Origin of the sequence: Streptomyces sp. HP-A2021, from assembly GCF_022807935.1 — a bacterium.
GTDB lineage: Bacteria > Actinomycetota > Actinomycetes > Streptomycetales > Streptomycetaceae > Streptomyces > Streptomyces afghaniensis.
The window spans coordinates 509,438-567,108 of record NZ_CP094344.1; the positions used below are offsets into that span (position 1 = coordinate 509,438).

Genomic DNA, 57,671 nt, shown 5'->3' on the forward strand with positions numbered 1-57,671 from the left:
CGAGCCTGGCGCGCAGTCCGTAGTGGTCGACGCCCAGCGTCCCGGAGCGCAGGACCTCGCGGGTGGCCGCCTCCTTGGCGAGCCGCTTCTCCGCGAGCTCGGCCGCCTCGTCCGCCTCCGCGAGGGGCACCACGACCACACCGTCGTCGTCGGCGACGACGACATCGCCAGGGGAAACGGTCACCCCGCCGAGCGCCACGGGAACGTTGACCGAACCCGGGGAGGCCTTCACCGTGCCCTGGGCGGACACCGAACGGGCCCAGACATGGAAGCCCATGTCCCGCAGTTCGGCGGTGTCGCGTACACCGGCCCCCGTGACCAGGCCGATGACGCCCCGGGCGGCCAGGGACGTCGCCAGCAGTTCGCCGAACATCCCGTCCGTGGACGGCGAGGTCGTGGTCACCACGAGGACGTCACCGGGCCGGCAGACCTCGACGGCGGCATGGATCATCAGGTTGTCTCCCGGGTGGGAGCTCACCGTCACCGCGGGGCCCGCCATACGCACGTTCCGCTGGTTGGGCCGCAGGCCGGTCCCCGCGAAGCCGCGGCGGCCGATGGCCTCGTGGACCGTGGACACCCCCGCCTCGGCGAGCCGGGCGACGACATCGGCGGCAGGCCGGTCGATGTTCCTCACGACGACATGACGGTTCGGCATGTTTCCTCCGGGCTGTGCCAGGGCTGGTGTCAGGAGAATTCACGAAGACAACACTATTGTCAACAGAAATGCTGGCTATACGGTGACATCGATTGACTTGACCTCTTTCGTCCCGTCTTCTCTTCGTCACATACGCACAGGGGCAAGGGACTTCGCATCACGTCGCCCACCCCACTCGATCCCAAGGAGTCCTGATGACCTCCCACACCTCCACTCCGTCCGAAGGGTCGCTGCTGGTGATCAGCGCGCACGCGGGCGACTTCGTCTGGCGGGCCGGTGGCGCCATAGCCCTCGCCGCCGAACGCGGTCAGCGCGCAAAGGTGTTGTGCCTGAGCTTTGGTGAGCGCGGCGAGTCCGCCCGTGCCTGGCGGGACGGTCTCGCCCTGGACGAGATCAAGGCGCTGCGCCGCACCGAGGCAACGAACGCCGCGGCCGCCCTGGGCGCAGAGATCGAGTTCCTGGACGCCGGGGACTACCCGCTGCTGGAGACACCGGAGTTGGTGGACCGCATCGTGCGCGTGTACCGGGAGGTGGACCCCGCGGTCGTCCTCACCCACACCCTCGCCGACCCCTACAACGGCGACCATCCGGCCGCCGCCCGCATGGCGCTCCAGGCACGCGTACTGGCCCAGGCGGTCGGCTACGACGCGCCCGGCGAACCGCTCGGCGCTCCCCCGGTGTTCTTCTTCGAGCCGCACCAGCCGGAGCAGTGCGACTTCAAGCCGAACGTCCTGCTGGACATCACCCCGGTCTTCGACAAGAAGCGCAAGGCCATGGAGTGCCTGGCCGCCCAGCAGCACATGTGGGACTACTACACCGACCTCGCCAAGCGGCGCGGCGTCCAGCTGAAGCGCAACGCCGGCCCCAACCTCGGCCTCTCGCACGGAACCATGGGAGAGGCGTACGTGCGGCTCTACCCGCAGACGACGGGTGTTCTGGCGTGACGGCACAGGGCGGGACGGGTGTCCGTGGGGCTACGCACATCTGGGTTCCCTTCCGGGACACGTCCCTTTACGTGCAGTTCGCGGACGAACCCGACGGGGCGAACGGACCGGCCCCGACGTACGACCGCCTGAGCCTGTTGGCCGATGCCGTCGCCGAGGACGCGCTGACACGCGACGACCGCTACGGCGTACCGATGTGGCGCACCGACGTCCGACAGCTGCACGCCGTCGTGGAAGCCCTCTGGAACGAGGACGACCGCCAGGTGCGGATCCATCTCGACCAGGCTCCGCGGCCCGACGGGCGTGCCGGGACACCCGGCCCGCGCGACGGATGACGTAGTCGGGGCCACGACCATGCGCCGCCCCGGTCCGGTCATTCGAGCGATGACCTGGGCATTGTCCGCTGGCTAGCGTCGATCGTGGCGCCGCCGACCGCGGCCGGAGCGATCCCTGCCGACCGTACCGAGGAGATGACGAACGTGACGAGCCCCCCAGCCGCCGCCCCGGACACGCACGCCCTCGGTTTCGCCGAGGCCGGAACGCCGTCCGTCGCCCTGCGCGGCACCGAGTTCGAAGGCACCGCCACCGTAGTGGCCCGCCAGACGGTGGCGGACGGTGTCGTGTCGCTGGAACTCGCGGCGAGCTCCGGCGAACCGCTGCCGTCCTGGCAGCCGGGAGCACACATCGACGTCGTCCTGCCCACGGGCGTCACCCGGCAGTACTCGCTCTGCGGCCCGGTGAAAGACACGGCCCGCTGGCGCGTGGCGGTGCTCCGAGAGTCCGACGGACGCGGCGGATCGCAGTGGATCCACGACCACCTCGTGGAGGGCGGCGAACTCCGGGTGCGCGGCCCGCGCAACAACTTCCCGTTGCGGCCGGCGGGCCGGTACCTGTTCGTCGGCGGCGGCATCGGCATCACCCCCCTGCTCCCGATGATCGCCGAGGCCGAGGCGGCGGGCGCCGAGTGGTCCCTGCTCTACGGGGGCCGCACGCGCGCGTCCATGGCGTTCCTGCCCGAACTGGAGGGCTACGGCGAGCGCGTGACCGTACGTCCGCAGGACCAGTACGGTCTGCTCGACCTCACCGGTTACCTCGGCGATCCCGACCCGTCCGCCCTGGTGTACTGCTGCGGCCCCGCGGGGCTCATCGACGCGGTCGAGGCACACTGCGCCGGCTGGCCGACCGGAGCGCTGAACGTCGAGCGGTTCGCCGCGGCGGCCGTGCGACAGCCGGCGGACGATGAGGCCGAGCAGCCGATCGAGGTGGAACTGCGGGCGTCCGGGACGACGCTGACCGTGCCGCCCGGGCTGTCGGTCCTCAAGGCCGTGGAGCAGGCGGGCGTCCCTGTCCTGTCGTCCTGCGAGGAAGGCATCTGCGGCTCGTGCGAGACCTCCGTCCTGGAGGGCGAGGTCGACCACCGCGACTCACTGCTCACCGACGACGAGCGGGCAGCGAACGACACGATGCTGATCTGCGTCTCCCGCGCGCGGGGCCGACGCCTCGTCCTGGATCTCTGATACTTCGTCAATTCGACAGGCGTCACTGCCCCGTTGGGCCGACGTCAAAGGAAGGACCGCCATGACACTGACACAGCACGTGCGCAACGGCTGGTACCTGGGAGCCTGGTCCGACGAGATCGGCCGAACCCTCAAGCAGCGCTGGATCACGGACCTCCCGGTCTGCTTCTACCGACTGCCCGACCAGACCGTCACGGCCGTCGAGGACCGCTGCCCCCACCGCAAGTACCCGCTGTCGCTGGGCCACCTCGACGACGACGGAACCCTCCAGTGCGACTACCACGGCTACCGCTTCGACGGCCAGGGCCTGTGCGTCGGGGTCGCCGAGCAGGCCGACAGGCCCAAGGCGGCACTGCGCCGCTTCCCCCTGGTCGAGCGGGACGGCGCCATATGGATCTGGCCCGGAGACCCCGAACTGGCCGACGAGAGCCTCCTGCCCGACACCTCGTGGCTGACCGACCCGAACTGGACCCATGTGCACGGGGTCGTCCCGCTGAAGGCCCGGCACCTGCTGCTCCTGGAGAACCTGCTCGACCTCACCCACGAGACGTTCCTGCACCCGAGCAGCATCGGCAACGCCGCCGTCGCCGCGACCCCGATCGACGTGACGGTGGACGGCGACCGGGTCGGCTTCAGCCGCCGCATGATCGGCATCGAGGCGCCGCCGTTCTACGAGAAGTCCTGCGGACTGACCTCTCCGGTGGACCGCTGGCAGGACGGCGACTTCTACCCGCCGGGCATCTTCGTCCTCAACATCCGCGTCGCGGCAACCGGCACCGAGGAGCCGGACGGCTTCCACATGAAGGTGCTGTACGGGATGACGCCGGGGCGCGGCAACGAGACGCACGACTTCTACGCGCTCGGCCGCGACTACCTCATCGACGACCAGGAGCTCACGAAGTTCCAGCACGAGCAGCAACTGGCCGTGATGCAGGAGGACGTCGACGCCCTGGAGGCGCAGGAGATCATGTACGCCACCGACCCGGGCGGCACCGCCGAGTCCAGCATCAAGTCCGACCTCGCCGCACTCCGCGGACGCCGGGCGGTGGCGAAGATGCTCACCCGCGAACAGCAGGCCGGCGGCACGCGGCCCCGGGCGTCCGCATGAGCGGCCGCCACGTCTTCGTACTGCTCCACGGAGCCTGGCACGGCGGCTGGGTGTGGCAGCGTGTCGCCCCGCTGCTGCGCGCGGCCGGACACGAGGTGCACACCCCCACGTTGACCGGGGTGAGTGACCGCGCCCATCTGCTGAGCCCGCAGATCGGTCTCGGCACGCACGTCGAGGACGTGGTGGCGCTGATCGAGGCCCATGACGCCCGGGATGTCGTGCTCGTCGGCCACAGTTACGCGGGCCAGGTCGTCACCGGCGTCGCGGACCGGATCCCGGACCGGCTTGCGAAGCGGGTCCACCTCGACGCCTTCGTCGGCGACGACGGTGACGCGGCGATCGATCTGCTGCCCGACCGCATCGCCGGGCACTACCGGGAGTCCGTGGCCGGCCCCGGGTTCGGCTGGCTCATCCCGGTGCGTTCGCTGAGCGTGCTCGGCGTCGAGGACCAGGCGGACCTCGACTGGCTCGGCCCGCGGCTGACCCCGCACCCGTGGCTGACCTACACCGAGCCACTGCGGCTGACCGGCAAGGCCGACCAGGTCCCCGGCGCCTTCGTCGAGTGCACCGACTGGATGCGGGTGTTCACCCCGCACGCCGGGCGCGCCGCCGCCCGCGGCTGGCCGGTCCACGAAATCACCACCGGACACGAAGCGATGGTCACCGCCCCCGGCCGACTCGCCGAACTGCTGCTGGAGATCGCGGCAGCCTGACCCCGTGAAGGACATCCCCCGTGGAATTCCTCGTCCGCACCGAGAACACCTTGCCCCCGGACACCCCCGACGACGTACGCGAGGAGCTGCGCAAGGGTGAGCGCGAACGGGCCATGCAACTCAGGGAGGCCGGCATCCTCAAGCGGCTGTGGCGGGTGCCTGGCCGGAACGCGACCATCGGCCTGTACGAGGCGGCCGACCCGGCACAGCTGCACGACGCGCTGGTCTCCCTGCCGATGTGGAAGTGGATGGACATCACCGTCGAGGCACTCGCCACCCATCCGCAGGAGAAGGCACCATGACCGGCCCGGCGAACCGCAGCCCCCGGGTCGCCGTGGTCACGGGCGCCGCCGGCGGCCTGGGGCTCGCCATCGCCCGCAGACTGGCCGGGGACGGTTTCACGGTCGCCGCCCTCGACGTCGACGAACCCGACGACACCAGCTCGATCCCGGGCGGCCGGGCCTGGCGTTGCGACGTCGGGGACCCGGCCGCGACCCGCCAGACCGTATCCGAGATCGCCGAGGCGTACGGCGGGGTCGACGTCCTCGTCAACAACGCCGGCCTGCTCTCCGGCCGGGCGCCGCTGCTGGAGACGACCCCGGAGGAGATGCACCGCTTCTTCGCCGTCAACGCCGTCGGCCCGCTGCTCATGGCGCAGGCGTGCGCGCCCTGGCTGCGCAAGAGCCCGTACCGCGGCCGGATCATCAATGTCGCCTCCCGCACCTTCTTCACGGGGCCCCCGGGCCAGATCGCCTACGTCGCGAGCAAGGGCGCGCTCATCGGGATGACCCGGGTGATGGCACGCGAACTGGGCGAGCACCGGATCACGGTCAACGCGGTGGCGCCCGCGCAGGTGGCCACCCCGGGCACCCGGGCGCACTCCGGCGACGAGGTGTTCGCCGCGACCATGAGCCGGCAGGCGATCAAGGAGTTCGTCACCCCGGAGCAGTTCGCGGGGCTGGTCTCCTATCTCGCCTCGCCGGACGCGGTCATGGTCACCGGCCAGACGTTCGTCTGCGACGGCGGCGGGCTCCTGCACTGACCGTCATCCACACCGGAGAGGAGAAGAACAGCATGTCCAGCACCACACCCCGGGTCCCCGGCACCTATGTCTTCGACGCCGCGGAGAACCGCCGCGGCCGAGCGTTGAACCGGCTCTGCGGGTCCCTCAAGGACGCCGAGAACCGGGAGAGGTTCAAAGCCGACGAAGCCGCGTACTGCGAGACGTACGGGCTCACGGCCGAGCAGCGCGACGCCGTTCTGCGGCGGGACTGGAACCGGATGATGGAGCTGGGCGGTTCCATCTTCTACGTCTTCAAGCTCGCCATGGTCGACCAGAAGTCCATGCAGTACCTCGGCGGGGTCTTCACCGGCATGACCACCGAGGAGTTCGCGCAGGCGCTGAAAGCGGGAGGGCGGAACTTTGGCTGAGGTGATATGGGGTCTGGCGACCTCGCACGTGCCGTCGATCGGTGCGGCCATGGACCACGGGAAGACGCAAGACCCGTACTGGAAGCCGCTGTTCGACGGATACACACCGGCGCGGGAGTGGATGGCCCGCCACACCCCTGACGTCGCGGTCGTTGTCTACAACGACCACGCCAACGCCGTCGACATGAGCGTCACCCCGGCCTTCGCGCTCGGGACGGCGGTGTCGTACCGCGTGGCCGACGAAGGATGGGGCAGCCGCCCGGTGCCCGCCGTCACGGGCGCTCCCGAGTTCTCCGACCACCTCGTCAAGAGCCTGATCGACGCCTCTTTCGACCTCACCGTCTACCAGGAACTCGACGTCGACCACGGCCTGACCGTTCCGCTGTCGGTGTACTGCCCCGACCCCGGCGAACGCTGGCCCTGCGCGGTGGTCCCCCTCCTGGTCAACGTCATCCAGTACCCGCAGCCGACCGCCGCGCGGTGCCTGGCCCTCGGCCGCACGCTCGGCGAGGCCATCCGCTCCTTCCCCGAGGACCTCAAGGTCGCCGTCTTCGGCACCGGCGGCATGTCCCACCAGCTCGCCGGCGCCCGCGCGGGACTGATCAACCAGGACTTCGACCGGATGTTCCTCGACGCGATCGAGCACGACCCCGAGAAACTGGCCGCGCTGACGCGCGAGGAGTACATCCGCGAGGCCGGCTCCGAGGGCATCGAGCTGATCATGTGGCTGATCATGCGCGGCGCGCTGGGACCCCGGATCCGCCGTCTGTACGAGGCCTACCACGTACCGGCGTCCAACACGGCGGCCGGGATGGTGCTGTTCGAGAACCTGAGCCGGTGATACGCCGTCAGCCCAGCTGGGCCGGCGCCACGCGTCAGCCGGAGCGGTAGCGGAGGCCGTCGAGCAGGAGGTCGAGCATGCGGCCCGCGCGGTCGCGCAGCCCCTTGTCGCTCGTGATCAGCAGGACACCCCCGAGGCTGAAGCCGACATCGAGGGGGTCCACGTCCGAGCGCAGAACTCCCACTTCGGCCCCGGCGTGCAGCAGTGTGCTGATGGCCGTGCTGATCCGGTCGAGACTCTCGGCGAACGGATCCTCGTCGCCGGAGGCGATGACGGCCTTCAGTGCGTCCGCCATGCCCTGCTTGGTGGCCAGGTAGTCGATGAACAGGTCCATCCACCTCCGCATGGCCTGGTCGGGCGGGAGCTGTGCGAGCAGTTCCGTGACGCTGTCGCAGACCCGGGCGAGTTCGTTGCGGTAGGCGGCCTCGAGCAGGGCCTCGCGGGTGGGGAAGTGCCGGTAGAGCGTGCCGATGCCCACGCCGGCGTCCTTGGCGATGGCCTCGAGGGACGCGTCGGTGCCGGTCTCGGAGAACGCGCGCCCCGCGGCCTCGAGCAGGCGTTCCCGGTTGCGTCGCGCGTCAGCACGCAGTCCGCGTGTGGTGGCGGTCACAGCTTTCCTTCCTTCTGGACAATCGGAGGACCCTCCGCTTAAGGTCTGGAAGTAATCGGAGGCACCTCCGGTTTCGAGAGTAGCAAACAGGGAGCATTGCGAGAATGGCCACGAGGGCAGGCATCACCAGTCCGTTCACCAGCCGGTCCACGGCTGCCGACGTCATCGCGGGCATCGATCTCACGGGCCGCCGCGCTGTCGTCACCGGGGCGGCGTCCGGCATCGGCGTGGAGACCGCCCGAGCGCTGGCCGGCGCCGGCGCGGAGGTCACGCTGGCCGTGCGGGACACCGCCGCCGGCGATCGCACCGCGAAGGACATCCGGGCCACCACCGGCTCCGAAGGCGTACGGGTCGCCGCCCTGGACCTGACCGATCCGGCGTCCGTCCGCGCGTTCACCGCCGCCTGGCACGGCCCGCTGCACATCCTCGTCAACAACGCCGGGGTCATGGCGGCCCCGGAGAGCCGCACACCCCAGGGCTGGGAGTTGCAGTTCGCCACCAACCACCTGGGGCACTTCGCCCTGACCACCGGGCTGCACGAGGCACTCGCGGCGGCCGGCGGTGCCCGGGTGGTGTCGGTGAGTTCCAGCGGGCACCTGTTCTCACCCGTCGTCTTCGACGACCTCCACTTCACCGAGCGGCCCTACGACCCGTGGCTGGCGTACGGCCAGTCCAAGACCGCAAACGTGCTGTTCGCGGTCGAGGCCGGCCGGCGATGGGCCGCCGACGGGATCACCGCCAACGCGCTGATGCCCGGAGGGATCCAGACCAACCTGGGACGCTACATGGACGACGCCCGGATGGGCCTGTTCATGACCCACCTGCGAGCCCTCCTCGGCGAAGGAACACCCCTGCCCGAGATGTCCTTCAAATCGGTCGAACAGGGCGCCGCGACCTCCGTCCTGCTGGCCACCTCACCCTTGCTCGACGGCGTCAGCGGCCGGTACTTCGAGGACTGCAACGAGGCACCGCTGCACCAGCCGGGCACCAACACCGGGGTCGCGCCGCACGCCCTGGATCCGGAGGCGGCCGAGCGACTCTGGCAGGTCTCCGAGCAGCTCCTGGACTGACCCCATCCCGCTCGCCGGCCACGGCTGAGCCCGCGCACGCCCGTAGCGACCCCTCACGTCCCAGGGCCACCCGCGACCAAATACTTGAAACTTCAGTTGAATCACGAAACATAGAGGAGACACCATGGCAGGCAGCATCCGCAGGCACTGGAAGCGCTGGCTCATCGCCGGTGTGGCCACCGTCGCCGTGCTGTGCACAGCGGGCCCCTACATCTACATCAACTACGTCCAGGACAAGCCACCGGCCGCCCTCTCGCTCGACGACCCGCCAGGCTCGGACTCCTCGGGCAGTTCCTCGGGTTCCGGGGAGGATGTCGAGGGTGCCTGGCGGGTGGGCAGCGGTTCGCAGGCCGGTTACCGGGTCGACGAAGTCCTCTTCGGCCAGAACGTCACGGCGGTGGGCCGTACCGGAAAGGTCACCGGCGAGCTGGAGATCGAAGGCAACCGGGCGGTCAACGGATCCTTCACCGTCGAGCTCGCTTCGGTGAAGAGCGACTCCGACCAGCGCGACGGCCAGTTCCGCGGCCGGGTCATGAACACCGAGCGGTACCCGGAGGCCACCTTCGAGCTCACCGAGCCCGTCGACTTCGGCTCTGCGCCGGCGGTGGGCGAGCAGGTCAGCGCCAAGGCCACAGGCGAGCTGACCGTCCACGGTGAGACCAACTCGGTCTCCTTCGAGCTCGACGCCCAGCGCACCGCCGACGGCTTCCGGGTCAACGGCTCCATTCCGGTCACCTTCGCCGACTACGGCATCGAGGCACCCGACTTCGGCGGGATCACGGTGGAGGACGAGGGAAACATCGAGTTCCTCCTCGCCTTCGACCGCGCCTGAGCCCACACGGGCCCCCTCGCCCTTTACTCCCGATCTCCCACCAGACACCCGCCGACGCGTTCAATGCCGTCCGCACAGCCTTGGAGAACCCCCATGTCGAACAGCACCAGCCGGCTGCCCCGTAAGGCCATAGCCACCCTCCTGGCCGCGGCGACCGTAGGAGCCGTGGCCGGCTTCGCACCCGCCGCCACGGCCACTGCCTCCGCCTCCGCGCCGTCCCACAGCGGCCTGGGCCTCGGCCTCGACGCCCCGTACACAAGCCCCGCCACGCAGGAGCGCAACAAGCGCGTCGCCGTCCACGTCCTCACCCAGCTCTTCGAGGAGGGCAACCTCGCGGTCGCCGACCGGTACATCCGCGAGGACTACATCCAGCACAACCCCGCCGCGCCCAACGGCCGGGAAGCGATCAAGAACTTCATCCGCGACTGGACCGCGCGCTTCCCGGACCACCAGTACAACGTGAAGCGGGTCCTCGCCCAGGGCAACCTGGTCCTGGTGCACTCCAACCCCGTCTACGAGCCCGGCACCCGTGGCGCGGCCGTGGTCGACATCTTCCGCTTCGACCCCAGGAGCGGCATGATCGCCGAGCACTGGGACACGGTCCAGGACGTGCCGGCGACCAGCGTCAACGGCAATGACATGTTCGGTACGGTCAGCAACCCGCACACGAACCAGCCCAGCGGCCCGCGCTGGAGCACGGCGCTCAGCGAGAAGATCGCCACCAGTTACTTCGACACCCTCCTCGTCGACAAGAATCCCGACGCCGTCAGGTACCTCGCGCCCGAGTACTACCAGCACAACCCGACCATCCCCAGCGGCTCGGCCGGCCTGCGTGAGCAGTTCACCAATTTCTTCCGCCAGTTCCCGAACCTGATCGTGGAGCGCAAGCGCGTCATCGCCGACAAGGACTACGTCGCCATCCACGCGCACTACCGCCTCAACCCCGAGGACCGGGGGCAGTCGGTCGTGGACATCTTCCGGGTCAAGAAGCAGAAGAACGGCAAGCTCAAGATCATCGAGCACTGGGACGCCGTACAGGACGTCCCGGCCACCTCCGCCAACGACAACACGATGTTCTGACCTCTCCGGGTCCCCCGCGCCCCCTCGGCCCGTCACCGGTCGGTGACGGGCCACGTGTTTCCCGACCGCGGACATCGGTCGTCCGCTGTACGGACGGATGTCCGGACAGCGGTCGCGGCCGGAACGGATCGAGGAAGATTCCATGGCCTTCGTGACGGAGGACAACCTCAGCGACCTGGCGGTGAAGCGGTGGGCCACGGCGCACTCGCCCGGCTCGCCGAGCTGATGACAGCGTTGGTGCGGCACCTCCACGCGTACGCCCGCGAGGTCGGGCTGACGGAGGAGGAGTGGACGGCTGCCGTCGAATGGCTCACGGCGACCGGCCGGATCAGTGACGACAAGCGTCTGGAGTTCATCCTCGCCTCCGACGTCCTGGGTCTCAGCACGCTCGCAGTCCAGATGAACCACCACTTCTCGGCGGACGCCACTCCGGCGACGGTGCTCGGTCCGTTCCACATCGACGGCTCTCCGACGGCCGGTTTCGGAGCCGACATGTCGGGCGGCATCCCGGGCACGCCGCTGTTCATCACCGGCCGGGTCCTCGACCTCGACGGCACGCCTCTGCCCGACGTCGTCCTGGACGTGTGGCAGGCCGACGCCGACGGCGCCTACGAGGCGCAGCTGCCGGACATCGACGAGGCCCGGCTGCGCGCGCTGTACCGGACGCGGGCGGACGGCACGTACTGCGCGCAAGGGAGGTCCGTCGCGCCGGCCGAGGCGACGGCCGCTTCCCGACTGTCCCGGCCTGCCAGGTCCGGCACGGGTAGGTCGGCCACGACCCTCGCGCGCGTCCTCCCAGAGTTCGAAGCCGCTCCGGCAGAGATCCTCTACAACGGCGCCCAGTGGGCGCGGGCCTGGCCAGGGGCCGGGTGAGGATGACCGTCGGCCTCATCACGGCCGCACTCTCCGGCTTCGGGGGTGACGGGCGGCCGCCAGGGGCTGCACCGCGTCCCCGCCGGGACGAAGCCGAGAAGACCGCCGTCCCGGCGCAGCGGAACCGTGCTCACATGCCCGCCCGACCCGTGGGCGGCGCGAGAGCGCCCCGGTAAAGCGCCGTAAACCGATCGGTTTTCATTCTGTCCACATCGAGTTAATCTCGCGGCATGGCCACCGAAGTAAAGCCAAGTACCAGAGAGCGGCTGCTGCAGGCGGCGGCCACGCTCACCTACCGAGACGGTGTCGGCATCGGCGTCGAGGCGCTGTGCAAGGCGGCGGGGGTGTCGAAGCGTTCCCTGTACCAGCTGTTCGAGAGCAAGGACGAACTGCTGGCGGCGAGCCTGGGGGAACGCGCCTCTGCCTTCACGGCCGGGCTCCTGCCGGCGGCGGACTACGGCCGTTCACCCCGCGAGCGGATCCTGCACGTCTTCGGCCAGCTGGAGGAGCAGGCGGGTGCGCCCGACTTCCAAGGCTGTCGGTACCTGGCTGCTCAGATCGAGCTCAAAGACCAGAGCCACCCTGCGAGCCAGGTGGCCCACCGGGTCAAAGAGAATCTGACCGCCTTCTTCCGCGCCGAGGCCGAACGGGGCGGGGCAAGCCATCCCGACCTGCTGGCCCGGCAGCTCAGCCTGATCTTCGACGGCGCCAGCGCCCGGGCGGGGATCGGAGCCGACAATCCGGCAGGGCTCGTCACGCCCACCGTGACCACCCTGCTCGATGCGGCAGGCATGCACTGACGCATCCCCTTTCGAGCAGGCGCCGTGACCGTGCCCTCCCCAGGCCGATGGCTCCCGCCCCTGATTGCCCGCAATCGAGGGGAGCCCGGGTGGCCGTAAGGGTGTTGACGGGCGTGCCGTAGTAGCCCTTGAGTGCGGAATCGGCGACCGTCTGTACGGATGACACTCTCGCGTCTCTCCTGTGCGCTGACCCTATTGCTGCGGATGGCAACCTCAGCCTTGCACCCGGAAACCGATCGGTTTACGATGCCGGAAACCGGTCGGTTTCTCAATGAATCCAAGGTCATGCCCCTTCGGGCGGGCCCTATCCGAATCACCCGTCCGCAGCAGTTCACACAAAGGGAAGCCAGCGAGATGCCCAGCCCAGAGCCACGTCCCACGATTCACATCCCGGGAACCACCAGCCACACCATCGCCCCGCGCGGAGGACGCCACAGCCGCGAGGGAAGCTTGCGCTACCTCAAGGCGGGCACCGGCGCTCCCGTGGTCCTGCTGCACACCGTGCGCACCCAGGCCGAGCACTTCCGCTCCCTCATCCCGCTGATCGCGGACCAGTACACCGTGTATGCCCTCGACCTGCCGGGGATGGGCTACTCCGAGATCATGCCCGGTGCGTCGTACGACGAGCCGGCCATGCGCGCGGGCGTCAAGCGGCTCCTGACCGAACTCGACCTCCACGACGTGTCCCTGGTCGGGGAGTCCATGGGGGCGGTGCTCGCCCTGACCACCGCGGCCGACCTGCCCGAGCGGGTCCGGCGCGTCGTCGCGGTGAACACGTACGACTTCCGCGGCGGTATCGCCCGGTCCAGTCTTCTCGCCCGTGTGGTGGTCGGCGGTGTCCTCACTCCGGGGGTGGGCCCGGTGGTCGCCGGGGTGGAGCCCAAGGCCGTCGTCCGCAGGATCCTGCAGGGCGGGCTGGTCGACAGGACCGCGCTGCGGGAGGACTACCTCGACGAACTCCTCCAGGTGGGCCGCCGCCCCGGCTACGCGAGCGTCGCCCGGGCCGTGTACCAGAGTCTGCCCAGTCTCATCGCCGCCCGCTCGCGCTACCCCGAGGTCAAGGCACCCGTCCACCTCGTCTACGGGGAGAAGGACTGGTCGCGGCCATCGGACCGGCAAGCCGACAAGGAGCTGCTGCCGACCGCCGATTTCACGCAGGTGCCGGGAGCAGGCCACTTCATCGCCTTGGAACGGCCCGACCTGCTGGCCGACCTGCTGAACGCGGTGGCGTGAGCGCCCCGAGAGCGCCGTAGCCACCCCGTTCGGGGGTAGTGCGGGACGGGGACCGGGTTCGACCATGTGCCTGACAGCGTCGTGGCATGCAAAGGGGCAGCGCGTGGCAGAGATTCAGATCGAGTTCGATGTGCCGACGGAGATGCGTGACGGCACTGTGCTGCGCGCCGATGTCTACCGGCCCGGGGGTACGGGGCCGTGGCCGGTGCTGCTGAGCCGACTGCCGTACGGCAAGCAGTCGCCCCTGCTGGCCATGATGCTCGATCCCCTGGCGGCAGCCAGGCGTGGCTTCATGGTGGTCATCCAGGACACCCGTGGCCGGTTCGCCTCCGAGGGGGAATGGGAGCCGTGGACGTACGAGGAGAGCGACGGTTACGACACCGTGCGGTGGGCCGCTGCCCTTCCCGGCGCGAACGGTTCAGTCGGCATGGTCGGCGGCAGCTACTTCGGCAACACCCAGTGGATGGCGGCGCTGTCGAAGCCACCGGAGCTGAAGGCGATCGCACCGTTGATCACGTGGTCCGATCCGGACGACGGCCTGTGGACGCGCGGCGGCGCGATCGAACTCGGCATCACCGTGCCCTGGTCTCTCATGCAGGGCGCCGACACGCTGATGCGCCGTCACCGCACCGACGTCGAGGGACTCGTGAGCGGTATCACCGGGCTCGTGCGGGATCTGGACGGCCTGGCAAGCGGCGGTTACGCGGAGCTGCCCGCCGGGCGGTTTCCCGCGTTCGCCCGGCACGACCTGCCCGAGCTGGGCTACGAGCGTTCCCGGCGGGAGCCCGACTGGGCTCGGTCCTGCCGCGTGGCGGGCCGGCACGACGAGGTCGACCTGCCCACCTTCCAGCTCGGCGGCTGGTACGACATCTTCGCCCAGGGCACGCTCGACAACTTCACCGCCATGCGCAGCGCCGGCCGGCCCGCCACGCTGATCATGGGCCCGTGGTCCCACACCAACTGGCGGCACGTGGTCGGTGACGTCAACTTCGGGTTCGGCGCGAACTCCGACTTCATGGGCATGCGGGGACGCGTGCACGACATGCAGTTCGACTGGTTCCAGCGCACGCTGGGCGACAGTGAGGCTCTGGAGCCGGACACCGGCAAGGTGCTGCTGTTCGTCATAGGCATCAACCAGTGGCGCGAGGAGACGGAATGGCCCCTGTCGCGGGCGGTGGACACGGACTTCCACCTGCGCGCCGACGGACGCCTGACGCAGGAGCCGCCGTCCACGGCCGAGCGGGCCGATGAGTTCACCTATGACCCCATGGACCCGGTGCCCACGACCGGCGGCGCGCTCCTGATGTCCGACGAGTTCCGTGCCGGGCCACTCGACCAGACGGCCGTGGAGGGACGCGAGGACGTCCTGGTCTTCACCACCGCACCGCTCACCGAGGCCGTCGAGGTGACCGGGCGCGTCCGGGCGGTGCTCTTCGCCGCCACGGACGGGCCCTCGACCGACTGGGTGGCACGCCTGTGCGACGTCGACGAGAACGGTGTCTCCCGCAATGTGGCCGACGGCATCGTGCGGGTGCGCGCGGCGACACCGGGCGAGGCGGCCGAACACGTCGTGGACCTGTGGTCGACCAGCATCGTCTTCCGGGCGGGGCACCGGATACGGGTCCAGGTCACCTCCAGCAACTTCCCGCGCTGGGACCGCAATCTCAACACGGGCGAACCCGAGGACAGCGCGACCACGGCCCGAGTGGCCCGGCAGCAGGTCTTCCACGATCCCGCCCGGCCGTCCCGCATCGTCCTGCCCGTGGTGCCTCCAGCCTGACCGGGAGCGATGGGAGAACCCGCCGATCCGTTGCTCCGGTGGGCAAGGGCACCGAAGTAGCCATGTCGGCTCGGTCGAAGGGCGGCAGGCATCCTGCGGCGGAGGCGATGACCTCCCACGGGCGCCTGCCCCTCCATCTCACCGACTCGGCGGACTCCCCCGGACCATGAGGCCCTGACCTGGCGTTCAGCCCTCGTCCTGGATCCCCTGGACGCCCCTGCAACCTGTGCCATGTGGTGCCCAGGGAGGGACCCAAGATCAGGACGGGAGCCTCTTCTGGCCCGTCAAAGCGGTATTGCAGGGTGTTCGACGGTGTCTCACTCACGCCTCAGGGCCTCTCACGTATCACGAAATCTCACACAGCCCGGGGAACCCGGTGGCTCCTGACCCTCTCGGCGCGGCACATCCGGCACTGCCGGAACCCTCGGGGATCCAGATACGAGTTCTCCGGCGTGTACGCGTGGCCGTGGGGACAGTGCGTCCTCCTGGCTCGCGCGCTCTCCCAGTCCCTGCGCCGCAGAGCTTCCTTCTTCGGCACTGCTTCCAGGTGGTCCGGTTTGCAGCAAAGCGTAAAGTGCCGTCCCCAAGGATCCGCATGACGCACCTGGAAGCCCTCCGGAATCTCACCGACCAGCAACCTGAACACCACACGGTGGACAAGCTGTGTCTTTCCCTCGTAGGAGACCTGGCCGTAGCCTGACTGCCCCTCCCCGTTGCAGCTACCGGTCCACAGCCAGCAGCCGGTCTCCGGGTCCACCTCGATCTTGCTGGCCATACGCCTGGGCAAGTCGCTCGGCTGGTAGACCGCCTGGCTCACGCTTGCCCCTCCGCTGCACTCCCGTGCAAGCCATCCCACATCCTGGCGGCTTCGCGAAGATCCTCGACGTCCGGCTTCACGTACCACTTCTTAGAAGTCATTTCAGTTGGCGTGATCTTGCGGCAGTCTGGGGCGATGACTGCTGCGCTTGTCGAGCGGATGGCGCCGGAGGACCTGTGGACGTTGTTCCAGCGGGTGGTGCCGCCGGCGCCGGTTTGCCCGCAGGGTGGAGGGCACCGTCGGCGAGGGGACCGCGAGGTGCTGGCCGCCATCATCTTCGTGGCCACCTCGGGTTGCACCTGGAACCAACTGCCGCCGGGATTCGGTCTTTCGGGTGTCACCGCCTTCCGGCGGTTCACCGAGTGGACCGAGGCCCGGGTGTGGGCCAAGCTGCACCGCCTGGTCTTGGACGAGCTCGGTGCCCGGGGTGAGCTGGACTGGTCGCGATGCGCGATCGACTCCGTCAGCGTCCGGGCCCTCAAAGGGGCAGCTGACGGGACCGAATCCGACCGACCGCGGCAAGAAGGGATCGAAAATCCACCTCATCGTCGACCGCCAGGGCTGCCCCTGTCGGTCGGTATCTCCGCCGCCAACCTCCACGACAGCCAGGCCCTCATCCCGCTGGTCCGTGGCATCCCGCCCATCCGCTCACGTCGCGGCCCGCGACGCCGACGGCCCGGCAAGCTGCACGGCGACAAGGGCTACGACTACCGCCACCTGCGGCGATGGCTCGCTTCTCGCGGCATCCGGCACCGCGTTGCCCGCAAGGGCATCGAGTCATCCCGCCGCCTGGGCCAGCACCGCTGGATCGTGGAGCGGACCGTGTCCTGGCTGTCCGGCTGCCGCCGCCTCCACCGCCGCTACGAGCGCAAGCCGGAACACTTCCTCGCCTTCACCGCCATCGCCGCGACCCTCATATGCCACCGCAGACTGACCAAATGAAATGGCCTCTTACTGGCTGCACTGCGGCCACGGCGCTACCCCCGAGGATCCGGTCGGCTGCCGCGGCATCCAGGTCCCCGGCTATGCCCCATGCCTCGCCCACCTGACCGACATCGACCGCAGCGCCTACCTGGCCGGCCTGGTCCCCGGCACCGACATCGACCACCGCGGCACCCCTCTCACCGAACCCCTTCTCGACGACCTCCTCGGCGCGCTCCGCGACCCAGCCACCGGACACCCCTGCTTCGGTGCCGCCGAGTTCCACTCGGTAACCTTCGAGGACGTTGCCATGTTCGATTCGGCAACCTTCCACGGCGACGCCGAGTTCGGCTCGGTAACCTTCCAGGACGCCTGGTTCGACAGCGCGACCTTCTCCGGCGAGGTCGAGTTCACAGGCGCGGCTACCACCGACCGCTTCTGGTTCCGCAAAGCGCAGTTCGAGACTGCGGCGTATGTGAACTTCGTGTGTGGGCGGTTGGTGCTGCTCGACATGGCGGTCTTCCACCAGCCCGTGATGCTGAGTTTCGCCGCCCGTAGGGTGAGCTGTGGGCGCACGCGGTGGGCTGCGACGGCCTCGCTGCACCTGACGTACGCCAAACTGCACCTGGACGATGCGGTTTTCGAGTACCCGGTGTCGGTCACAGGCGCCCTCGGCCCCTATAGGGGGGACGCCCCGCTGCCGGAAGGGCTAGTCAGCCAAACGCCCGGCGTGAGCCTGGCGACGGTCGTAGGAGCAGATGTTGCGCACCTGGCGCTGCACAACATCGACGTGAGTGAGTGCGAGTTCGCCGGCGCCGTCCATCTCGACCAGATGAGGGTGGACGGCTGGTGCACCTTCGCTACTACCCCCTCGGGCTGGAACCGGCGCTTCCCTTGGAGGTGGAGCCAGCGCAACACCTTGGTGGAAGAGCATTACTGGCGGGTGCGCAACGCCCGCCACCCCGCCGAGGCTGTCGCTCGCGGCTGGGCCACCCCGCCGCAACATGCCCCCGAGCTGAAGCCAGCGGCGGTGGCCGCGCTGTACCGCCAGTTACGCAAGTCACTGGAGGACGGCAAGAACGAGCCGGACGCCGCCGACTTCTACTACGGTGAATGCGAGATGCGCCGCCACGACACTACGCGGCCCTGGGGAGAACGAACGCTGTTGACCGCCTACTGGGCGCTGTCAGGTTACGGACTGCGCGCCACCCGCGCCCTGGGCTGGCTGGTAACCGCGATGGCCGCCACGATCATGGTGATGGTGCTGTGGGGGTTGCCCGCCAACGACCCGAACCCGCAGACCACCGGCCAGCAGGTCGGGGCCGGGCAGAAACTCAAGCTCACCACAGACACTCCAGACCCCCGCAATCCCACCGGCCCGCTGGGTGAACGCGTCAGCACTGAGAGGTTCGAGAAAGCGCTGCGCGTGGTGATCAACTCGGTGGTCTTCCGCTCATCCGGCCAGGACCTGACCACCGCTGGCACCTACACCGAGATGACCTCCCGGCTGGCCGAACCCGTTCTCCTCGGCCTCGCCGTCCTGGCCGTCCGCGGCCGTGTCAAACGCTGACCACCTCCCGCACCCGGCAGAGCAGACAGGGAGGTCACGGTCACTGAAGTGATCGCTGCGCTCCCACCGCCCCAGACGCTGCATGGGAGATTTCAGTACCCAGGTCGCAGCTTCGTCCACTCGAAGGCTGACGCGAGGCCCCTTCAGAAGCGCCCGCCAATCCGCCTGGGGGAGATCAAGGCCGGTCGGATCGTGAACCGGCCGCGGGACTGCACGAGTTGGGCGGAGATCGGGCGTTCGAGCGGTTCCCCGCTTCGGAGGAGTTGTTCCTCGTGCTGGACCACGCGCAGACGTGCGCCGGCAAGTTGAAGCAGCCGAAGGACAGCCTGGGCAATGTGGTGGGCGAGGCCGCAGTGTTGCGCACGAAGTTGTGGGAGTACCTGCGCGAGCGGCCCGATGCCGGGCAGCTGAGGGCGATCGAGGACGGACGGGCCGATGGCGTGCCGTGGGACCACTTCACCGAAGCGCTGTGCGTGACCTCCAAACAGGGTGCGTACCAGAAGGCCCGGCGGCTGAAGGCCGAGCAGGTCCGCGAACCCAGCGGAGCTCCGTGCGCACGCGGTCACTCGCGCACACGAGGACCGCGGTCGCCGAAGACCGAGCAGAGCATGCCCTGATGCTCGTACAGGAGCGACGCTTCCCCGTTGCCCAGCAGATCGGCCGGCTGCTCCTGGAGCACCGCGACGGCATCCTCCTGGACTCCTGGAACGTGATCTCGGTGGCCAACGCTAGGGCTCGGCGGGCCTCCTCGGTCGTGGTGGAACGCTCAGCTGGTGCAGGTGGACGGGCGATGCCGGGCATGGCGTGGTGGAGGCCGTCGCTTTTGAGGCGGCAGTCGCGCAGGATCTTCCAGGTCTTCAACCGGGCGAAGACGTGCTCGACGCGGGCACGGACCTGTGCGTGCTCGCGGTTGGGCTGGGCCCGCCACTCGGTCAGCTCGCCGCCGCGCGGTCGGCGGTGTGGAATCACCAGACGGTGCCCGGGCAGCCGCCATCGGCGATCGTGGTCGTCTTGCCAACGGCGGCCTTGGCGCCGGACTCCGTCCAGGTCTTGCAGTCGTTCCGGTTGCCAGCGAGGGGTTTGCAAACACGCCACCGGCGCCCACCGAAGGTGCGCTGAATCAATGATCCGGCAATGCACAACGATGCCGAGTTTGCCTGGATCAGCTTCCCGGCGCCCGGCTCCCTACACCATCCTAGCTAGACAGCCAGGGTCGTCGTTGTCCACGGAGGGTCATGCATGTCGCTCTTCCCCTCGCCGGAATTCGACTTGCAGGTGTCGCTGCGCAAACTAGCAACCACCGACTTTCTAGTGGTCGATACCTGGCCCGTCCCGGGCGCGGCTCCAGGTGTCAGATTCCTCGTCGTCCGCAAAACCGGGGACGGCATCGTCGGGCTCCTGCGCGGTGATTTCCCAGCTGACTCGGGCCAGGCCCCGGCGGCGGGCGCGCTGGTCGTGTCGGAGGAGATCCCGATCGGAGACCTGCTCTTGCCGAGCCCGGCGAGCCTGTTCGACATCGATCCCGATCAGGTGGGGATCGTGCTGGTCTCGCCCACGGGAGCGCCGACAGCTGTCGTACCCCAAGAGGTCATCGACGACTTTTTCGCCACACAGGCCGCCGAGCGCTCACTCGGTCCCGGGGGAGAGGCAGGCGACAATCGGTTTCCCGATCTACCGGGTCAGGGCCGTCCGCACTACCGGCTGCTGTGCAGGGAACCCGGGTGCGACTGGCCGAACGAGATCACCGAGTGGAACCGTCTCCGCCCGCCGAAGTGCGGCAACCCTGTCATGGAGCACGACATTCGGCTGTACGCGTAGACCCGGAGCGACTCTGATGCTGCCGTTGCTGACCGGCCCGGTCGATCGCCGTTTCATGCTGACCGCGGCGCTCCCCGCTCTCCTCGTCTGCGCGGGGCTATTACTGCTGTGGGCCTACTTGACCGGCATCTCCCAAGCGCTGGCTGACTGGAAGGCGCTTGACGGCCTCGTCCAATGGTTGCGATGCACAGCGTTCGCCGTCGCCGTCGCGTTCGTCTCGCTGCTGCTCGCCGCGGCGCAGCCCAAGTTCGTCGATCTGTTCGCTGGCACCTGGCCGACACCCCTCGGGCGGGCCGCAGCTCGCGTCTGCGCCGCCTACCACCGTGCGCGGCTACGGCGCTGGACCGACCTCAGCCAAACCGGATCGGAGCACAAGAAGATCCGTGCCCGCAGGGTGCTTTCCACGGTCTACCCGTCCGCCGATATGCCCGAAGAGGTGCTGCCGACCCGGTTCGGCAACGTGCTGCGCCGCTGCGAGCAGTACGCCCGCGCTCGCTACGGCATCAAACCGCGCTCGGTGTGGCCCCGCTTGCAGCCGATGCTCACCCAGCAGTCCCTCATCGACCTCGCCGCCGCGCGCACCAATATGATCCTGATGCTCACCCTCACCGCGGTCGCCTGGGTCTTCACGGTCGCCGCGCTGGCGGCCCTGGCGTTCTCCGATCGCGCGTACCTTCCGCTGGCCGTGTGCGCCGCGACCGGCCTGGTTGTCACCCTGGCCGCCCACCGGGCCGCCACCCCCGCAGCGGTGCTGTACGGCGGGCATATCGAGGTCGCCTTCGACCTGCACAGGCGCACTCTTCTCCAGCATCTCGAGATCGATCCACCGGGCACACTGCAAGACGAGATCGCCGTCTGGGAGCGGCTCGCTGCCTTCTGGGAGGACGGCATCCCCTTCGACGTTCCTCGGAGCCTTGGATGACCCTCGCCAACCCATTGTGGTGGTGCTGTTTCAGCGCCGCCCTGGTCATCTGCGTGGCCGAAGCCCGGCGGACGCGGCCGCGTCGCCGCAGCGTGGCGACCGCGTGGCAACGTAGGGCCATCCGCCGCAAGCAAGCTCTCTCCGTGCTGCTGGTCGTAGCGATCTTCGCAGTCATGCTCCTCATCCTCACCCCGCTGCTGCGCCCCATAGCGGCCACAGCAGTCGGAGCCGTCGCCCTCGGATCGTTCTTGGGACTGCTCGCCTTCACCGGCCTGACGTACCTGCCGGTGGCGACCACGATCTTGTACGGTCCCCTCCTGGGAGACGAAACTCTCTGGGCGGCCGTCGCGCTGCCGGTCCTCGCCGGTGGAGCCCTCGGCGAACTCGCCGACTGGTACATGGCGTCCCGGGGCTGGAGCCGGGACCCGGGCTGGCGATTAGAACGACTCCAGTGGACGGCCTGGTCGCTCCGGTCGCGGAACGACCGGCGTGCAGCGAACCGCGAACGGGAGACGGCACGTCGGATCGCCCGGCAGCGGGCCATGCTCACGGTCCCGCCCAGCCGATGGGGCGTCTTCAGCCGGACGATGCTCTGGACACTGATGATCCTGCCCGGCGCCGTGGTCGTGTTGGCCACGGCGGGGGCCTTGGCGGGGCTAGTCCGGTCCGAACTACCACCCGGCATCTTGCTGGCCGCGCTGCTGGGAGGCTGGTTCGCGATCCTGGTGGTCGCCGCGTTCATCACCATCACCAGCGGTGACGCGCCGCTGGCCCGCCAGGCGCTGTCGCGGGGAGCCGTCATCGAACTGGCCCTGATGTGGTATCTCGTCGCGGGTCCGTTCGGCAACTGGCTGGCCTCGGTTTGGCCGCGTGACGGGTCGCTGCTGTGGACGGCGGCCCTCGTGGGCGTCTATTTCCTCGACTCCCTCGTCCACATGCCGCTCCGCACGTCAGTCCCGGCGATCAACGCCGTGTACGCGGCGGTCATGTACCCGGTCGGGCTGCTGACGGCCACGCTGTCGGACAGAGGACTGACGCTGCTCCTCATCGGCACGCTCGCCCACCCTCATCCCGCCATCGTCATGGCCGGGCTGACACTCAGCATGATCTATGTCTTCGGGGCCGGGTTGGTGATGTGGCGTCTTCCGAATCCGAAGGTGACGATCGCCCAGCTGCGCCGCAACCCCGAACTGCAACGGCTCAGGCTCTGGGGGTCGTGGCTGCACTCGTGGGAGGGCGGCCTCCCACGGCGCAGAGGCATGGACCTCATCCGGTGGTTGGGGATCGTCCCGCTCCAGATGAGCCAGGGCGTGCCCGTCCACCGCCGAGGCGTGATTCACCAGCAGCCGGGACTATCCGATCAACACATGCTGCCGCTGTTCGACCTCGTGGAGGAAGGACTGGAGTTGGCCGGGAGGGTGGCAGCGCGCCAGCCGGACTCCGATCAGGACATGATCTTTGAGGTCATCCGCGCGGAGCGAGGATGGGCGGCGCTGATGCACTCGCAGACCTTGCTCGCCTTGCGCCGGCTTGAGGAGGCGGAGATCCTCGCCGCGAGAGCCGTGGAACTGTTAGATCGCACCGAGCGGCGGTCCGCCGCCGCGCTCGCCCGGGTCGCGCACGGCATGGCGCTGGCCGAACTCGGCATGAACGGCGACGCGCTGCGGCTCCTGCGGGGCGTCGCCGATGACACGGAGATCGATCCCGGTGTGAGGGAGCTCGCGGCCCACCGCGGTTTCCCACTCGCCCCGCCCGGAGCGGAACAGACCTCGTGGCTGGAGCTCGCGCGAAGCGTACAGTCCTCGGCGGCTTTCGAGGCGCTGCTCAGCGAGGACGAAAAGCCCCGGGGTGAGCGGTATCCGCTGGTCACCCGGTACGCGATTTTCAAGGTCGGCCGACGGATACTCCTGCGGCTGCGCCAGCAGCCCCCCGACGGGGCGGCGCTCTATCCGACACCGTTCACCGCGCACCTCGAACTGCTCGCGAGGGCGCGCGAGGACGCCTCCGACGGCCGGACCATACGGGCCAGGCGGGAGCTGCGGCGCACCCTGTCCTGGGCCAAAGCCAACCGCCAGCGGCTGGCGGAGGCGGAGACGGGCATCGAGATCGCCCGCCTGGACCGGATGGTCGCCCCGGGCAGCGCCTATCGGCTGCTGTCCGAGGCGCGCGTCACCCTGGAGGAATTGCGCGCCGACTATCTGGAACCGGATGCCCGGATCACGCAGGGCAGACTACTCGCCGAGGCGTGCGACATGATGGTGGACCTGCTGACCGCCGGTGTGCCCGGCCGGAGTCATCTGTGGCCGGAGGATCCCGCCGCCGCCGCGCTGGAGGCGAGCGAACTCGGGCGGGCGCGTGTCCTGCTGGAATTGCTGGGCGACTCCGTGCTGAGCAGGGCGAGCGGGCACTGGGCGGCGGCCGAGCACCGCGCGATCGAGGCCGAGGCCGCGGCGCGTGCCGAGGTCTCCGGCACGGACGGCGCCGCCAGGGCCGCAGCGATCGGGAAGTGGCGCATCGCGCTGCGGGAGCTGAACGAGGTCTGGGCGGGCATGGAGCGCCAAGCAACCCTCCCGGACCTGGCCGAGTACGCGGCGCTTCGCCAGGGCACCCCGGCCGGAGCGAACGAGATCCGCGCCCTCCTCACCGGATCCACAGCACTGCTGCTCGCCTTCCACGTCACCGAGGGGCCTGTAGTCACCTTCGGAGTCACCGGCGCAGACCGCCGAATCCGGGTAATCCGCGACCCGTACGCCGGCCGGATGGCGCGGACACCAAACCCGCACCCGGGCCAAACTCCGCGCACGCCGAAGGAGCTGGCGAGCCGGTTCATGGCCGACGCGCGCGAAGACTTCGCGAGCCTACTGGCCCCCGTGCTCCGCTGGAGCGAACCAGACGACGTCATCTGCCTGGTCCCGCACGGCCCCCTGCACCAGGTGCCACTTGGCGCGCTGGACATCGACCTCGGGGACGGGGCCGCCGGCCCCCTGATCACCCGCAACCCGGTGGTCTACCTGCCCAGCGCCTCGACCCTCCGGCATGTCCGGGCGCGCACGAGGCCGCGAGAGGGCACCCGGCGAGCCAAGGCCACCGTCTTGGCGGACACGATGGCCGTCGCACCCGTTGTGCACGGCCGCCTCCAGGCGGCCGATCTGGCCGCCCGGTTCGGCGCCTGTGTGCTCAGCGGAGCGGAGGTCACCAAGGAGCGGGTCCTGGCCGCCCTCGGCGAACAGGACCGCCTGGACTTGCTGCATCTGGCCTGTCACGGGTTTTTCGACTCCGAAGAGCCGCTCAGGTCTGGAGTTCATCTGGCGGGAGACGACCTGCTTACTGCGGCGGACATCCTCGAACTGCGCCTGGATGCCGACCTGGTGACGCTCGCGGCCTGCGATAGCGGGCTCGGCGGGCACCGTCCCGGCGACGAGCTCATCGGCCTCACCCGCTCGCTGCTCTATGCCGGGGCGGCGTCGGTGCTGGTCACCCTGTGGAAGGTGGAAGAGATCTCGACCGTGCTCCTGCTGCGCGAGTTCTACGCCCTGTGGGCGGCCGGCGCGTCGAAGGCCGAAGCGCTTCGCCGGGCGCAGCTCTCGGTCGCGGCCGTCCGCCCGGACCAGCTGATCTCCTACTACCAGGAGATCCGCGCCGACCTAGGATCGGTGGACGCTGGCACGAGACGACAGCTGGACCGCGGGTTCGCCGACGCGCTGCTCAAGGCCCGCCGGTTCGGCGAGGCGTACGCGGCCTACGAGGAGCTGCTCGCCGCCGCTGCGCCGGACTCACCGGAGGCCCTGGAGTTCACGGCCCTGCTCGCGCGTTCCCACCGGGCGGGCAGGGCCACGTCGGCGTCGGCTGCTTACCGGCCTTACGCCGATCCGTACTACTGGGCGGGGTTCACGCTGGTGGGCGGCTGGGAGTGACCTCAATAACTAAGCCGGTGTGCGGCTCAGGCTTCGGCGCTCGTCCTGGATCAGCCGGTAGACCTCGCGGGCCACGTACCGCTTCAAGCACCGAATGATCTCGCGTCGAGTCTTTCCTTCCGCCACTCGTCGTTCGTAGTACACCTGAGTCCGCATATCCCAGCGCAGCCGGGTCAACACGATGCGGTGCAGGGCCGCGTTCGCTTGCCTGTTCCCGCCGCGGTTGAGCCGGCGATGCTGTCTGTTGCCCGATGAGTACTCCACCGGACTCGCCCCGCACAGCGCGGCGAAGGACGCCTCGCCGCGCAGACGGTCGCTGTTGTCGCCCATGGTGGTCAGCAGAACCGCGGCGCTATGCGGCCCGATGCCCACGACCTCAACGAGCCGGGGGTAGTGACATCTGATCAGCTCCGACAAACGGTGCTCCAGCACTCGGGCCTGCATTCTGAGCTGCTCTATACGCTCAGCCAGCACACGTAGCGTGAACCGTGTCGCCCGCACTACTGGATCCGTCCTGGCATCCCCTTCAGTGAGCCGCAGGCAGGCACACACGAGCGCACGGCGGGAGAAACCGGCCAGCTCCTCACGCAAAGCCGGGTCCGCGGTCAAGATTGCCTTGTCTTTGACCACAATGTATAGACGCGCGATCTCCGCGGGGCCGCTTCCCGCTTTCGTCGGCGCATGCGCACGGCCAACCTTGGCCTGCTGGGGCGGGATCAGGCAGGTGAAGTTCTGCAGCCGCTGATAGGCGGCGAACGGCTTGCGCTGGACCCGGGTACACCGTCCCCGACGCCGAGCAGCACCTCGTCGGCAGCGCCGGCCAGCTTAGCCATGCCCCCCCCGTCTGCTCCCGGGGCACTTCCAGCACGGCCGCGCGCCGACGCACCGCCTGCCCGCAGACGCATTCCGGTGACGGAGGCCACGGTCTCAAGACCAATGTGATCATTGCCGAAATACCGGTAGCGGACCAGGTGCGGCGACGCAGATCAGCCTGGGTGTGCTTCACAGGATCTGGGCTGCGGCTGGCACCCCGAGCCGCTCGCGGACCAGGACCTCGATAGCGCTCCGGTGCGCTGTGAGCCAGGCTATGTAGTAGAGGCCCTGGTTGATCATGCCAGCATCCGTACCGCGCTTGTACTCCACGACCACCGGGGCACCGTTCTCGTCGGTCCCGAGCGAGTCGATCCGTCCGCCGTCGACACAGTCGATCACGTACTCGCTCGCCAGGAACCGCACACCCAGCATCGTCTCCATGTGCGCCTCGATGAGGCTCTGCACGTCTGCCTCGACGTCAGCAAGACGCGGCGGGACCTCGGTCACGCCGCTTTTCGTGTTGAACAGCTTCACGCCCGACACCGTCCCCTCCCGATCTCTTCAGTGCCGAGGCCAAACACGCCGGGCCGCGGGACTATTTCCAGGCGTCGCCAACGCATCCTTGCCGGACACACAAATGAAAGGCTCAACGGGCTTCGGCCGCCACCTCGTGACGCAGGCTGGCAGTTTGCATCATCCTCAGGGCCACGCCAACGCTCGTGGCCTGGGCGGGCGGCTTCTGGGCGACGCGGGGGCGGGCGGCGGCTCCGCGGATGCGCGATGGACCGGATGGCCGAAGAATGGATGGTAGTGAGCACCCGAACGGGGCTCCTGATGGCCTCCGGCTTCGTGCCAAAGAAGGACCGGGCCGCGAGGGAAAGAGAGACGGGGCAGCGAGGAAGTCGGCGTCGGGATGTCTTACACAGAGTCTCGAGTAGCGGATGGGTCACCGCTGCTCTGAAGACGCGTAGCCATCGGCGCCATCTTCCGACGATGACAGTAGTTGGCAGGATGCGTAGGCATCAGCACTGCGGCGGCCGCGTGCCGCCAGCCGGCAGGGGGTATGCAGACGAAGCTGGACGAAGCCAAGGCCGAGCTGCTCGAGAGGGCCGCCCGGGTAGCTGAGAACAGCCCCGTCGGGGGGTACCTACCGACTGGGACGACGGACGAGAGCACCCCCGGCACCCCGGACCACACCGTGCTCGCGTTCCTCCAGCGCTACTACCTGCACACCGCCCCGGAGGACCTCACCGACCGCGACCCGGTCGACATCTTCGGAGCCACCTTCTCCCACTACCGGCTGGCCGAGAACCGTCCCCAGGGCACGGCGAATATTCGGGTCCACACCCCGACCGTGGAAGAGAACGGGTGGACCTGCAGCCACTCCGTGGTGGAGATCGTCACCGACGACATGCGGTTTCTCGTCGACTCCGTCATGAACGAGCTGTCGCGGCAGGGGCGCGGTATCCACCTCGTGATCCACCCAGACCTCATCGTCCGCCGTGATCTCACCGGCAAACTGATCGAAGTCCTGCTGACCCCGCCAACGGGTGACCTCCCGTACGACATATACATCGAGTCCTGGATCCACGTCGAGATCGACCGGGAAACCGACCGCGCCGACCTCAAGCAGATCACCGCCGACCTGCTGCGCGTGCTCTCCGACGTCCACAAAGCCGTCGAGGACTGGAAGAAAATGCGCGACGCAGCGATCCGCCTCGGCGATAGCCTGGAGAGCGAGCCGGTCGCCATAGGTCCAGCCCGGGCAGAGGTCGAGGAGGCCCGTGAGCTGCTGCGCTGGCTGGCCGACGACCACTTCACCTTCCTCGGCTACCGCGAGTACCAGCTGCGCAAGGACGACTCGCTGGCCGCCGTGCCCGGCACCGGTCTGGGCATCCTGCGCTCCGACCCGCACCACGCCGGGGACGACAGCCACCCCGTCAGCCCGTCCATCGAACGGCTTCCGGCTGACGCGCGCGCCAAGGCGCGCGAGCACAAGCTCCTCATCCTGACCAAGGCCAACAGCCGGGCGACCGTGCACCGGCCGTCGTACCTCGACTACGTCGGCGTGAAGAAGTTCGACGCGAACGGCGAGGTCATCGGCGAGCGCCGCTTCCTGGGCCTGTTCTCCTCCGCCGCCTACACCGAGTCCGTTCGCAGGGTGCCCGTCATCCGACGCAAGGTAGACGAGGTGCTCCAGGGCGCCGGCTTCTCGCCCAACAGCCACGACGGGCACGACCTCCTCCAGATCCTCGAGACCTACCCGCGCGACGAGCTCTTCCAGACCCCCGTCCCCGAGCTCCAGCGCATCGCCACCTCCGTCCTCTACCTCCAAGAGCGCCGCCGCCTACGGCTCTACCTGCGCCAGGACGAGTACGGCCGCTACTACTCCGCCCTCGTCTACCTCCCGCGCGACCGCTACACCACCGCCGTGCGCCTGCGGATCATCGACATCCTCAAGGAGGAGCTCGACGGCACCAGCGTCGACTTCACCGCCTGGAACACCGAGTCGATCCTCTCCCGCCTGCACCTCGTCGTCCGCGTCCCCCGGGGCACCGAGCTGCCGCAGCTGTCCGACGCCGACAAGGAGCGCATCGAGGCCCGCCTGGTCGAGGCCGCCCGCTCCTGGGCCGACGGCTTCGCCGACGCGCTCTACGCCGAAGTCGACTGGGACCACGTCGCCGAGCTGCTGCGCCGATACTCGGGCGCCTTCCCCGAGGGCTACAAGGCCGACCACAGCCCGCGCGCCGCGGTCGCCGACCTCCTCCACCTGGAACAGCTCACCGAGGACACCAACTTCTCGCTGAGCCTGTACGAGCCGGTGGGCGCCGCCCCCGAGGAGCGCCGCTTCAAGATCTACCGCACGGGCGACGCCATCTCCCTGTCGGCGGTGCTGCCGGTCCTCAACCGGCTCGGCGTCGAGGTCATCGACGAGCGGCCGTACGAGCTGCGCTGCTCGGACCGGGGCGTGGCCTGGATCTACGACTTCGGCCTGCGCATGCCCCGCTCCGGCAGCGGCGGGGACTACCTCGGCGACGACGCCCGCGAGCGGTTCCAGGACGCCTTCGCCGCCACCTGGACCGGCAAGGCGGAGAACGACGGCTTCAACGCCCTGGTGCTGAGCGCCGGGCTGACCTGGCGGCAGGCGATGGTGCTGCGGGCGTACGCGAAGTACCTGCGGCAGGCGGGCTCCACCTTCTCGCAGGATTACATGGAGGACACCCTCCGCAACAACGTCCACACCACCCGTCTCCTCGTCTCTCTGTTCGAGGCGCGGATGTCGCCGGACCGCCAGCGGGCCAGACACGAGATCGTCGACGCGCTCCTCGAAGAGGTCGACGCGGCGCTCGATCTGATCTCGACACTCGACCAGGGCCGGATCCTCCGTCTGTTCTTGACATTGATCAGCGCTACAGTGAGGACGAACTTCTTCCAGGCCACAGCACTTGGCCAGCCTCATGAGTACGTGTCCATGAAGTTCGACCCGCAGGCCATCCCCGACCTGCCCGCGCCGCGCCCGGCGTCCGAGATCTGGGTCTACTCGCCACGTGTCGAGGGCGTGCACCTCACGTTCGGGGACGCGTCACGCGGAGTTGTGCGCTGGTCCCACCGCCGTGAGGACTTCCGTCGCGAGATCACGGGGCTCGCAGCGATGCAGACGCTTCGCAACGGCGGTGTGGTGACCAGCTCCGCCGTGGGCAGCTTCGTCGGGAAGAGGCTCCCCGACCCCGTCACCGCACGTCAGACCTGGCTCGATGAGGGATTGGCCTGCTACGAGTTGTTCCTGTCCGGGGTGCTGGACATCACCGACAACGTCGTCTCCGGCAAAGTCGTGCCCCCAGCCGATGTCGTCAGGCACGACTGGGACGCTCCCTACCTGTGGCTTTCACCCGATCCCGACATGCCCGGTTACGAGGAGGCATGCAGGCGGACTGACCGGCTCCTGAGGTCGTATGGATTCTGGTTGTCTGATGCCTTCGGCGGTTGCGGAGCGCAGGTCAGCGCGGTCACCGCGCGCGGTGCCTGGGAAGCCGTCGTGGAGCGTCTGGACGAAGCCGGCCAGTGGGCGCGGAGCCGAGGCTTCACTGCGGTCGGAGTCGGCCGGGCTGCAGGTGATCTCCTCGCGGACCTCCTGCGAAGGGCGGAAGGCATCCGGCTGGTGGCTGCCTTCGACGATCGTCACATTCTGCTGGATCCGGATCCGGACCAGGCCGTGGCCCATGCGGAGCGTCTGCGCATGTTCGAGGAGGGACATGACAGCTGGGCCTCCTATGCCCCCTCGGCGATATCCCCGGGTGGTGGTGTCCACTCCATGCAGGTTCACCAGATCGTCGTCACCCCCCAGGTACGGCATGCCCTGGGCCTCGCGGCATCGGAGCGTGAACTCAGCCCTGCTGACATGGTGAGAGCCATCATTGCGGCACCCGTTGACGTGCTCGCGCTGGGCGGCAACACAGTGGGAATCAAGTCCATGGACGAAGAGCCACCGACCGCCATCGGCGAGCGGCATCCCATCTGGGTGGGCAGCGAAACACTGCGTGCGGCCTGCCTCGTTGAGCTACAGGCAGGAGCCGTCACCCAGGCCGCCCGCTGTGAGTACGCGCTGCGTGGCGGCTTGGTGGCGCTCGACATGGCAGATCTCGCTGCCGCGCAATTCGTCGACGACCACCGGGCCATTCTCAGCACAGGCGCCCACTCCGGTTCCGGCCCCCCGGACTGGCATGGGGGCAGCACGGTCGCCGCGAGCATGCTGACTCGCATCGGCGACGACGCCGTTGCCCGCTGCAGAGAGCTGCACGCATTGATCGCGCTGGACGCACGGACCGGTCATGCCGGAATGAACGAGCACCTGCGGGCATTTTCCGGTCTGTCCCGGAAGGGAGCGCTGGAGGAATGGGGGCGGGTTCGGGTTCCCCCTGAACGGCGAGTGGCCGCCGGCGCCGGCCTGACCCGGCCGGAACTTGCCGCGCTCATTCTCGACTCTCATGCCGCGCTGAGAGACCAAGTCCTCAAGTCCGCCTTGGTCCCACCTGACTGGGCGGAGGAACTCCTGCATCGCTACTTCTCCGCTCTTCCCCCGGAAATGAGGGCGGAGACCGCGGAGCACCATCCGTTGCGGGCACGCATCGCCGCATCCGAAGCAGCATGGGAACTCCTCAATGCCCTCGGCCCATCCCGGCCCTTCAGCCTCGCCCGATCCGGCGATGGCGGACTCGCCTCCCTCATCCGGTCCTTCCTCGCGTGTCGCGGCGCATGGCGTGCCTGCGCCACGATCGAGGAGACCACCGCTATGAGTCACCCCGCCGCTATGGCATCGGGGCTCGCCCGCCGGGAGGCTCTCAGCGGCTCGCTGCTGTGGCTGCTCGCCGGTTCCGAAGATGCGCCCCTCACACCACCGCGCATACCGGAAGTGTCCTTGCCGCCGCCCGAAATGCTGGATCAGAACATGGTGCTCCCGCGGGTCGACGACCTGGTCGAGATGGGTGTCCCTACACATCTGGCCACGAACGCAGGCATGCTGTCCGTTCTCGGACCCCAGCTCGACGGGACCGCCGCAGCGGTTGTTTCCGGTGAGGAGATGACGGACGCCGTGGCCCGCTTCACCTCGCTCGCCCTGCACTACGACGTCGTCGGCGCGGGGTCCACAGCCCTTGCCGCCATCCGTAGTGGCACCAATGACTCAGCGCACCATGTCTCGCTGCTCGGCCAGGTGCGCGCCTGCCTGAACGCAGTGGCGACGATCAACGGCCCCAGGCCGCCGGACACGGACCGAATGGAGGCGATCGACGCTCTGATCCGCCTGCCCGTGCCGCGGACGGACGTCCCCATCGTTCACACCCTGCGCCGCCTGCATCGGGACCTGAGGCGAGCACGGACTCGTGCGCTGGCCGACCACACCCTCGCGGGCCGCGCGACATCCCAACCTCGAGGCTGACCGAAGGAGCCGTCCGATGACCCCGACCAGCCGCACGACGACGCGTCCTCCAGGCTCACACGATGCCGTCATCGTCGTACCAGGAATCATGGGCAGCGAACTCGTGGACGTCACCACGGGCAAGACGCTCTGGGGACTTGCGGACGCGAACTGGTACGTGTCCGCCTGGATGACGGGGCAGGGGCTCCGAAACCTGCGAGTGACCGACCCGGAGACGGAGCGGCGCCGGGTGCGCGCCACACGGCTCCTGCGTTTTCCGGCCTTCATGCCCGTACTGACGGGAATGGAGCCCTACACCCGCCTCATGGAACGGATTGCTCAAGTGGTGCGGCATCCGGCGGCGCTTCGTCCCTTCCCCTACGACTGGCGCCTCCCTGTCGCTCACAACGCCGCCCTGCTGGCCAGAGCGATCGAAGCGCACCTGACGGCCTGGCGATGGCGTGCCGAATCGCGCGGGCCGGGCGGGAGCCGTGCCCGCGTCGTCCTCGTCACACACTCGATGGGCGGACTGCTGGTGCAGGAAATGGCCCAAGTTCCCGGTGCCTTGGACGAGGTGCGGTCCATCGTCACCCTTGGCACACCTTTTCTCGGCTCACTGGACGCAGTACGGATGCTCTCAGAAGGTGTTGGCAGCCCCTTCCCCCTGCCCCGAAGGCGGCTGCAGGCCCTCGCTCGGACCCTGCCGTCGGTCTACGAGCTGCTGCCCGCCTACCGCTGTGTGCAGGACAAAGGAGTGCTGCGCCACGTCACCGCAGGCGACCTGGGTATCGGCAGGGACAGTGTCCCACCCGACCGTGCCACGGCCCACACCCTCCCGCTGCCGGGCCACCGGTGCCTGGTGGGGCTTGGACAGCCGACCTTCCAGAGCATGAGCCTGCGCTCGGGAGACATCGAGGTCCATCACGGCATCCCGGACGAACACAGCACCGCAGGCACAAGCCTGCTGGACCACTCCGGTGATGGGACCGTGTACCGGTACTCGGCCGAGCTGCGGCAGGCTGAACGGACCTATGTGCACCAGTCCCATGGTGCGCTTGCCCGGTGCAAGGAGGCGATGGACCATGTCTGCGCGGTGATCTCGGAAGACGAACAAGGAGCACCGCTGGGCGGTGGCGAGCTGGGCCTTGAGGTGCCAGACGTCGTCCAGGCGGGCGAGCCCTTCACCATCACCGTCACCGGGTCTCAGGCAGCTGGGGCGAGCTGCTACGTCGTCGACCTGAGCACTGGCGGTGTGAAGGAGTCACCCGTGCTCCGGCACGGTGATGCGGCGGAAGAGGGGAAGCGGGCCGGAGAGTTGTTCCTCACCCAACCGGGCCTGTACCGGGTGGCCGTCGCCGGCGGCGGAGGTTCGCCCGTGACCAGGCTGCTGCTGGCTGCCGCGCCATAGGAGGATGAGCCATGAGTGCGCTGCAGTCGGCAGAGTTCGACGTCGTGTCCGTCGTCCTCACCCACTACGACAATCTCCCGGATCTGCACGGGGATTCATCGCAGGAGCCGGGGGCCGCCGAGCTGGAAGCGCAGACCGTGGCTGCCGCTTTGGCGGAGTTCGGCGGCATCCCCGTGCCGTGGCCCGTGCCGCCGAGGGAACGCAACGCGGGTGCGGTGATGCGGCGTCTGCAGCAATGGGCAAGCCCCACCCAGCCACGTAACACCGTGTTGCACTGGGTCGGGCACGGCTGGTCCAACGATCTGCGCGCTTCTATGGCGTTGCCGGAGAGCGACGCGGTCGTGGACGGCAGCGGCCTGACGCCGGAAGTACTCGCCTCGTTCATCCGCAGACGCGAGCGCAGCCCTCACGCCGGACATTCATGGGCTGTGATCCTGGTCGATGGGTGCAGGTCCGCGCGCTTCGCCGAGATCGTGCACTCCTGTCTCCTGCGGGACGATCCGCACGCCCCTGAGCGAGTCCTGTTGCTCGGTGCATCACGGGAGGGTGAGACCCGCCTCGGCGTATTCTCTCACGCGCTCGAACTCGCCCTCGAATCCTTCCGCGGCAGCAACCAGGTGCGTACGTGGGACCTCGCCGAGCAATTGGGACACCGGCTGCCGAATCCCTATGTGTTTGCGCCCTCCACGAGCGGGCTGCTGATTCGGCGCACTCCCGTTGTCACGGGCGCCAACGCGCCTTTGGACATCTACGAAGACCTCACCAGTTTCATCCGCTCGTTGACGGCCGACGAGCGCCTGCACCTCATTCCGCAGGCGAGCGGAGCAGAACACGGCGATGCGGCTTGGTACTTCGTGGGCAGGCAGGCGGAGAAGCGCCGTATCGCCGCGTGGTTGAAGAAAGAGGCGTCAGGGATGCTGGTGGTCACCGGCGAGGGCGGACAGGGCAAATCGGCGCTGCTCGGCAACATCGCCGCCCTGTCACGGCCCCGGCTGCGGCAACTCCTGGTCCGAGGCAGGTATATCGCGGAACCTGCCCCCGACGAGACACCCCCGGACTACGCCTTCCAGGGGATCGTGCACGCCACCGGTATGGATCGACGCGGCATACTGGAAAGTATCGCCAGGGCCGTCGGCTATCCCGCCGAAGCGCTCGCTGCCCTGGGGACGGACTCACTGGCGGATTCACTCGCCGCTTCCCTGACCGACCGGAGCAGACCCTTCACCTTTCTGGTGGACGCCCTGGACGAGGCGGCCGATCCATGCGCTGTGGCCGACGTGCTGCGCCGGTTGTCGGCGCTTCCACGATGTGCCGTGGTGGTGGGCACCCGGCCGCTCCAACGCCAGCACGCTCGAGGTGCTGTCTCCAGCAACCTCCTGGAAGCGCTGGCTCCGGAGGGCCTGCCCGACGAACGGCTGATCGTACTCAACCCTGATCCTGAGGCCGTGCACCAGTACGTACAGCTGCGCCTGCGGAAGGCACGCGGACTCGAACTCCCCGAGCCAGCGATCCATCAGGCAGCCGACGCGATCGCCGCACAGGAGCCGGCCTTCCTCGCGGCCCGACTCACCGTTCACGAACTCATCTCGAGGACCGAAGGGCACAGTGCCAGCGTCCTGCCCCACCTCCTCACAGAAGTGGCCGCCACCGGCCTGCAGGACGACGCCCTATTCAACGCGGCCATGCGACGCGTCATGGGCACGTCTCAAGCCGCCCGGCCGCTCCTGCTCGCCTTGGCTCTTAGCGAGGGGCGCGGTATGCCACGGTCAGGAGACGTATGGGCCTCGACAGCGAGCGGAATATCGGGGGGCCCGGGCGTGACCGAGCAGGACATCGACACCCTGCTCCGTATCGCAGCCCCCTACGTCCTGATCGACGAGGAGGACGAACAAGCCGTCTACCGGCTCTCCCATGAGGTCTTCCGCAGTCTGATGATCACCCAGTGCCTGGGCGGCGAGACCGACGCCGCGGTGTCCGCACACCACACCGAAATGGCCCGTAGTCTGGCCTCCGCCGCGCGGCAGAGGATGATCGATCCTGATCGCCGCCCTGCGGACCGCCTGCCACCACCCTATGTCCGGAAATATCTGGCCGCCCACGCCGCGCACGGCGCGGTGCTGGAGGACATCCTCCTGCACGATCCCGGCCTCGTGCTGGCTCTGGACCACGCCTCGCTCGCCGAGCACGCGGCCAGCCTCGACCCGGAGTCGGCTCAGGCGCTCGTCCTGGCGCTGGAAGCCCGGGGGACGGCCGCCCCGCATGACGGGGAGCCGTCGTATCGCCCCGTACTCGCGGCCATGCGGCTGTGGGCGCGGCGCACCGGTGCGCACCGTCTGGCGGAAGCGTGCGCGGCTGCTCTGCCGGAATCCGGCTGGGCCTTGGAGCACGCCCTGTGGAGCGGCATACGCTCACGTGAGCTGCGTGGGCATACCGCCAGCGTGCGCGCTGTCGGCACCGGCGCCTTGGGCGGTCGGCATGTCATCGTTTCCGCGGCTGACGACAACACCGTGCGGGTGTGGAGCGGTGACGACGTTGCGGTGTTCAGTGCACAACGGCCGACGTCCGTCGCCGTGACCCGCACCGAGGGGGAAGAGACGGTCACCGCATTGTGCGACGGGACTCTGCGTAGCTGGAACAAGGCCGGTGACGAGCGGGCCACGGCAGCTTTGCATCCTGAACGCGTCACTGCCTTCACCGTGGCGCCGGACGACGCGGACCTGTTGTACGGCACTGCGGCAGCCCTGGAGATCCGGCGGACGCACGCGCCGGGGCGAGTTGGCTGGCATCACGACACAGTGCTGGCACTCTCGTCGGCCGGAGGGCCGGGCTCGGGGATGGTGCTCTCCGGTTCCGCTGACCACAGCGCACGGCTATGGGACCTGAACGAAGGCGCCCTGCGGGCTCTGCTGACGGGTCATACGGCGAGCGTCCTGGCCGTCGCTCTAGGCACCGCCGCAGGGCGCACGCTAGCCGCCACAGCAGGGGCGGACCTCAAGGTGATCGTCTGGGACATCGAAACCGGCAGGGCGCGACACGCCCACCCCTTGACGAGTGGCCCGGCACGGTCCCTGGTCTTCGGACGGGTCGAGGACCGAGACGTGCTGATCGCGGGATGTGAGGACAGCCGGGTGCGCATCTGGAATGCCGCCGATGGCACGGACCCGGCGGTCCTGTGCGGACACACAGGACCGGTGGGTGCCGTGGCAGTCAGCGCGATGGGCAGGGGAATCCAGTGTGTCAGCGGGAGCGCTGACGGCACGATCCGCCTCTGGGACCTCTACTCCGTGCGTCCGGAGCACAGGTCTGGGCTTTCCGGTTCCGTCCGAACCCTGTGCTGGACGGCGGATCCGGCCGGGAACCCGCGGTTGCTCGCAGCAGACAGCGAAGCAGAACTGTGGATCTGCGAGCCCGGGACTGCAGCGGCCCCCCTCCTGGCCGGACGCCACCATTGCGCGGTACGCGCCGCATGGTCTTACGGTCCCTCGGGTTCCTCGAACATCCTGATCCACGGGGAAGACGACGAACTGTGGCTGTGGGACATCTCTTCGGACAAACACTCACCCGTACCTCAGATGGGCCAGGCCCGGCTTGCCGCAGCAACCGTTGGCGGCCCTGACGACACCACTTTGGTGACAGCGGACACCGAGGGCTGGGTCCGCCTCCGCAACCTCCTTACCGGGAGGGACGACAGCTGGCAGCACATGCCGGTCCCCTGCCGTCTCATCGCATATCAGGCGGGGCTCATCATCGCCCACCACGACGACGATTCTCTTGCCGGCTGGCGCCCGGAGGCGACTGAGCCGGAGTGGACAGTGGCCCTGCCCGGCCGGCGCCCACGGTGCATGACGGTCGGCGACTGGAGCGAGCGGCCGGTGGTGGCGCTAGGGCATGACGACGGCGAGGTCCGGCTGTTCGACGTCAAAGACGGCGTGCTCGTGGACCAGCGCCTGCTGCACGCCAGTCCGGTGACGGTGCTGGCCACCGTCACCGGGTACGGGGAACCAGCCGTTGCGGCTGGCGCCGAGGACGGCCGAGTCTCCCTGTGGTACCCGAGCGGTCGGTGGACGATTCTCATGGGCCACGCGGAACCTGTGTACAGCCTCGCTGTCGGCCCGGACCGACACCTGGCGACGGGAGGCGCTTGCGGGGCCATCACGCTGTGGCATCACACGGTCTAGTGCCGCGTCAGGCAACGTTTGTCCTGGCGATGTCCTTGCGCAGGCACCCGAACGGTTACGTGTCCGAACCTGAACTTGGCAACACCCGGCACCCCTGGGAGGCCCGCAACGGCAACCTGAACCGGCCCTGTCACTACCACCGCGGTCTCCAGCGCGTCTTCTACACACGTCGTGCGTGGCAGTGCAGCCGAGGCCGGTGATCCAGTGCAGCACCGCTCGGGCGTCAGCGACGCGACCATCCGGAACAGCAACTGCTTCGGTCGATAGCATCCCCGAGTTTGTTGCTGCCGAGGTCCTGCGAGTCGGGAGCTCCTAGAGCTCGCCGAGCTGGTGCCCGAGCTCGAACCCATCGCCGCGACGCTGGTGTCCGCAGGGTCGCAGTGACGAGAAGCGACTGACGGGACGAGGAGTCCGCCGTCTGGTACGGCGAGTCCCCCGCCCAGCGTGCGCATCCGCGATGGACCATCCGACCATCGACTTCCTGGGTGCATCCCGATCGCATGCGCTCCCTGGCAGATCCCAGGGCCGCCCGGCGAACCCCGACTCCGCACGTGACAGAACCCCCAGCTGACGCACGCCAGCGGGGGTTCTGCATCGCCTGTTCTGTCACACGCGAGTCACGAACACCATCGACGCACCCGAACCACAAGGACCCCGTCTACGCAAACGGCATCGTTTCGGACCACGTGGACGTCACAAGACGGTTCCGACTACTTGTGCCATGTGGTGCCCACCCCAGGCGGGCAGCCATCCACATCTGTCACCCCAGCCGACTACCGCTCCGGACACGAACTCGATGGAACAACCAAGATCCGGACCATACGCGGGCCAGACGAGCCGCAAGTGTCGCCCGTTACATAATCGCCGCAGCTCAAGGGCTCGCGCGCGCCGTACCACCAGCAGACGAAGAATCTGCCGGCAATCCAGTGCCAGGTCGACGCCGCCAACGGACTCGTCGCGCTCAGGGCCGCCCCGGCAAGCCGACTTCGCCAGAACCGGGGCATAGCGCCATACCCCGGGGCGATCCGCTGGAGCCGTTAAGCCCGTTTCCCACCGTTCTGCTCCCGGACGGTGTCGAACAGGGAGGTCAGAGCGGGACTTCCCGCGAGACTGTCCAGCAGGACGTGAAGCGACTGTCGTTCCGTGGTGCCCAGGTCTGCGAGGATTTCGCCGTCGAGATCGACGAGTGTGCGGTTGAGGCGCGCCAGGACCTTCCGCCCTTCGGCGGTGATGTCCACGGCGTAGCGGCGACGATCCTGCGGATCTCGTGTCCGCTCCGCGTATCCGGCGCGCTCCAGGTCGTCGAGACTCGTCACCATCGTCGCGGGGTCGATGCGCAGGAACGAGCCAAGTGCCAGTTGCGGCATGGCACCGTTGTCCGCCAAAGCCTGCAGGACGCTGTAATGCCGCACTCGCAGGCCGGTCCCGCCGATGCCGTCCTCGGCGATTCTGAACGCCACCTGTCCGAGTTTGACCAGCAGGCAGATGGTGTGCTCAGCCACTGTCCCCGGTACCAGCGGAGCCTCGGACATCGTTTATCCCGCCCATGGTTAGTCGTACGTATGGTCCTGTCCATCGTACGAGAAAGCCCGAGGCGCCAGGACCGCTGCGGGCCGGCGGGATTCCCCACCGTCCGCCGGCTTACGGCCGGTGCGTCCTGGGTGGTCAGCCGACGATGGCCCGACCGAAGATCTGCCGGGCTACGACCCACTTCTGGATCTCGTTGGTGCCCTCATAGATCTCGCCGATCTTGCTGTCCCGGTAGATCGCCTCGACGGGGCCGGGGCTGCCGTCGGCACCCAGTTCGCGCGCGAAGCCGAGGCCTCCGAAGGCCTGGACGGCGTCGCGCGCCATGTCCACCGACAGCTTGGTGGCGTAGTACTTCGCCATCGCGGCCTCGGGCTCCGGGGACGGGTTGCCCGCGTCCAGGCGCAGGGCGGCCTTCGTGTAGAGGGTGCGGGCGTTCTCGATCTCGGTGGCCCGTTCGGCGAGCAGGAACTGCCAGTGCTGGTTGGCGGCCACCGGCTTGCCGAAGGCGTGTCGCGTCGACAGGTGGGCCACGGTGTGGTCGAAGGCGGCCTGCGCCATCCCGACCCCGGCAGCCGCGATGCCGATCCGGCCGTAGGTCAGAGTGGACAGCGCATGGCGCAGTCCGTGTCCCTCGGCGCCACCGAGGAGGTCGTCGTCGGTCAGGTGCACATCCGTGAAGCGGATGTCCGCGGTGAGCTGGCCGCGGTTGCCCATCTTGCGGTCGGGAAGGCCGACTTCCACTCCGGGAAGTGCCGTGTCGACGATGAACATGCTCAGCCGGGTGCCGGTGCGGGCGAGAACCACCACGAACCCGGCGACGGGCGAGTTGGAGATCCACCGCTTGTGGCCGTTCAGCACCCAGCCGGCCTCGGTGCGTATCGCCTCGGTCTGAACCGCCTGCGGGGACAGGTCACTTGAGGCGTTCGGCTCGGTGGTGGCGAACGCGCCGACCACTGAGCCCTCCGCGACCTTTCGCAGCCATCGCTGCTGCTGCTCCTCGGTGCCCTGCCGCAGGGCGTTGCCCGCCAGGATGCAGTGCACATCGAAGACGGCCGCGACGCTGCTGGAGTAGTAGGCCAGTTCCTCGATGGCCGCGGCGGTGGCGGTCGCCGGGTGGGTCAGGCCGTCGCCGCCGACCTCGCCGGGGAAGGGGATCCGGAAGACCCCCGCCGACGCAAGCCCGTCAAACACATGCCGGGGGAAGCCGTCCGTGCGCTCGTCGCCCCCCGCGATCGCCACGGCGTGCGGAGCCACTTCGTGCTCTGCGATCCGGCGCACGGCAGCGCGAACGGACTGTGTCTCTTCGGGAGCGAGGAGCTCGTGGTAGAGCCGGTCGATCTGGCGTGTGGGAGTGGAAGTCATACGGGGAAGATACCATTAGCACCACGTACCATTAGCTCGGCAATCTATTTTGGAGGTTCGACCATGACACAGACGCTGGCCGACAAGACCATCCTGATGTCGGGAGGCAGCCGCGGCATCGGACTCGCCATCGCTCTGCGCGCGGCCCGCGACGGTGCGAACGTGGTGATGCTCGCCAAGACCGCCGTGCCGCATCCGAAGCTCGAAGGCACGGTCCACACCGCTGTTGACGAGATTGAGCGCGCGGGCGGCAAGGGGCTGGCCGTCGTCGGTGACGTCCGAAACGAGGTCGATGTGCGCACCGCTGTCAACGCGGCGGTCAGTGCCTTCGGTGGCATCGACATCGTGGTGAACAACGCCAGCGCGATCGACCTGTCGTCGTCGGAGCAGCTGGAGATGAAGCGGTACGACCTGATGCAGGACATCAACACGCGTGGCACGTTCCTGCTGAGCAAGGCCGCTATCCCGCACCTGCGCGAGGCGGAGAATCCGCATGTCCTCACGCTCTCCCCGCCGTTGAACCTCGCGCCGTACTGGGTGGGGAAGCATCTCGGTTACACGCTGTCGAAGTACGGCATGAGTCTGTGCACCATCGGGCTCGCGGAGGAGCTCGCCGCCGACGGTATCGCCGCCAACTCGTTGTGGCCGCGAACCCTGATCGACACAGCTGCTGTACGCAATGTGGTCGGTGGCGCCGGGCAGGCCCGCAGCCCACAGATCATGGCCGACGCCGCGTACGCCGTCGTCACGCGTGACGCACGGAAGTGCACCGGCAATCTGTTCATCGACGACGAGGTCCTGTCGGACGAGGGCGTCACCGACCTGTCCGTCTACAGCCCTGCCGGCTTCGAGGGTGATCTCGCGCTCGACATATTCGTCGATCCGGCCTGATCCCGCACTGCTCAGCACATTAACGCGAGGGCGTTCTCGATGCCCTTCTCTAGGACCTCAACGGCGAGCTTCGAGTCGAAGGCGGCGCGGGACAGTTGCAGCGACCTCCTCGAGTCCCGGGCGGCCGGGCGGCAGAGTGCCGTACCTCGCCGCCTGCGTGCGTAGCTCCTCCGCGACGACGTTGGCGACGAGGTCGTCCTTCGATGCCACAGGATCCTCTGACGCCACGGAACTGCCTCGCGCACAGGTCGGTAACGCGGCAGACCACCCAGCCCATACTCACGTCGCATTTCGAGAGGGCAGCGCCTGCTACATGTTGATCATGTGGCCCGCGAGGCCGTGGACGGCTTCCTTGACCGCCTCGCCGAGGGTGGGGTGGGCGTGGACGTTGCGGGCGACCTCATGGACGGTGAGGTCCCACTGCTGGGCCAGCGTCAGTTCGGGGAGCAGCTCGGTGACGTCCGGGCCGATGAGGTGAGCGCCGATGAGCTCGCCGTACTTGGCGTCACTGATGAGCTTCACGAAGCCGGTCGCATCACCCAGGCCATGAGCCTTGGCGTTCGCCGTGAACGGGAACTGGGCCACCTGGACGTCGAAACCCTGCTCCCTCGCCTGTGCCTCGGTGTAGCCGAAGCTGGCGATCTGCGGCTGGCAGAAGGTGGTGCGCGGGATCATGACGTAGTCCAGCTCCATGGTCTCCGCGCCTGAGAGCGTCTCAGCGGCGACCACTCCCATCGCCTCAGCGGCGTGCGCGAGCATGAGCTTCGCGGTGACGTCACCGATGGCGTAGATGTGCGGAACGGACGTACGGCAGCGCTCGTCCACATCGATGGCGCCGCGCTCCGTGAGCTTGACGCCGGTGTTCTCCAGGCCGTACCCGGTCACGTTCGGGGCGAAGCCGATCGCTTGGAGGACCTTGTCCGCCTCCAGGACCTGGCGGGCACCGTCCTTTCCGGTGACCGTGACGCGGACCTGCTGCCCGGACTCATCGATCGACTCGACACGGGTCGAGGTGAGTACGTCGATGCCCAACTTTCGGTACTGCTTGGCGAGTACGGCGGAAACCTCGGCGTCCTCGAGGGGAGCGACGCGGTCCAGGAACTCCACGATCGTGACGTGCACACCGTAGTTGTGCAGGATGTACGCGAACTCGATGCCGATGGCGCCGGCACCCGCGATGACGATCGACTGCGGGAGGTCCTCCGCGAGGATCTGCTCCTCGTACGTCACCACGCGCGCGCTGCGCTTGGTGCCGGGGAGCAGCTTCGGGGTGGCGCCCGTGGCGATGATGCAGTGGTCGAAGCCTATGGTGCGGGAGTTGCCGTCGTGGTCGGCGACCAGAAGCGTGTGCGGGTCGAGGAACGTACCGCGGCCACCGACTTCCGTGATCTTGTTCTTCTTCATCAGGTAGTGGACGCCCTTGACCCGGCCGTCCGCGACCTTCCGACTACGGCGGAATGCCTCCCCGTAGTCGAAGGAGACCTCACCGTCGACCTTGATGCCGAAGGTCTTCGCCTCGCGCGTGAAGACGTGCGCCAGTTCGGCGTTGCGCAGCAGGGCCTTGGTGGGGATGCAGCCCACGTTCAGGCAGACGCCGCCCCAGTACCTCTCCTCGACGACCGCTACACGCTTGCCCAGTTGGGCGGCCCTGATGGCGGCCACGTACCCGCCTGGGCCCGCGCCGAGTACGACGACGTCGAAGTGCTCACCCTGCTCGTCCATGGACCTTTCCTTTCCACTGGGACGGTCGACTCCACGTCGGTGGCCGACTCGCTCCCGATCGCACAACCTGTTCATCGACTCAGTCGCTGTGGTTCAACGCCCCGATGCCGTGATCCATGCCCGCGCAGCGATCACCGACGGGCCAACGCCCCGTCGACTTCGTGTACTCCCGCCTCGGCGGCACCGAGCCTGAGCGTGTCGAGCCCGAAGGCCGCGACCGGACCGTGTACACCGGGCTTGAGGACGGCATCCGGCGCCGCCGCATGGACGGCGCCCCACGCCAGGAGGGAGCCCGTCATCTCGTAGGGATCGGGTCCGGTGAGGGCCGTCGTGGCCAGGGGACGACCGTGGCCGTCGCGGGCGACCGCGATCACCAGGGAAACGGCCGTCGGTGTCCGGCTCACGATGTGCTCCCGGGAGCCGCCCGGACCACCGCGTCAGAGCAGCCCGCACCTTGGCCGACCTCAGCAAGGGCGCCTGGAGCATGGCGGCGATCTGTACCGGACGCGTCCACCGCCCGAGCCAGCCCATCCCCACCTCGACGCTCTCCAACTGAGGGAAGACCTCAGGCAGGCCGAGATGCTCCGTGTCCGGGACGGTCATGGCCGGGCGTCGCACACCGGCGGAGCGGAAGGTGAGGACACGCTCGGCGGCCCGCTCGTCGACCAGTCGGGATGAGGCTCCAGGGCGTGGGGTGCGGTAGGCGAACCCGTCCTCGGCCGCCGCGGCGACCAGCGTCTGGCGCGTGCCACCCGTGGTCAGGTCCCAGGAGTCGCGCAGGGTGCTCCGGTACTGCAGCTCACTCCCGCGCCCCGAACGGGTGATGAAGTAGCCGATCTCGACATGGCATGCGCGCTCGCCCGCCTGTTCCAGGGCCAGGGCGCCGGCGAGATTGCCGGGAACGTAGTCGTAGCCGAACGCGGGCACGAGAGTCGCTCCCCGGGCAGCCGCGACGGAGTCCAGCTCAAGGAGGACCCGGCGGGCGAAGGGGCCCTCCCCCGTGGAGTCGAAGTAGCGCGCTCCCGCCCGCGCGGCGGCCGTGACCGTGGCCATGTCCACCAGCCGGCGCAACCTGTCGGTCAATGTGTTGCGCGCGATCCCCAGTGACACCTGGAACGCGTCGAACCGCCGGATCCCGTAGAACGCCTCACGCAGCACCAACGGCGTCCACCAGTCCCCGAGCAAGTCCATGGTGCGCGCGATCGAACAGGGCCAGTGCGCAAAGGATGTCCGCCTCATGACAGTCAGCATAGGTTCGTCCAGTCGTGAGACCCAGCAGGTGGAGCGGGGACAGTTCATACACGCGACATCTTGCGCTCAATAAATAACGAAGTTATGTTGCCGCCATGAAACGTGACTTGCTGGGCAGAAAGCTGGTTGTCACCGGAGCGGCGCGCGGCATCGGCGAGAAGGTGGCCCGCCTGGCCATCGCCCGAGGCGCTCAGGTGACCTTGATCGGACTGGAGCCCGATCGGCTCCGTGACCTCGCCCGCGATCTGGGCCCCGCCGCTTCCTGGCGTGAGGCCGATGTGCGCGACGGCACCGTCCTGCGGTCAGCGATCGATGAGGCCGCGGGGGTCATGGGCGGCATCGATCTCGTCGTCGCCAATGCAGGCGTCGTGGCGTACGGGACCGTGCGACAGACGGACGAGGCGTCGTTCGAGCGGGTCCTGGACATCAATCTGAACGGTGTCTTCCGGACCCTCAAGTACGTGACGCCCCATCTGGAGCGCAGCCGGGGACACGTGCTGGTCGTGGCGTCCGCGCTGTCCTTCATGCCGCTGGCGGCGATGGCCTCCTATGGCGCCAGCAAGGCCGCGGCCGAGCTGCTCGCCCTGACCTATCGCCAGGAGGTGGCGCACCTCGGCGTCACGGTCGGCCTGGTGCACCCCTCCTGGATCGACACGGATCTCGTCCGGGGCGCCGAGGTGGACCTCCCCTCGTTCCAGGGCCTGCGCAACCGGCTTCCCTACCCGGGCAATGTCACCACGAGTGCCGACCGGGCGGCTGCCGCGATCGTCGACGGGCTCGTGCGCCGCCGCAGCCGCGTGTACGTCCCGCGCGCGGTCGTCGTGGCCAACTGGGCCAAGGCAGCGCTGAATTCGCCACTGGCCTGGCCATGGGCGAGGCGCTTCGCGGCCCGTGCCGTTCCGTCCCTCGAACGGGAGGTCGCGGCGCTGGGGAGGCATGACCAGCTCACGCCGGGCACCGGTACCTCTGCCGCGGAGACCAAGTCGCCCTAGCCGCACACGGGTGGTCCCGCACGGGACAGCGACCTGCCTTACCGACTTTCACCGACCTTGAACGATCGAGTCGTAAAGGCGCGCGCCCGCCTCGTGCGAGGCTTCGGCCCGTTCCCGCTCGCCGCCCAGACCGACAGCGAAGTTCACGCCCATCGGCAGCATCACCTGCACCACGGGGTCCTCGAACTCGCCGAAGTGCTCGGCCAGCTCAAGGGTGACGTACCCGTGGACCAGACTCCACAACTGGGCGGCTATGACTTCAGGTTCCTGCCGCTCGGCCCTGCCCGAGTCCACGAGCCGTTGACATGCCGCGGTGATATGGGCGTGGGCATCCCGGAAGGCCGGCGAATGTCCGCTGAAGCGAAGGTCCGCGTCCGACAGCGGCCGGTACGTCGCACGAGTGGACAGGCCGAACATCAGGTCGTACAGGTGAGGGTTCTCGTGGGCCACTCGGCGGCAGGTCAAAGCCATGGCGAAGAGATCCGCGATCGGATCATCCGTCACCGGCACCTGGGCGAACGCCGCGCCGAGCTCCCTGAAGCCGTGGTCGGCCACGGCGCGCATCAGTTCGGGGATCCCTCCGAAGTGGCCGTAGACGACCATCGTCGACAGCCCGCTCGCGGACGCCACCGTACGCGCCTTGATGGCCGACGGCCCCTGTTCGGCCAGCAGGCCGACAGCAGCTCGCACAAGCCGCTCCGGTGCGTCATCGAGCCTCGGCCGCCCTGCCATGCCTCTCGCGCCTCCACCATTGACACTCTTGAAATAACTTGGTTATCTAACTCGTCACGGCAATAGTACACATCTCGAGTGACGTGCCGTTTCGGACACGGGCGCGCCTCCCCGGACGGGCTTTCACGCACTGTCCCAGATTCCTGGCGCCGGCAGGCCCTCCCTCACTCGCTTTGCACTCCCCCATGAACTCAGCACGGGAGCAGAATCCATGCCATACAAAGACAAGGGTCATCTGGAGATCGAGGACCGCGGAGCCGTCCTTGTCGTCCGGGTCGACGGCGGCCCGCACCAGTTGTTCGGCCTCGATATCGCCCATCAGCTGGACAAGCTGGTGAACCGGGTCGACCGCGATCCGAGCATCCGTGCCGTCGTCTTCACCGGGGCACATCCCGAGCGGTTCGTCAGCCATGCCGCGGTCCGGTGGCTGCAGGAAGAGGGAGCCGCGAGCCCGACGGTCGGCCGACGCGGTGCCGCCGCCGTCGTACGCATGGCCAAGCACGTGGACCGGTCCCGTCTCCTCGGGCCCGTGATGCGCAGGACCCCGATGCGCGGGGCCCTCCAGCTGGAGCGTCTGCATACGACCTTCCTCCGGATGAACGCCAGCGGTGTCCTCTTCGTCGCCGCCCTCAACGGTTCGGCTCTCGGCCTCGGCGCCGAGTTCGCCTGGGCCTGCGATCTTCGGGTCATGGCCGACGGGGACTTCTTCATCGGCCAGCCCGAAATCCTCCTCGGCATCATCCCGGGCGGAGGCGGCACCCAGCGGCTGACCCGCCTGATCGGCACCCATCGGTCCCTGGCCGCGATCCTCGAAGGCAAGCCGTTCACGCCCGCGGAGGCGCTCGCCAACGGGGCGGTCGACAAGGTCGTACCCCAGGACAAGGTCGTCGCGCAGGCGGTCGAACTCGCGGAGCACTTCGGTCGGCGGTCGAAGGGGTCGGTCGCGGCCGCCAAGAGGTCGGTGTACTTCGGCGGCTCGATGCCCCTGGAGGACGGACTCCACGTCGAACGCGCCGAGTTCTTCACCAGGGTCATGTCGAAGGACGGCCAGGAACTGATGCTCGACTACATGGAGACGACGGACGCCACCGGCGAGCTCCCGCTCTACAACCCGGACACCTACGCCCAGGCGCTCCCCTCGGGCAGCGTGCCCGGGCACCGCTCGACGAAGACGACGCGGCGGTGAGCCGACGATGACCACTGCGCACTCCTTCACCCGCCACGACATCACCTTCCCCTCCGGCGACAGCACCTGTGCCGGATGGCTCTACCTCCCGACCGGCGTCACCTCCCCGCCCGTCGTCATCCTCGGGCACGGCCTCGGCGCCACCCGCGAGATGCGCCTGGACGCCTTCGCCGAGCGTTTCGCTCAGGCCGGCATCGCCGCCGTGGCCTTCACCTACCGGCACTTCGGCGACAGCGGCGGCCACCCGCGCCAGCTCCTGTCGATCAAGCGTCAACTCGCCGACTGGGACGCCGCCATCGCCTACGTCAAGGCCCGCCCTGACGTCGACCGCTCCCGCATCGCGGTGTGGGGCAGCTCCTTCGGCGGAGGCCACGCCATCACCGTCGCCTCTCGGCATCCCGAACTGCGCGCGGCCGTGTCCCAGTGCCCGTTCACCGATGGTCTCGCCTCCGCGCTCGCGCTCGGCCCGGTCGCCTCGCTCAGGATGACCCCCGTGCTCGCTCGGGACATGGCGGCCAGAGTGCGCGGCAAGGCACCCGCGATGGTTCCCATCGCCTCCGCCCCCGGTTCGCCGGCCCTCATGAACGCTCCGGACGCCCTGCCCGGATATCAGGCGCTGCAACCGGCGGGGACGACGTTCCGCAACGAGGTGGCGGCACGGGTCATTCCGACCATCGCCACCTACCGGCCCGGGCGTGCGGCGAAGAAGGTCGCCATGCCGATCCTCTTCTGCGTCAGCAACACCGACTCCGTCACGCCTCCCGCCCAGACCCTCCGGTACGCGCGCACCGCACCCCGGGGAGAGATCAAGAGGTACGACGCCGGCCACTTCGACTTCTACACCGGCGAGACCTTCGAGGCCCTGGTCCGCGACCAGATCGAGTTCCTCACCCGGCAGTTGCACCCCGCGCCGGCATCGACTCCTTGACCGGATGGCACAACACCGAGACAGGTACGCCCGCCATGAACTTCGCTTCACTGCCCGACCGTCGCGCCGCTCTCGACCCCGATGGGGCAGCGGTCTCGGACGGGCGCCAGTCACTCACCAACGCTCAGTTGCTGGACCGGGTCCGTGCGGCAGCGCGTCAGCTCCAGGACCTCGGCATCGGTCCCGGCGATGTCGTGGCCCTCAAGCTGACGAACCGCATCGAGTTCGTGCTGCTGTTGTTCGCCGCCTGGCGGATCGGCGCCACCATCACGCCGGTCAACCCGAGCATGACCGACGTCGAGGTGGACCGACAGGTCAAGGACTCCGGTGCGCGTCTGCTGGTGGTCGAAGACCGCGCGGCGCCCGTCACGGACGGTACTGCCGTACTCGCCGTCGGCGCACTGTACAAGGAAGGGACGAGTTCGGATCACGCACCGCATGTGGACTCGTCCGCGCTGGCTCTTCTCATCTACACCAGCGGCACCACCGGGACGCCCAAGGGCGTGATGCTGGACCACGCCAACATCGACGCCATGACGGAAATGGGCCGCCGGTCCCTGGACATCGGGCCCGCCGACCGGTGTCTGCTGATCCTGCCGCTCTTCCACGTCAACGGCATCGTGGTCAGCGTTCTCACGCCTCTTCTCGCGGGGGCGAGCGTCGTCATCGCGGGCCGCCGGTTCGACCCACACAGCTTCTTCGACCTCGTCGAGCAGGAGCGCCCCACCTTCTTCAGCGCCGTGCCGACGATCTACGGCATGCTCGCTGCGCTCCCGGACGACGTGCGGCCCGACACATCGTCGCTGAGGTTCGGAGTCTGTGGCGCCGCACCTGCCTCCGCCGAGTTGCTGAACCGGTTCGAAGCCCGGTACGGGTTCCCTCTTGTCGAGGGGTACGGCCTGTCCGAAGGAACCTGCGGGTCCACCATCAACCCCGTCGCGGGCCCGCGACGTGCCGGCACCGTGGGACTTCCCTTCCCCGGCCAGGAGATTCGGATCGTCGACGCCGAAGGTACCGAGGTGGGGCCGGGCACGGACGGTGAGGTCCTCGTGAAGGGCCCCAACGTCATGCGTGGCTATCTCGGCCGCCCTGAGGAAACGGCCAGAGTCATCGTCGACGGCTGGTTGCACACGGGCGATGTGGGTCACCTCGACGCCGAGGGCTATCTGACCCTGGTCGGGCGCTCGAAGGACATGATCATCCGTGGTGGGGAGAACATCTACCCCAAGGAAATCGAGGACGTCCTCACAAGCGACCCGTCGGTGCTCGAAGCCGCCGTGATCGGCGTACCCGACGAGAAGTGGGGAGAGGTGGTCGTGGCCTACATACAGCCGCGACCAGGCGTGACCGTCGATCTGACGGCGCTGCGGGAGCTCTGTGCGCGCAGCCTCACCGGCTTCAAGCGTCCGACCGGGTTCTTCGTGGTAGAGGCCATAGCGAAGAACGCGGTCGGGAAGATCGACAAAGTCTCCTTGCGCGCTGCCCACGTCGCGGCTTCCTGAGATTCACCGCGCGCCGCGCCTGGATGCCCGGGCAGCGCACATCCGACAGCGCGGCCGCGGGGGACGCTTCGGCGGGGGTCCCGGTCTCGGCCAGGATCTGACTGAGTGGCGGCCCAACCGGAAGCGGCTGGGCCGCCCCTCGGTTCGGGAGGCTGCTCGGACGACTTGCCCCGGCCGGCCAGTGAGACTGTGGACCCGCAGGGGCGCCGCTCTCGTCACGGTGGCAGGGTCACCGACTCGCCTCGTCGGCCAGGAACGACCGCAAATGGCCCAGCAGCGCCTCCGGTTGCTCTTCCGGGATGAAGTGGCCGCACTCCGGGATTTCTGCTCCGGTGACGTCGTCCGCGTAGGCGCGCCAGATCTCCAGCGTCGGCAGGCGGGAGGGCAGCCCTGCGGAACCCCAGAGCGCCAGTACCGGCATGGTGAGGCGGCGGCCCTCGGCGGCGTCGATGTCGTCGAGGGCGACGTCCTGCTCCATGGCGCGGTAGTCGTCGAAACTCGCGCGCATGGCACCCGGGCGGGAGAAGGCTCGGACATATCCGTCGACCGCTTCGGGTGTCAGCCCGTGCCGGTTATCGGTCCACCGCTCGAAGAAGTACTCGAGATACCCGCGTATGTCGTGCCCCACGAGGCGCTCGGGAAGATCAGGCTGCATCTGGAACAGCCAGTGCCAGTACCCGGAGGCGAGCGAGGCGTCCAGCCGGCGGAACATCTCCCGGGTCGGCACGATGTCGAGCACAGCCAGCCGCTCCACCTGCTCGGGTCGGTCCAGCGCCCAGCGGTGCCCCACGCGGGCGCCCCGGTCGTGACCCACGACGGCGGTCGTCTCGAAGCCGAGTGCTTCGACGAGGCCCGCCATGTCGGCGGCCATCCGCCGCTTGTCGTATCCGGTCGAGGGCTTGTCGCTCAGGCCGTAGCCACGCAGGTCGGGTGCCACCACGGTGTGGTCGGCGGCAAGATCCGCCAGCACCGGCTGCCAGCAGTCGGAGGTCTGCGGCCAGCCGTGGAGCAGGACGAGCAGAGGACCGGATCCCGCTCGGAGGTAGTGCAGGCGGACCCCGTCCACCTGCGTCACGCCTGTGGTCACAGTGGGCTGTCCCATGGATGCGCCTCCCCCGGCACGAACTAACCCTCTTAGGGGGTTAAACCTAACGTGCAGAATGAAGGCGTGGCAACGGACGACACGTGGATCTGGGACGGCGGGCGGGTCTGTCTGGACTTCACCAACACCCTCCGCCACCGGTGGCGACTCATGCCGGGGGAGACGCTCCGGAACCCGGGCGATCTGACCCTCTGGCTTCAGCGGGCCGGACTGCTCGCACCGGGCATCCCGGATCCCGTGGATGCCGCCGTCCTGGCATCGGGCCGACGGCTGCGCGAGGCGGTCGACCGGGCCGTACTCGCGGTCTCCGACGGCCGACTGCCCTCCTCCAGCGACGTCGTGCTGCTCAACGAATCGGCAGCACAGGCGCCCCGGCCGGCGCCGCAAATCGCCATCAAAGACGGCCACTTGGAGCCCGCCGGCACCACGACCATGGCACCTGATCCCGCGACCGCCCTGGCACTGATCGCGCAGGACGCTGTAGACCTGCTCCTGTCGACCGAGATCCGGCGCGTACGCGTGTGCGGCGCGGACACGTGCGCCCTGCGCTTCCTGGACCGCTCCCCCGCCCACAACCGCCGCTGGTGCTCGATGTCCCGCTGCGGCAACCGCACCAAAGTCCGCCTCCACCAGGCCCGAGCCAGACGGAGTGAGCACACCCCGGCGGACTGAGCCCACCCGGACTCCTGCCGCCACCGCGCTCAGCTCACTCAGCGGCCTTCATACGGAAAGCGGGGCCGGGGACACTCTCGATGTCCTCCGCCTGCACGGCATGACCTCGTTCGCAGCGGATCTGGGCATCGACGTGCGCACCGCATCCGCGGTGTCGCGTCAGCATGGCCGGACCCTCCGGGTCGGCGCGGTATCGGTCACCCCATTGCAGGAGCCCCATCACGGCCGGGACCAGGTCCATGCCCTTGGGTGTGATCACATACTTCGGCCGACGCCGCGAGCCCGGCTCCTTGTAGGTCTCGGTGACCAGGATCCCTTCCTCCACGAGCATCCGGAGTCGCGCCGCGAGGAGGTTGCGAGGACAGCCGAGGACACGTTCGAAGTCGCCGAAGCGGGACGAGCCGTACCAGACCTCGCGCAGGATCAGGATCGTCCACTTCTCACCCACGACCTCGAGGGTCCGGGCGATCGAGCAGTTCGACATGTCCCGGTCGAGTCGGGTGTCCATGCCGGCGTCCTGAAGAGCTTCGGTCCTCGCATCCATAGGGGTGATTCTAACCTCACCTAAGTTTACTTTTCTATACTCAGCAAGTAGCGTCATGACCAGCACGCAGGCGACCGAGAAGATCACATGGAAAGGCGGCCGGCATGAAGGCATTCGTCGTCGAGAAGTACGGCAAGGACGGCGTGCGCGCCGCCGAGGTACCCGAGCCCAGCGTCGGTGACCGCGATGTTCTGGTCAGGGTGAGCGCCGCGAGCATCAACCCGCTGGACAAGATGGTCCGTAACGGGGAGTTCAAGCAGCTGTTGAAGTACAAGCCTCCGTTCGTGCTCGGTCATGACGTGGCCGGCGTCGTGACGCGGGTCGGTTCCGCCGTGCGCGGCCTCGAAGTCGGCGACGAGGTCTACGCCCGTCCGCGCGACCTGCGGATCGGAGGCTTCGCGGAGTACATCGCGATCGACATGGACGACGTCGCGCCCAAGCCGGCCTCGCTCACCCTGCAGGAGGCGGCCGCGGTGCCGCTGGTGGCCCTGGCCGCCTGGCAGATCCTCGTAGACCAGGCCCATGTGAAGCCGGGTCAGAAGGTGCTCGTCCACGCCGGTGCCGGCGGCCTCGGATCGACGGTCATCCAGCTCGCCAAACACCTCGGTGCCACGGTGGCGACGACCGCGAGCACTGATTCCGAGAAGCTGGTCAAAAGCCTCGGTGCCGACGTCGTCGTCGACTACACCAAGGAGGACTTCTCCAAGGTGCTGTCCGGCTACGACCTGGTGCTGGACGCCGTGGGCGGGGCGAACCTGGAGAAGTCGCTGACCGTGCTGAAGCCCGGCGGCCTGGCTGTCAGCGTCGTGGGCCCGCCGGACGCCGGGTTCGCCAGGCAGCTCGGCGCTCCCTCCTTCCTGGGGCTGGTCATGAACGTGCTCAGTCGCAAGATCCGCAAGCAGGCGAAGGCCCTGGGCGTTCGCTACCAGTTCTTCTTCATGCAGGCCAATGGCTCCCAGTTGCGCGAGCTCGGCGCCCTCTACGACAGCGGGAAGCTCCGCCCGGTCATGGACAGCACCTTCCCGTTCGATCAGACGCTCGAGGCGATGGCGTACGTCGAGCAAGGTCGCACCAAGGCCGGCAAGGTCGTGGTCTCGATGACGCCCGACAGCAACTGAGATCAGGCCGGCCACACGGCATCCTCCTGGCATGATCACGCGGGGCCGACGACGCGACGGCAGGGGCGAGACGCTCGCCGCGTCGGGCGGAACAACATCGACGGCTCGCGTGTCTCAACGCTCATGACGGACACGGGAGTTGTCCAACGGCGCCCTCTGCTCCGGCCTCGAATCCGAGGGCTGCCGGCGGCCGCGGCAGTCTGCGGAGCCCCGGCCGCGCGAAAAGACCCCGTTCATGCGGGAGTTCAGCTCCCTGTTCGCCGATCTCGGTGAGGGGTTGGACGATCTGGGGGTGCCCGAGGGGCAGCCGTTCCTGATCAGCCCGGCGGGTGGGTACGACGTGGCGCTGAACCGGTATTTCTCGGTGTCGCTGGCGTCTTCGCCGTGGAACACCCAGGCCGCCCATGCCCGGGACCTGCGCACGTACTTCGACTTCCTGCGGTTCGCGCGAGGCAGGCGGGACTGGCGTGATGCATCCATGGACGACCGGGCGGCGTTCGAGTGGTGGCGGCGTCGTGATGAGCGTGGACCTCGTTGGGAAGACACGAGTTGGGACCGGGCCGACCGTGCCCTGTGCCGCACGTCCGAGGGCCCCGCCGATCAGCCCGTCATGGCCGACTGCAAACCGCTGGTCTGCCGCAACACCGCTCTCACGCCCGCCAACCTGCAGGCCCTCACCGGTCACTTCGCCCGCCTGGAGGACGCCCTCGCCGACAGCGACCGCCTCGCCCCCTACGTCCGTCACCGCCTGGGGGAAAGGCACCGCGCCACCGCTGCGTTCCTCACATGCCACGCCCCGGAGATCGCCGAGTGAAACGCGCCCTGCCCGGCACCGAGACCGTCAAGGCCGCCATCGACACCGTCCGTGCCGAGGCAGCAGCCCGCGGACGGCGCCCCACCGTGACCGGGATCGAGCGGCTCCTGGACATCCCGCACGCCACCTGCCACCGGCACTACGCCGACCTGATCGACGTGCACTTCCGGCCCCGCATCCCGGCGCTGGCCCGGCCTACGACGCCGACGGAACCCTCCGGATCCGACGTACGTACGGAAGCCAACCTGAGCCGGCTGCGGAAGGAGAACACCGACCTGCGCCGCACTCTCGCTCTGTACGAGGAGGCCATTTGCCAGCTGGCTCTCGAAATCGACGCACTGCGCAGCGGCGGCCCGTTCTTCCACTGCCCAACCGCAGCAGGCCCGCGCCACCCGGGCCCTCCTGAATCGGACACCCTCCGCAGGCGCCTGGCGTGCAAAAGGACGCTGGGCGTGACGCGCAGCCGACTACCGATGATCAAGGAATCACCGGCTGGACAGCGGACGAGATCCAGACCGGCGTTGCGCTGATGACCGAGCTCGGGCAGTTCGGCGCCGGCGGTCGGGCCCTGTACGACCCTCGTCTCGGCGAGCGGAGCCTCTGGGACTGGTCCGGCGACTCTCCCTGCCGCCCCCGGGCCGACTCGCCCAGCAGACCGGCCCGGGGCACGCTGGAAGGAGCGGCGTCGCCCACGTCGTCAAGGCCGGCAGCGAGGACGTCGAGTGGCTCTGCCCGGACACCACGATCGAGCGGATCGCCGCCCAGTGGCTGGAACTCAGGCGCTCCTCGTCGTGGTCACCGACGGCGCGGCCGACGCCCACGTCTTCCACGCCCGTGCGGCACGTATCAGCCGTCCCGGCCGGAAGGTCGCGGCGGTGGACACCGTGGGAGCGGGCACGGCAGCCGGGCGATGGCGCACCCCGCCTCGATCACGCAGGATGCGCCTACCTCCGCCAGCCGCTCCGGCAGGCCGGGGTCCGGCCTGCCGGATTCGCGCAGCTGGTCTAGCCGGCGAAATCGGCGACGATCCGTTGGCCGGACTGTCTTCCGTTTCGACCACGGGGGCGTAGAGGGCTCCATGGCCTGGGAAGGTGTGCGTGTCGCATTCCGGGGATCCGGTGAGCCTGCGGCCCGTCATCACGGACCAGGCGTCAGCGACTGCACCGAAGCCCCGCAGGCGTTACTCGTCGAGGAACTGAATGGCGTGCTTCAGGAACCGCTCGGGATACTGGAACTGCGCTCCGTGCCCGGCATCGGGGTAGATCAGCAGTTGCGCGTTGGGGATGTTCTGGGCGAGGTGCCAGGAGTTGATCGAGGCGATCATCACGTCGTTCTCGCCGTTGAGGACCAGCGTCGGCTGGGTGATCGCGTTCAGGTGGGCGTAGGGGTTCTCGCCCGGCAGCGGTTCCGCGTAGGCGACGGTCGCTTCGAACTGCGCCTGTGCGACCGCGGGCGAGCTCGGCGGGTCCTGGTCGGCCCGCTGGTGGCGGCGCTCCCAGAAGGCCTTGCCCGCTTGCTTCGCGGCTTCCGAGCGGCCGAAGAACAGGAAGAGGAAGTCCTCCAGGGTGGGGACCGGGTTCAGGGCGTACTGAGGCACCTCGGGGTCACTCGTCGGGTCCCCGCCTCGGAGGCCGGTGCCGAGCAGGAGGAGCTTGCGCACCAGCTGGGGATGGCGCAGCGTGACCTCCTGCGCCTGGAAACCGCCGAGCGAGAAGCCGAGCAGGTCGACCTGCTCCAGCCCCAGCGCCCGGATGACCGCGGCGATGTCGTCGGCCATGTCCTCGATCCGGTTACGCGGCGTGCCCGATGACGAGGCGACGCCTCGGCCGTTGAACAGGATGACCTCACGGCCTTCGGCCAGGCCGTCGGTGAGCAGCGGGTCCCAGTTGTCCATCCCTCCGCGGAAGTGCTGGACCAGGAAGATCGGGACGCCCGAGGGCTTGCCCCAGCGCCGGTAGGCGAACCGGTCGCCGTCAACCTCGATGTACTGAGTCGGTGCGGTCACATGTGTGTCACTCATGGCCTGAGCCTTTCTGGAGGGGGTGAGCAATACGATGACGATCGTCATCTAAAAAGTCAAGCCCTTTGATGTCGATCGACATCTATGTATGCTGGACCGTCGAGCGTCGACCGAGGAAGGGACGGCTGGACATGCGGGTCACCAAGGCACAGGCAGAGCAGAACCGTGCCCACATCGTCGCGACAGCCTCCAGGCTGTTCCGGGAGCGCGGCTATGACGGTGTCGGCGTGGCAGAACTGATGGCAGCCGCCGGGTTCACCCATGGCGGGTTCTACAAGCACTTCCGCTCCAAGGCCGACCTGATGGCCGAAGCGTCCGCAAGCGGGCTCTCGCAGACCGTGGCACGGACAGAAGGTCTGGACCCCGCCGAGTTCGTCGAGCGCTACGTCTCCCGGGAGCATCGCGACGGGCGCGGTGACGGCTGCACCATCGCGGCCCTCGGCGGCGACGCCGCACGCCAGCCGGCGGACATCAAAACAGAGTTCGCAGCCGGGATCGAGAACCTGCTGACGGCCCTTCAGTCCCAAAGCGATACGCCGGGGGATGCGGAACAGCGCGCGGCCCGCATGATGGTGATCGACATGCTCGCCCATTCGGTCGGCGCGATCATGTTGTCGCGGGCGTGCCCGGACGGTTCTCCGCTGGCGGACGAAATCCTCGATGTCTGCCGCAAGGAGATTCTCGCGTCACTGGCACAGGGCAACAGCGACCAGCCGGCGGCAAGGAGTGAAGCCTGACCGCAGCCGACCGACGCAAGCCCAGCTCAGCACCATGAGCAGCACGAGGCCGGCTCCCAGTCGCCTCAGTACGAACACCGGCAGGACCACCCCGCCGCCCTTTCGGGCGATCTTCTTCAACGCGCGGTCCAGGCGCGGGGCGCGGGCGGCCAGCAGGCCCACAGCCTCGCCCACCCACCGGCTCACGGTGGTGCGGTGCACCCCGTTCCCGCCGGCCAGATCGCCGGGCCGCTGGTCACAGTGCAGCACCACCGGCACGATGCCGGCGATCTTCCCGGCGGGCAGCGCCCGCCACCGCGAGGCGATCTTCTTCAGGCGGCCGCGCATCAGGCCGGCGAGATGGTTCAAGGTCGCGCTCGACAGCGGCAGGCGGGCGGTGCAGACAAGGCCGTCAGGGCCCTTGGTGAGACCGTTGTTTTTCTTCACACCAAACTCAACTGCCGCCGGGGGCCCGCCCGTTACGGCCTGCCCGCGCAGTTACGAGCGTGCGGTGAACCGCCCGTCGGGCCGCTTGTGCAGCCGGCCGCGGTCGGCGAGCTTGGTCATCTTCGCCCGCAAAGGCTCCAGCTTGCCGCGCGCCGAGGCATCCAGGCCCAGCCGCTCACCGACCGCCCTGACCTGCACCGGCCCGTCGGCCTCCCGCACGATCGCCAGGATCTTGCGGTAGTCGCCGGGCAGCGCGCCCTCGTCGGCCGCGTCGCTGCGGTGCGGGATGAGCAGGACCGCCCGCCCAGCCACCTTCACCGGTACCGGAGCGACAGAATCGGCCGCCTCGGCGCCGGCCTGGGCCTGCTCGGCCAGGCGGT

At 68.7% G+C, this 57,671-nt stretch carries 47 protein-coding genes and 4 pseudogenes (2 of these 51 running past the window's edge); 35 read left to right on the forward strand and 16 right to left on the reverse strand.

What is annotated here, in order from left to right:
• Positions 1-655 carry the 5' portion of a 4-carboxy-4-hydroxy-2-oxoadipate aldolase/oxaloacetate decarboxylase gene (locus MQE23_RS02415; protein WP_020272024.1) on the reverse strand. Its footprint begins 29 nt before the window's first position, so 655 of the gene's 684 nt are visible here — the first part of the coding sequence; it begins with the start codon at positions 653-655; its stop codon lies off the left edge, out of view.
• Between the two features lie 194 nt (positions 656-849).
• Here MQE23_RS02415 and MQE23_RS02420 point away from each other — a divergent pair, with 194 nt between their 5' ends.
• The 9 genes from MQE23_RS02420 to MQE23_RS02460 all read left to right on the forward strand — a co-directional run bounded on the left by MQE23_RS02420 (position 850) and on the right by MQE23_RS02460 (position 7,209).
• Positions 850-1,599, forward strand: coding sequence for a PIG-L deacetylase family protein (locus MQE23_RS02420; RefSeq protein ID WP_020272026.1), 750 nt, complete (start codon positions 850-852; stop codon positions 1,597-1,599).
• A gap of 71 nt (positions 1,600-1,670) precedes the next feature.
• A complete protein-coding gene (locus tag MQE23_RS02425) occupies positions 1,671-1,934 on the forward strand; it encodes a hypothetical protein (RefSeq protein ID WP_020272027.1) in 264 nt (87 codons plus the stop codon).
• Positions 1,935-2,078: 144 nt separating this feature from the next.
• Positions 2,079-3,116 carry a PDR/VanB family oxidoreductase gene (locus MQE23_RS02430; protein ID WP_243378069.1) on the forward strand — a complete coding sequence of 346 codons (1,038 nt, stop codon included), beginning with the start codon at positions 2,079-2,081 and terminating at the stop codon, positions 3,114-3,116.
• Positions 3,117-3,177: 61 nt separating this feature from the next.
• Positions 3,178-4,224, forward strand: coding sequence for an aromatic ring-hydroxylating dioxygenase subunit alpha (locus MQE23_RS02435; protein ID WP_020272029.1), 1,047 nt, complete (start codon positions 3,178-3,180; stop codon positions 4,222-4,224).
• The gene (locus MQE23_RS02440) at positions 4,221-4,937 is read left to right on the forward strand and encodes an alpha/beta fold hydrolase (RefSeq protein WP_020272030.1); all 717 of its coding nucleotides are present in this window, start codon (positions 4,221-4,223) and stop codon (positions 4,935-4,937) included. The genes MQE23_RS02435 and MQE23_RS02440 overlap by 4 nt, the downstream gene beginning before the upstream one ends.
• Before the next feature lie 20 nt (positions 4,938-4,957).
• Entirely contained in the window at positions 4,958-5,239 is a 282-nt protein-coding gene (locus MQE23_RS02445; RefSeq protein ID WP_020272031.1) for a muconolactone Delta-isomerase family protein, read from the forward strand.
• Entirely contained in the window at positions 5,236-5,979 is a 744-nt protein-coding gene (locus MQE23_RS02450; RefSeq protein ID WP_020272032.1) for an SDR family oxidoreductase, read from the forward strand. The genes MQE23_RS02445 and MQE23_RS02450 overlap by 4 nt, the downstream gene beginning before the upstream one ends.
• 32 nt (positions 5,980-6,011) lie before the next feature.
• Positions 6,012-6,368 carry a protocatechuate 4,5-dioxygenase subunit alpha gene (ligA, locus tag MQE23_RS02455; RefSeq protein WP_020272033.1) on the forward strand — a complete coding sequence of 119 codons (357 nt, stop codon included), beginning with the start codon at positions 6,012-6,014 and terminating at the stop codon, positions 6,366-6,368.
• A gap of 1 nt (position 6,369) precedes the next feature.
• Positions 6,370-7,209 (forward strand): class III extradiol dioxygenase subunit beta, encoded by an 840-nt coding sequence (locus tag MQE23_RS02460; protein WP_243382453.1) that lies wholly within the window; start codon positions 6,370-6,372, stop codon positions 7,207-7,209.
• 34 nt (positions 7,210-7,243) lie between these two features.
• On the opposite strand, the gene MQE23_RS02465 is transcribed toward MQE23_RS02460, so the two are convergent.
• Positions 7,244-7,819 carry a TetR/AcrR family transcriptional regulator gene (locus MQE23_RS02465; RefSeq protein ID WP_020272035.1) on the reverse strand — a complete coding sequence of 192 codons (576 nt, stop codon included), beginning with the start codon at positions 7,817-7,819 and terminating at the stop codon, positions 7,244-7,246.
• 104 nt (positions 7,820-7,923) lie between these two features.
• On the opposite strand from MQE23_RS02465, the gene MQE23_RS02470 reads away from it, so the two are divergent.
• The 10 genes from MQE23_RS02470 to MQE23_RS02515 all read left to right on the forward strand — a co-directional run bounded on the left by MQE23_RS02470 (position 7,924) and on the right by MQE23_RS02515 (position 19,412).
• A complete protein-coding gene (locus tag MQE23_RS02470; RefSeq protein WP_243378071.1) occupies positions 7,924-8,889 on the forward strand; it encodes an SDR family NAD(P)-dependent oxidoreductase in 966 nt (321 codons plus the stop codon).
• Between the two features lie 124 nt (positions 8,890-9,013).
• Positions 9,014-9,721 carry a YceI family protein gene (locus MQE23_RS02475; RefSeq protein WP_243378072.1) on the forward strand — a complete coding sequence of 236 codons (708 nt, stop codon included), beginning with the start codon at positions 9,014-9,016 and terminating at the stop codon, positions 9,719-9,721.
• A gap of 93 nt (positions 9,722-9,814) precedes the next feature.
• Positions 9,815-10,801, forward strand: a complete 987-nt coding sequence (locus MQE23_RS02480; RefSeq protein WP_020272038.1) for a nuclear transport factor 2 family protein — start codon at positions 9,815-9,817, stop codon at positions 10,799-10,801.
• A gap of 189 nt (positions 10,802-10,990) precedes the next feature.
• Entirely contained in the window at positions 10,991-11,674 is a 684-nt protein-coding gene (locus MQE23_RS02485) for a dioxygenase (protein ID WP_243378073.1), read from the forward strand.
• Positions 11,675-11,904: 230 nt separating this feature from the next.
• Positions 11,905-12,474 carry a TetR/AcrR family transcriptional regulator gene (locus MQE23_RS02490; RefSeq protein WP_243378075.1) on the forward strand — a complete coding sequence of 190 codons (570 nt, stop codon included), beginning with the start codon at positions 11,905-11,907 and terminating at the stop codon, positions 12,472-12,474.
• A gap of 354 nt (positions 12,475-12,828) precedes the next feature.
• Positions 12,829-13,707, forward strand: coding sequence for an alpha/beta hydrolase (locus MQE23_RS02495; protein ID WP_243378076.1), 879 nt, complete (start codon positions 12,829-12,831; stop codon positions 13,705-13,707).
• A gap of 103 nt (positions 13,708-13,810) precedes the next feature.
• The gene (locus tag MQE23_RS02500) at positions 13,811-15,487 is read left to right on the forward strand and encodes a CocE/NonD family hydrolase (protein ID WP_243378077.1); all 1,677 of its coding nucleotides are present in this window, start codon (positions 13,811-13,813) and stop codon (positions 15,485-15,487) included.
• Positions 15,488-16,439: 952 nt separating this feature from the next.
• Positions 16,440-17,246 (forward strand): IS5 family transposase, encoded by an 807-nt coding sequence (locus MQE23_RS02505; RefSeq protein ID WP_243378079.1) that lies wholly within the window; start codon positions 16,440-16,442, stop codon positions 17,244-17,246.
• A gap of 1 nt (position 17,247) precedes the next feature.
• A complete protein-coding gene (locus MQE23_RS02510) occupies positions 17,248-18,795 on the forward strand; it encodes a pentapeptide repeat-containing protein (RefSeq protein WP_243378081.1) in 1,548 nt (515 codons plus the stop codon).
• Between the two features lie 272 nt (positions 18,796-19,067).
• On the forward strand, positions 19,068-19,412 hold the full coding sequence (locus tag MQE23_RS02515) for a hypothetical protein (protein WP_243382994.1): 345 nt from the start codon (positions 19,068-19,070) through the stop codon (positions 19,410-19,412).
• A gap of 166 nt (positions 19,413-19,578) precedes the next feature.
• On the opposite strand, the pseudogene MQE23_RS02520 reads toward MQE23_RS02515, so the two are convergent.
• A pseudogene (locus MQE23_RS02520) lies at positions 19,579-19,877 on the reverse strand (transposase family protein); the annotation flags it as partial.
• A gap of 157 nt (positions 19,878-20,034) precedes the next feature.
• Here MQE23_RS02520 and MQE23_RS02525 point away from each other — a divergent pair.
• From MQE23_RS02525 to MQE23_RS02535, 3 genes are read left to right on the forward strand one after another with little or no spacing between them, the layout of a single operon-like run.
• Positions 20,035-20,613: a hypothetical protein gene (locus MQE23_RS02525; RefSeq protein ID WP_243378082.1), complete on the forward strand. Its 579-nt coding sequence runs from the start codon at positions 20,035-20,037 to the stop codon at positions 20,611-20,613.
• Positions 20,614-20,629: 16 nt separating this feature from the next.
• Positions 20,630-21,535, forward strand: coding sequence for a hypothetical protein (locus MQE23_RS02530; protein ID WP_243378084.1), 906 nt, complete (start codon positions 20,630-20,632; stop codon positions 21,533-21,535).
• Positions 21,532-25,449 carry a CHAT domain-containing protein gene (locus MQE23_RS02535; protein ID WP_243378085.1) on the forward strand — a complete coding sequence of 1,306 codons (3,918 nt, stop codon included), beginning with the start codon at positions 21,532-21,534 and terminating at the stop codon, positions 25,447-25,449. Before MQE23_RS02530 ends, MQE23_RS02535 begins: the two co-directional genes overlap by 4 nt.
• Before the next feature lie 9 nt (positions 25,450-25,458).
• Here MQE23_RS02535 and MQE23_RS02540 read toward each other — a convergent pair whose 3' ends face one another.
• Entirely contained in the window at positions 25,459-26,058 is a 600-nt protein-coding gene (locus tag MQE23_RS02540) for a transposase (RefSeq protein ID WP_243382456.1), read from the reverse strand.
• 84 nt (positions 26,059-26,142) lie between these two features.
• Positions 26,143-26,805, reverse strand: a pseudogene (locus MQE23_RS02545) (transporter); the annotation flags it as partial.
• Positions 26,806-27,325: 520 nt separating this feature from the next.
• Between MQE23_RS02545 and MQE23_RS02550 the strand changes: the two are divergent.
• The 3 genes from MQE23_RS02550 to MQE23_RS02560 are packed head-to-tail and all read left to right on the forward strand — an operon-like array spanning position 27,326 to position 37,762.
• Complete coding sequence (locus MQE23_RS02550) at positions 27,326-32,197, forward strand: NAD-glutamate dehydrogenase domain-containing protein (RefSeq protein WP_243378087.1); 4,872 nt, start codon at positions 27,326-27,328, stop codon at positions 32,195-32,197.
• A 16-nt stretch (positions 32,198-32,213) separates the two neighbouring features.
• Complete coding sequence (locus MQE23_RS02555) at positions 32,214-33,584, forward strand: hypothetical protein (RefSeq protein ID WP_243378088.1); 1,371 nt, start codon at positions 32,214-32,216, stop codon at positions 33,582-33,584.
• A gap of 11 nt (positions 33,585-33,595) precedes the next feature.
• Complete coding sequence (locus tag MQE23_RS02560; protein ID WP_243378090.1) at positions 33,596-37,762, forward strand: AAA family ATPase; 4,167 nt, start codon at positions 33,596-33,598, stop codon at positions 37,760-37,762.
• 1,037 nt (positions 37,763-38,799) lie between these two features.
• On the opposite strand, the gene MQE23_RS02565 is transcribed toward MQE23_RS02560, so the two are convergent.
• Positions 38,800-39,264 (reverse strand): MarR family winged helix-turn-helix transcriptional regulator, encoded by a 465-nt coding sequence (locus MQE23_RS02565; RefSeq protein WP_020272044.1) that lies wholly within the window; start codon positions 39,262-39,264, stop codon positions 38,800-38,802.
• A gap of 163 nt (positions 39,265-39,427) precedes the next feature.
• Entirely contained in the window at positions 39,428-40,654 is a 1,227-nt protein-coding gene (locus MQE23_RS02570) for an acyl-CoA dehydrogenase family protein (RefSeq protein ID WP_243378091.1), read from the reverse strand.
• 63 nt (positions 40,655-40,717) lie between these two features.
• On the opposite strand from MQE23_RS02570, the gene MQE23_RS02575 reads away from it, so the two are divergent.
• Positions 40,718-41,545 carry an NAD(P)-dependent oxidoreductase gene (locus MQE23_RS02575; protein ID WP_020272046.1) on the forward strand — a complete coding sequence of 276 codons (828 nt, stop codon included), beginning with the start codon at positions 40,718-40,720 and terminating at the stop codon, positions 41,543-41,545.
• Between the two features lie 309 nt (positions 41,546-41,854).
• Here MQE23_RS02575 and lpdA read toward each other — a convergent pair whose 3' ends face one another.
• The 3 genes and pseudogenes from lpdA to MQE23_RS43605 all read right to left on the reverse strand — a co-directional run.
• Entirely contained in the window at positions 41,855-43,267 is a 1,413-nt protein-coding gene (gene lpdA, locus MQE23_RS02580) for a dihydrolipoyl dehydrogenase (RefSeq protein ID WP_243378093.1), read from the reverse strand.
• Positions 43,268-43,398: 131 nt separating this feature from the next.
• Complete coding sequence (locus MQE23_RS02585; protein WP_243382996.1) at positions 43,399-43,671, reverse strand: hypothetical protein; 273 nt, start codon at positions 43,669-43,671, stop codon at positions 43,399-43,401.
• 697 nt (positions 43,672-44,368) lie between these two features.
• Positions 44,369-44,566: pseudogene (locus tag MQE23_RS43605) on the reverse strand (hypothetical protein); the annotation flags it as partial.
• A 47-nt stretch (positions 44,567-44,613) separates the two neighbouring features.
• Between MQE23_RS43605 and MQE23_RS02595 the strand changes: the two are divergent.
• The gene (locus MQE23_RS02595) at positions 44,614-45,510 is read left to right on the forward strand and encodes an SDR family oxidoreductase (protein WP_037668645.1); all 897 of its coding nucleotides are present in this window, start codon (positions 44,614-44,616) and stop codon (positions 45,508-45,510) included.
• A 48-nt stretch (positions 45,511-45,558) separates the two neighbouring features.
• On the opposite strand, the gene MQE23_RS02600 is transcribed toward MQE23_RS02595, so the two are convergent.
• Positions 45,559-46,200, reverse strand: a complete 642-nt coding sequence (locus tag MQE23_RS02600) for a TetR/AcrR family transcriptional regulator (protein WP_243378094.1) — start codon at positions 46,198-46,200, stop codon at positions 45,559-45,561.
• A gap of 253 nt (positions 46,201-46,453) precedes the next feature.
• Between MQE23_RS02600 and MQE23_RS43465 the strand changes: the two genes are divergently transcribed.
• From MQE23_RS43465 to MQE23_RS02615, 3 genes are read left to right on the forward strand one after another with little or no spacing between them, the layout of a single operon-like run.
• Positions 46,454-47,428, forward strand: a complete 975-nt coding sequence (locus MQE23_RS43465) for an enoyl-CoA hydratase/isomerase family protein (protein ID WP_279345118.1) — start codon at positions 46,454-46,456, stop codon at positions 47,426-47,428.
• 7 nt (positions 47,429-47,435) lie between these two features.
• On the forward strand, positions 47,436-48,356 hold the full coding sequence (locus tag MQE23_RS02610) for an alpha/beta fold hydrolase (protein ID WP_037668669.1): 921 nt from the start codon (positions 47,436-47,438) through the stop codon (positions 48,354-48,356).
• A gap of 35 nt (positions 48,357-48,391) precedes the next feature.
• Positions 48,392-49,858 carry an AMP-binding protein gene (locus tag MQE23_RS02615; RefSeq protein ID WP_243378096.1) on the forward strand — a complete coding sequence of 489 codons (1,467 nt, stop codon included), beginning with the start codon at positions 48,392-48,394 and terminating at the stop codon, positions 49,856-49,858.
• Between the two features lie 229 nt (positions 49,859-50,087).
• On the opposite strand, the gene MQE23_RS02620 is transcribed toward MQE23_RS02615, so the two are convergent.
• The gene (locus MQE23_RS02620) at positions 50,088-50,960 is read right to left on the reverse strand and encodes an alpha/beta hydrolase (RefSeq protein ID WP_243378097.1); all 873 of its coding nucleotides are present in this window, start codon (positions 50,958-50,960) and stop codon (positions 50,088-50,090) included.
• Between the two features lie 66 nt (positions 50,961-51,026).
• Between MQE23_RS02620 and MQE23_RS02625 the strand changes: the two genes are divergently transcribed.
• Positions 51,027-51,632, forward strand: coding sequence for an ABATE domain-containing protein (locus tag MQE23_RS02625; RefSeq protein WP_243378098.1), 606 nt, complete (start codon positions 51,027-51,029; stop codon positions 51,630-51,632).
• A 34-nt stretch (positions 51,633-51,666) separates the two neighbouring features.
• Here MQE23_RS02625 and MQE23_RS02630 read toward each other — a convergent pair whose 3' ends face one another.
• A complete protein-coding gene (locus MQE23_RS02630) occupies positions 51,667-52,140 on the reverse strand; it encodes a helix-turn-helix domain-containing protein (protein WP_020271569.1) in 474 nt (157 codons plus the stop codon).
• A 140-nt stretch (positions 52,141-52,280) separates the two neighbouring features.
• On the opposite strand from MQE23_RS02630, the gene MQE23_RS02635 reads away from it, so the two are divergent.
• The 3 genes from MQE23_RS02635 (at position 52,281) to MQE23_RS02645 (ending at position 54,638) form a co-directional block, all read left to right on the forward strand.
• A complete protein-coding gene (locus MQE23_RS02635) occupies positions 52,281-53,294 on the forward strand; it encodes an NADP-dependent oxidoreductase (protein ID WP_243378101.1) in 1,014 nt (337 codons plus the stop codon).
• Positions 53,295-53,529: 235 nt separating this feature from the next.
• Positions 53,530-54,108, forward strand: a complete 579-nt coding sequence (locus tag MQE23_RS02640) for a hypothetical protein (protein ID WP_243378103.1) — start codon at positions 53,530-53,532, stop codon at positions 54,106-54,108.
• Positions 54,105-54,638, forward strand: a complete 534-nt coding sequence (locus MQE23_RS02645) for a hypothetical protein (RefSeq protein ID WP_243378104.1) — start codon at positions 54,105-54,107, stop codon at positions 54,636-54,638. Before MQE23_RS02640 ends, MQE23_RS02645 begins: the two co-directional genes overlap by 4 nt.
• A 650-nt stretch (positions 54,639-55,288) precedes the next feature.
• Here MQE23_RS02645 and MQE23_RS02650 read toward each other — a convergent pair.
• Positions 55,289-56,128 carry an alpha/beta hydrolase gene (locus MQE23_RS02650; RefSeq protein ID WP_243378106.1) on the reverse strand — a complete coding sequence of 280 codons (840 nt, stop codon included), beginning with the start codon at positions 56,126-56,128 and terminating at the stop codon, positions 55,289-55,291.
• 68 nt (positions 56,129-56,196) lie between these two features.
• Between MQE23_RS02650 and MQE23_RS02655 the strand changes: the two genes are divergently transcribed.
• Positions 56,197-56,865, forward strand: a complete 669-nt coding sequence (locus MQE23_RS02655; RefSeq protein WP_243378108.1) for a TetR family transcriptional regulator — start codon at positions 56,197-56,199, stop codon at positions 56,863-56,865.
• Positions 56,866-56,946: 81 nt separating this feature from the next.
• Here the strand turns inward: MQE23_RS02655 and MQE23_RS02660 are convergent.
• Both MQE23_RS02660 and MQE23_RS02665 read right to left on the reverse strand, forming a co-directional pair.
• A pseudogene (locus MQE23_RS02660) lies at positions 56,947-57,291 on the reverse strand (IS5/IS1182 family transposase); the annotation flags it as partial.
• 51 nt (positions 57,292-57,342) lie between these two features.
• A protein-coding gene (locus tag MQE23_RS02665) for a hypothetical protein (RefSeq protein ID WP_243378111.1) crosses the window boundary here: on the reverse strand, positions 57,343-57,671 show its 3' portion. 139 nt of this gene lie beyond the right edge of the window; only the last 329 of its 468 coding nucleotides appear in the window; the start codon falls outside the window, past its right edge; it ends in the stop codon at positions 57,343-57,345.

Bases quoted from the DNA above. Each gene is read 5' to 3' on its own strand.
- MQE23_RS02495 (WP_243378076.1), top strand. From the start codon at position 12,829: ATGCCCAGCCCAGAGCCACGTCCCACGATTCACATCCCGGGAACCACC.
- MQE23_RS02615 (WP_243378096.1), top strand. From the start codon at position 48,392: ATGAACTTCGCTTCACTGCCCGACCGTCGCGCCGCTCTCGACCCCGAT.
- MQE23_RS02470 (WP_243378071.1), top strand. From the start codon at position 7,924: ATGGCCACGAGGGCAGGCATCACCAGTCCGTTCACCAGCCGGTCCACG.
- MQE23_RS02530 (WP_243378084.1), top strand. From the start codon at position 20,630: ATGCTGCCGTTGCTGACCGGCCCGGTCGATCGCCGTTTCATGCTGACC.
- MQE23_RS02575 (WP_020272046.1), top strand. From the start codon at position 40,718: ATGACACAGACGCTGGCCGACAAGACCATCCTGATGTCGGGAGGCAGC.
- MQE23_RS02480 (WP_020272038.1), top strand. From the start codon at position 9,815: ATGTCGAACAGCACCAGCCGGCTGCCCCGTAAGGCCATAGCCACCCTC.
- MQE23_RS02650 (WP_243378106.1), bottom strand. From the start codon at position 56,128: ATGAGTGACACACATGTGACCGCACCGACTCAGTACATCGAGGTTGAC.
- MQE23_RS02635 (WP_243378101.1), top strand. From the start codon at position 52,281: ATGAAGGCATTCGTCGTCGAGAAGTACGGCAAGGACGGCGTGCGCGCC.
- MQE23_RS02490 (WP_243378075.1), top strand. From the start codon at position 11,905: ATGGCCACCGAAGTAAAGCCAAGTACCAGAGAGCGGCTGCTGCAGGCG.
- MQE23_RS02475 (WP_243378072.1), top strand. From the start codon at position 9,014: ATGGCAGGCAGCATCCGCAGGCACTGGAAGCGCTGGCTCATCGCCGGT.
- MQE23_RS02620 (WP_243378097.1), bottom strand. From the start codon at position 50,960: ATGGGACAGCCCACTGTGACCACAGGCGTGACGCAGGTGGACGGGGTC.
- MQE23_RS02435 (WP_020272029.1), top strand. From the start codon at position 3,178: ATGACACTGACACAGCACGTGCGCAACGGCTGGTACCTGGGAGCCTGG.
- MQE23_RS43465 (WP_279345118.1), top strand. From the start codon at position 46,454: ATGCCATACAAAGACAAGGGTCATCTGGAGATCGAGGACCGCGGAGCC.
- ligA (WP_020272033.1), top strand. From the start codon at position 6,012: ATGTCCAGCACCACACCCCGGGTCCCCGGCACCTATGTCTTCGACGCC.
- MQE23_RS02440 (WP_020272030.1), top strand. From the start codon at position 4,221: ATGAGCGGCCGCCACGTCTTCGTACTGCTCCACGGAGCCTGGCACGGC.
- MQE23_RS02640 (WP_243378103.1), top strand. From the start codon at position 53,530: ATGCGGGAGTTCAGCTCCCTGTTCGCCGATCTCGGTGAGGGGTTGGAC.
- MQE23_RS02450 (WP_020272032.1), top strand. From the start codon at position 5,236: ATGACCGGCCCGGCGAACCGCAGCCCCCGGGTCGCCGTGGTCACGGGC.
- MQE23_RS02560 (WP_243378090.1), top strand. From the start codon at position 33,596: ATGAGTGCGCTGCAGTCGGCAGAGTTCGACGTCGTGTCCGTCGTCCTC.
- lpdA (WP_243378093.1), bottom strand. From the start codon at position 43,267: ATGGACGAGCAGGGTGAGCACTTCGACGTCGTCGTACTCGGCGCGGGC.
- MQE23_RS02630 (WP_020271569.1), bottom strand. From the start codon at position 52,140: ATGGACACCCGACTCGACCGGGACATGTCGAACTGCTCGATCGCCCGG.
- MQE23_RS02550 (WP_243378087.1), top strand. From the start codon at position 27,326: ATGCAGACGAAGCTGGACGAAGCCAAGGCCGAGCTGCTCGAGAGGGCC.
- MQE23_RS02420 (WP_020272026.1), top strand. From the start codon at position 850: ATGACCTCCCACACCTCCACTCCGTCCGAAGGGTCGCTGCTGGTGATC.
- MQE23_RS02595 (WP_037668645.1), top strand. From the start codon at position 44,614: ATGAAACGTGACTTGCTGGGCAGAAAGCTGGTTGTCACCGGAGCGGCG.
- MQE23_RS02570 (WP_243378091.1), bottom strand. From the start codon at position 40,654: ATGACTTCCACTCCCACACGCCAGATCGACCGGCTCTACCACGAGCTC.
- MQE23_RS02510 (WP_243378081.1), top strand. From the start codon at position 17,248: ATGGCCTCTTACTGGCTGCACTGCGGCCACGGCGCTACCCCCGAGGAT.
- MQE23_RS02655 (WP_243378108.1), top strand. From the start codon at position 56,197: ATGTCGATCGACATCTATGTATGCTGGACCGTCGAGCGTCGACCGAGG.
- MQE23_RS02610 (WP_037668669.1), top strand. From the start codon at position 47,436: ATGACCACTGCGCACTCCTTCACCCGCCACGACATCACCTTCCCCTCC.
- MQE23_RS02505 (WP_243378079.1), top strand. From the start codon at position 16,440: ATGACTGCTGCGCTTGTCGAGCGGATGGCGCCGGAGGACCTGTGGACG.
- MQE23_RS02525 (WP_243378082.1), top strand. From the start codon at position 20,035: ATGTCGCTCTTCCCCTCGCCGGAATTCGACTTGCAGGTGTCGCTGCGC.
- MQE23_RS02535 (WP_243378085.1), top strand. From the start codon at position 21,532: ATGACCCTCGCCAACCCATTGTGGTGGTGCTGTTTCAGCGCCGCCCTG.
- MQE23_RS02555 (WP_243378088.1), top strand. From the start codon at position 32,214: ATGACCCCGACCAGCCGCACGACGACGCGTCCTCCAGGCTCACACGAT.